The organism is Pseudomonas mendocina (assembly GCF_003008615.1).
Classification (GTDB): Bacteria; Pseudomonadota; Gammaproteobacteria; order Pseudomonadales; family Pseudomonadaceae; genus Aquipseudomonas; species Aquipseudomonas mendocina_C.
In genome coordinates this window covers 4,133,040-4,190,710 of sequence record NZ_CP027657.1, presented here as the reverse complement: position 1 = coordinate 4,190,710, position 57,671 = coordinate 4,133,040, and the positions used below count along the sequence as shown (strand labels likewise).

General features: G+C 62.8%; 49 protein-coding genes (2 of these 49 cut by a window edge). 17 read left to right on the top strand and 32 right to left on the bottom strand.

Going from position 1 to position 57,671, the window contains the following annotated elements:
- The 19 genes from C7A17_RS19495 to rpsB all read right to left on the bottom strand — a co-directional run.
- Positions 1-1,107, bottom strand: partial view of a CTP synthase gene (locus C7A17_RS19495; RefSeq protein WP_106739574.1) — the 5' portion only. Its footprint begins 525 nt before the window's first position; only the first 1,107 of its 1,632 coding nucleotides appear in the window; its start codon is at positions 1,105-1,107; the stop codon falls past the left edge of the window.
- A gap of 151 nt (positions 1,108-1,258) precedes the next feature.
- Positions 1,259-2,581, bottom strand: coding sequence for a tRNA lysidine(34) synthetase TilS (gene tilS, locus C7A17_RS19490; protein ID WP_106739573.1), 1,323 nt, complete (start codon positions 2,579-2,581; stop codon positions 1,259-1,261).
- 196 nt (positions 2,582-2,777) lie between these two features.
- The gene (locus tag C7A17_RS19485; RefSeq protein WP_106739572.1) at positions 2,778-3,728 is read right to left on the bottom strand and encodes an acetyl-CoA carboxylase carboxyltransferase subunit alpha; all 951 of its coding nucleotides are present in this window, start codon (positions 3,726-3,728) and stop codon (positions 2,778-2,780) included.
- Positions 3,729-3,867: 139 nt separating this feature from the next.
- Positions 3,868-7,398, bottom strand: coding sequence for a DNA polymerase III subunit alpha (dnaE, locus tag C7A17_RS19480; RefSeq protein ID WP_106739571.1), 3,531 nt, complete (start codon positions 7,396-7,398; stop codon positions 3,868-3,870).
- Between the two features lie 114 nt (positions 7,399-7,512).
- Entirely contained in the window at positions 7,513-8,112 is a 600-nt protein-coding gene (gene rnhB, locus C7A17_RS19475) for a ribonuclease HII (RefSeq protein WP_106739570.1), read from the bottom strand.
- Entirely contained in the window at positions 8,112-9,245 is a 1,134-nt protein-coding gene (gene lpxB / locus C7A17_RS19470) for a lipid-A-disaccharide synthase (protein WP_106739569.1), read from the bottom strand. The genes rnhB and lpxB overlap by 1 nt, the downstream gene beginning before the upstream one ends.
- Positions 9,246-9,250: 5 nt before the next feature.
- Positions 9,251-10,027, bottom strand: coding sequence for an acyl-ACP--UDP-N-acetylglucosamine O-acyltransferase (lpxA, locus tag C7A17_RS19465; protein ID WP_106739568.1), 777 nt, complete (start codon positions 10,025-10,027; stop codon positions 9,251-9,253).
- The gene (gene fabZ, locus C7A17_RS19460; protein WP_017363778.1) at positions 10,024-10,464 is read right to left on the bottom strand and encodes a 3-hydroxyacyl-ACP dehydratase FabZ; all 441 of its coding nucleotides are present in this window, start codon (positions 10,462-10,464) and stop codon (positions 10,024-10,026) included. The genes lpxA and fabZ overlap by 4 nt, the downstream gene beginning before the upstream one ends.
- Before the next feature lie 47 nt (positions 10,465-10,511).
- A complete protein-coding gene (lpxD, locus tag C7A17_RS19455) occupies positions 10,512-11,567 on the bottom strand; it encodes a UDP-3-O-(3-hydroxymyristoyl)glucosamine N-acyltransferase (RefSeq protein ID WP_106739567.1) in 1,056 nt (351 codons plus the stop codon).
- A 2-nt stretch (positions 11,568-11,569) separates the two neighbouring features.
- Positions 11,570-12,073 carry an OmpH/Skp family outer membrane protein gene (locus C7A17_RS19450; protein WP_017674783.1) on the bottom strand — a complete coding sequence of 168 codons (504 nt, stop codon included), beginning with the start codon at positions 12,071-12,073 and terminating at the stop codon, positions 11,570-11,572.
- 44 nt (positions 12,074-12,117) lie between these two features.
- Positions 12,118-14,478, bottom strand: coding sequence for an outer membrane protein assembly factor BamA (gene bamA / locus C7A17_RS19445; protein WP_106739566.1), 2,361 nt, complete (start codon positions 14,476-14,478; stop codon positions 12,118-12,120).
- A gap of 84 nt (positions 14,479-14,562) precedes the next feature.
- Positions 14,563-15,915 carry a sigma E protease regulator RseP gene (gene rseP, locus C7A17_RS19440; RefSeq protein ID WP_106739565.1) on the bottom strand — a complete coding sequence of 451 codons (1,353 nt, stop codon included), beginning with the start codon at positions 15,913-15,915 and terminating at the stop codon, positions 14,563-14,565.
- Positions 15,916-15,934: 19 nt separating this feature from the next.
- Complete coding sequence (gene ispC / locus C7A17_RS19435; RefSeq protein ID WP_106743046.1) at positions 15,935-17,119, bottom strand: 1-deoxy-D-xylulose-5-phosphate reductoisomerase; 1,185 nt, start codon at positions 17,117-17,119, stop codon at positions 15,935-15,937.
- Positions 17,116-17,931 (bottom strand): phosphatidate cytidylyltransferase, encoded by an 816-nt coding sequence (locus tag C7A17_RS19430; RefSeq protein WP_106739564.1) that lies wholly within the window; start codon positions 17,929-17,931, stop codon positions 17,116-17,118. Before C7A17_RS19430 ends, ispC begins: the two co-directional genes overlap by 4 nt.
- Positions 17,931-18,677 carry a polyprenyl diphosphate synthase gene (gene uppS / locus C7A17_RS19425; RefSeq protein ID WP_106739563.1) on the bottom strand — a complete coding sequence of 249 codons (747 nt, stop codon included), beginning with the start codon at positions 18,675-18,677 and terminating at the stop codon, positions 17,931-17,933. Before uppS ends, C7A17_RS19430 begins: the two co-directional genes overlap by 1 nt.
- Before the next feature lie 17 nt (positions 18,678-18,694).
- The gene (gene frr, locus C7A17_RS19420) at positions 18,695-19,252 is read right to left on the bottom strand and encodes a ribosome recycling factor (protein ID WP_106739562.1); all 558 of its coding nucleotides are present in this window, start codon (positions 19,250-19,252) and stop codon (positions 18,695-18,697) included.
- Entirely contained in the window at positions 19,249-19,992 is a 744-nt protein-coding gene (gene pyrH, locus C7A17_RS19415; protein ID WP_004424012.1) for a UMP kinase, read from the bottom strand. Before pyrH ends, frr begins: the two co-directional genes overlap by 4 nt.
- A gap of 188 nt (positions 19,993-20,180) precedes the next feature.
- Positions 20,181-21,044, bottom strand: a complete 864-nt coding sequence (gene tsf / locus C7A17_RS19410; protein WP_106739561.1) for a translation elongation factor Ts — start codon at positions 21,042-21,044, stop codon at positions 20,181-20,183.
- Positions 21,045-21,173: 129 nt separating this feature from the next.
- Positions 21,174-21,917, bottom strand: coding sequence for a 30S ribosomal protein S2 (gene rpsB / locus C7A17_RS19405; protein ID WP_099523488.1), 744 nt, complete (start codon positions 21,915-21,917; stop codon positions 21,174-21,176).
- A 293-nt stretch (positions 21,918-22,210) separates the two neighbouring features.
- Here rpsB and map point away from each other — a divergent pair, with 293 nt between their 5' ends.
- The gene (gene map, locus C7A17_RS19400) at positions 22,211-22,993 is read left to right on the top strand and encodes a type I methionyl aminopeptidase (RefSeq protein ID WP_106739560.1); all 783 of its coding nucleotides are present in this window, start codon (positions 22,211-22,213) and stop codon (positions 22,991-22,993) included.
- A gap of 68 nt (positions 22,994-23,061) precedes the next feature.
- Positions 23,062-25,758 carry a [protein-PII] uridylyltransferase gene (locus C7A17_RS19395; RefSeq protein ID WP_106739559.1) on the top strand — a complete coding sequence of 899 codons (2,697 nt, stop codon included), beginning with the start codon at positions 23,062-23,064 and terminating at the stop codon, positions 25,756-25,758.
- Positions 25,759-25,814: 56 nt separating this feature from the next.
- On the opposite strand, the gene C7A17_RS19390 is transcribed toward C7A17_RS19395, so the two are convergent.
- On the bottom strand, positions 25,815-27,707 hold the full coding sequence (locus C7A17_RS19390; protein ID WP_106739558.1) for a methyl-accepting chemotaxis protein: 1,893 nt from the start codon (positions 27,705-27,707) through the stop codon (positions 25,815-25,817).
- A 201-nt stretch (positions 27,708-27,908) separates the two neighbouring features.
- Here C7A17_RS19390 and dapC point away from each other — a divergent pair, with 201 nt between their 5' ends.
- The gene (dapC, locus tag C7A17_RS19385) at positions 27,909-29,105 is read left to right on the top strand and encodes a succinyldiaminopimelate transaminase (protein ID WP_106739557.1); all 1,197 of its coding nucleotides are present in this window, start codon (positions 27,909-27,911) and stop codon (positions 29,103-29,105) included.
- 128 nt (positions 29,106-29,233) lie between these two features.
- On the opposite strand, the gene C7A17_RS19380 is transcribed toward dapC, so the two are convergent.
- Entirely contained in the window at positions 29,234-30,868 is a 1,635-nt protein-coding gene (locus C7A17_RS19380; RefSeq protein ID WP_106739556.1) for a Na+/H+ antiporter, read from the bottom strand.
- 296 nt (positions 30,869-31,164) lie between these two features.
- Here C7A17_RS19380 and C7A17_RS19375 point away from each other — a divergent pair, with 296 nt between their 5' ends.
- The 4 genes from C7A17_RS19375 to C7A17_RS19360 all read left to right on the top strand — a co-directional run bounded on the left by C7A17_RS19375 (position 31,165) and on the right by C7A17_RS19360 (position 34,380).
- Complete coding sequence (locus C7A17_RS19375; RefSeq protein ID WP_106739555.1) at positions 31,165-31,512, top strand: ArsC family reductase; 348 nt, start codon at positions 31,165-31,167, stop codon at positions 31,510-31,512.
- A 37-nt stretch (positions 31,513-31,549) separates the two neighbouring features.
- The gene (dapD, locus tag C7A17_RS19370; RefSeq protein ID WP_106739554.1) at positions 31,550-32,584 is read left to right on the top strand and encodes a 2,3,4,5-tetrahydropyridine-2,6-dicarboxylate N-succinyltransferase; all 1,035 of its coding nucleotides are present in this window, start codon (positions 31,550-31,552) and stop codon (positions 32,582-32,584) included.
- Positions 32,585-32,767: 183 nt separating this feature from the next.
- Complete coding sequence (locus C7A17_RS19365; protein ID WP_106739553.1) at positions 32,768-33,973, top strand: aminotransferase class V-fold PLP-dependent enzyme; 1,206 nt, start codon at positions 32,768-32,770, stop codon at positions 33,971-33,973.
- 8 nt (positions 33,974-33,981) lie between these two features.
- Positions 33,982-34,380, top strand: coding sequence for a SufE family protein (locus tag C7A17_RS19360; protein WP_106743044.1), 399 nt, complete (start codon positions 33,982-33,984; stop codon positions 34,378-34,380).
- 18 nt (positions 34,381-34,398) lie between these two features.
- On the opposite strand, the gene C7A17_RS19355 is transcribed toward C7A17_RS19360, so the two are convergent.
- The 3 genes from C7A17_RS19355 to tcdA form a co-directional block, all read right to left on the bottom strand.
- On the bottom strand, positions 34,399-34,869 hold the full coding sequence (locus C7A17_RS19355; protein ID WP_106739552.1) for a YehS family protein: 471 nt from the start codon (positions 34,867-34,869) through the stop codon (positions 34,399-34,401).
- Positions 34,870-34,896: 27 nt separating this feature from the next.
- Complete coding sequence (locus tag C7A17_RS19350; RefSeq protein WP_106739551.1) at positions 34,897-35,697, bottom strand: substrate-binding periplasmic protein; 801 nt, start codon at positions 35,695-35,697, stop codon at positions 34,897-34,899.
- 297 nt (positions 35,698-35,994) lie between these two features.
- Positions 35,995-36,804, bottom strand: coding sequence for a tRNA cyclic N6-threonylcarbamoyladenosine(37) synthase TcdA (gene tcdA, locus C7A17_RS19345; RefSeq protein ID WP_106739550.1), 810 nt, complete (start codon positions 36,802-36,804; stop codon positions 35,995-35,997).
- A 151-nt stretch (positions 36,805-36,955) separates the two neighbouring features.
- Here tcdA and dapE point away from each other — a divergent pair, with 151 nt between their 5' ends.
- The 5 genes from dapE (at position 36,956) to ggpS (ending at position 43,291) form a co-directional block, all read left to right on the top strand.
- Positions 36,956-38,098, top strand: a complete 1,143-nt coding sequence (gene dapE / locus C7A17_RS19340; protein WP_106739549.1) for a succinyl-diaminopimelate desuccinylase — start codon at positions 36,956-36,958, stop codon at positions 38,096-38,098.
- On the top strand, positions 38,095-38,922 hold the full coding sequence (locus C7A17_RS19335; RefSeq protein ID WP_106739548.1) for a putative RNA methyltransferase: 828 nt from the start codon (positions 38,095-38,097) through the stop codon (positions 38,920-38,922). The genes dapE and C7A17_RS19335 overlap by 4 nt, the downstream gene beginning before the upstream one ends.
- 5 nt (positions 38,923-38,927) lie before the next feature.
- On the top strand, positions 38,928-39,299 hold the full coding sequence (locus tag C7A17_RS19330) for a hypothetical protein (protein ID WP_106739547.1): 372 nt from the start codon (positions 38,928-38,930) through the stop codon (positions 39,297-39,299).
- Positions 39,300-39,652: 353 nt separating this feature from the next.
- Positions 39,653-40,915 carry an MFS transporter gene (locus C7A17_RS19325; RefSeq protein ID WP_106739546.1) on the top strand — a complete coding sequence of 421 codons (1,263 nt, stop codon included), beginning with the start codon at positions 39,653-39,655 and terminating at the stop codon, positions 40,913-40,915.
- A 117-nt stretch (positions 40,916-41,032) separates the two neighbouring features.
- Positions 41,033-43,291 (top strand): glucosylglycerol-phosphate synthase, encoded by a 2,259-nt coding sequence (gene ggpS / locus C7A17_RS19320; protein ID WP_106739545.1) that lies wholly within the window; start codon positions 41,033-41,035, stop codon positions 43,289-43,291.
- Positions 43,292-43,432: 141 nt separating this feature from the next.
- Here ggpS and C7A17_RS19315 read toward each other — a convergent pair whose 3' ends face one another.
- Positions 43,433-43,852, bottom strand: coding sequence for a VOC family protein (locus C7A17_RS19315; protein WP_106739544.1), 420 nt, complete (start codon positions 43,850-43,852; stop codon positions 43,433-43,435).
- A 2-nt stretch (positions 43,853-43,854) separates the two neighbouring features.
- Entirely contained in the window at positions 43,855-44,289 is a 435-nt protein-coding gene (locus tag C7A17_RS19310) for a YciI family protein (RefSeq protein ID WP_106739543.1), read from the bottom strand.
- Positions 44,290-44,523: 234 nt separating this feature from the next.
- On the opposite strand from C7A17_RS19310, the gene C7A17_RS19305 reads away from it, so the two are divergent.
- Positions 44,524-45,057: an REP-associated tyrosine transposase gene (locus tag C7A17_RS19305; protein WP_106739542.1), complete on the top strand. Its 534-nt coding sequence runs from the start codon at positions 44,524-44,526 to the stop codon at positions 45,055-45,057.
- A gap of 74 nt (positions 45,058-45,131) precedes the next feature.
- On the opposite strand, the gene C7A17_RS19300 is transcribed toward C7A17_RS19305, so the two are convergent.
- From C7A17_RS19300 to zwf, 4 genes are all read right to left on the bottom strand, one after another.
- The gene (locus C7A17_RS19300) at positions 45,132-47,054 is read right to left on the bottom strand and encodes a methyl-accepting chemotaxis protein (RefSeq protein ID WP_106739541.1); all 1,923 of its coding nucleotides are present in this window, start codon (positions 47,052-47,054) and stop codon (positions 45,132-45,134) included.
- Between the two features lie 154 nt (positions 47,055-47,208).
- Complete coding sequence (locus C7A17_RS19295) at positions 47,209-47,880, bottom strand: bifunctional 4-hydroxy-2-oxoglutarate aldolase/2-dehydro-3-deoxy-phosphogluconate aldolase (protein WP_106739540.1); 672 nt, start codon at positions 47,878-47,880, stop codon at positions 47,209-47,211.
- A complete protein-coding gene (gene pgl / locus C7A17_RS19290) occupies positions 47,880-48,593 on the bottom strand; it encodes a 6-phosphogluconolactonase (RefSeq protein WP_106739539.1) in 714 nt (237 codons plus the stop codon). Before pgl ends, C7A17_RS19295 begins: the two co-directional genes overlap by 1 nt.
- A complete protein-coding gene (zwf, locus tag C7A17_RS19285) occupies positions 48,580-50,049 on the bottom strand; it encodes a glucose-6-phosphate dehydrogenase (protein ID WP_106739538.1) in 1,470 nt (489 codons plus the stop codon). The genes pgl and zwf overlap by 14 nt, the downstream gene beginning before the upstream one ends.
- Positions 50,050-50,261: 212 nt before the next feature.
- On the opposite strand from zwf, the gene C7A17_RS19280 reads away from it, so the two are divergent.
- The 3 genes from C7A17_RS19280 (at position 50,262) to sugE (ending at position 52,879) form a co-directional block, all read left to right on the top strand.
- The gene (locus C7A17_RS19280; RefSeq protein ID WP_106739537.1) at positions 50,262-51,131 is read left to right on the top strand and encodes a MurR/RpiR family transcriptional regulator; all 870 of its coding nucleotides are present in this window, start codon (positions 50,262-50,264) and stop codon (positions 51,129-51,131) included.
- A 167-nt stretch (positions 51,132-51,298) separates the two neighbouring features.
- Positions 51,299-52,246 (top strand): bile acid:sodium symporter family protein, encoded by a 948-nt coding sequence (locus tag C7A17_RS19275; protein WP_106739536.1) that lies wholly within the window; start codon positions 51,299-51,301, stop codon positions 52,244-52,246.
- Between the two features lie 318 nt (positions 52,247-52,564).
- The gene (gene sugE, locus C7A17_RS19270) at positions 52,565-52,879 is read left to right on the top strand and encodes a quaternary ammonium compound efflux SMR transporter SugE (protein ID WP_106739535.1); all 315 of its coding nucleotides are present in this window, start codon (positions 52,565-52,567) and stop codon (positions 52,877-52,879) included.
- A gap of 70 nt (positions 52,880-52,949) precedes the next feature.
- Here sugE and C7A17_RS19265 read toward each other — a convergent pair whose 3' ends face one another.
- Positions 52,950-54,824, bottom strand: a complete 1,875-nt coding sequence (locus C7A17_RS19265) for an MFS transporter (RefSeq protein WP_106739534.1) — start codon at positions 54,822-54,824, stop codon at positions 52,950-52,952.
- Positions 54,825-55,291: 467 nt separating this feature from the next.
- Between C7A17_RS19265 and C7A17_RS19260 the strand changes: the two genes are divergently transcribed.
- A complete protein-coding gene (locus C7A17_RS19260; protein ID WP_106739533.1) occupies positions 55,292-55,996 on the top strand; it encodes a 4'-phosphopantetheinyl transferase family protein in 705 nt (234 codons plus the stop codon).
- A gap of 77 nt (positions 55,997-56,073) precedes the next feature.
- Here C7A17_RS19260 and C7A17_RS19255 read toward each other — a convergent pair whose 3' ends face one another.
- Positions 56,074-57,671 carry the 3' portion of an ATP-binding protein gene (locus C7A17_RS19255; RefSeq protein WP_106739532.1) on the bottom strand. 10 nt of this gene lie beyond the right edge of the window, so only the last 1,598 of its 1,608 coding nucleotides appear in the window; its start codon lies off the right edge, out of view; it ends in the stop codon at positions 56,074-56,076.

Genomic DNA, 57,671 nt, shown 5'->3' with positions numbered 1-57,671 from the left:
CTCACGAGCGTACTGCACCGTCTTGATCTTGCCTTCCACGCCGCGCAGACCGAAGCCGCCCGGCACCAGGATGGCATCGACGCCTTCGAGCAGCGCAGTGCCCTGATTCTCGATGTCTTCGGAGTCGATATAGCGCAGGTTGACCTTGGTGCGGTTCTGGATGCCGGCGTGGCTCATCGCTTCGATCAGCGACTTGTACGCATCGAGCAGCTCCATGTACTTGCCGACCATGGCGATGGTGACTTCTTTTTCCGGGTTGAGCTTGGCATCGACGACGCGATCCCACTCGGACAGGTCGGCACCGCCGCACTCCAGGCCGAAACGCTCGACGACGAAGTCATCCAGGCCCTGGGCATGCAGCACGCCCGGAATCTTGTAGATGGTGTCAACGTCTTCCAGGCTGATCACCGCGCGCTCTTCGACGTTGGTGAACAGGGCGATCTTGCGGCGCGAGGACACATCGATCGGGTGATCGGAGCGGCACACCAGCACGTCCGGCTGCAGGCCGATGGAGCGCAGCTCCTTGACCGAATGCTGGGTCGGCTTGGTCTTGGTCTCACCGGCGGTGGCGATATACGGCACCAGGGTCAGGTGCATCAGCATGGCGCGCTTGGCGCCCACTTCCACACGCAGTTGGCGAATGGCCTCGAGGAACGGTTGCGACTCGATGTCACCCACGGTGCCACCGATCTCCACCAGGGCCACGTCGGCATCGCCGGCGCCCTTGATGATGCGACGCTTGATCTCGTCGGTGATGTGCGGAATGACCTGGATGGTCGCACCCAGGTAATCACCACGGCGCTCCTTGCGCAGCACGTCCTCGTAGACGCGACCGGTGGTGAAGTTGTTGCTCTTGCTCATCGTGGTGCGGATGAACCGCTCGTAGTGACCCAGATCGAGGTCGGTCTCGGCGCCGTCGTGCGTGACGAACACCTCACCGTGCTGGAACGGGCTCATGGTGCCCGGATCGACGTTGATGTAGGGATCCAGCTTGAGCATGGTGACCTTCAGGCCCCGCGCCTCCAGGATGGCCGCCAGTGAAGCCGAGGCGATGCCTTTCCCCAATGAAGAAACAACACCACCCGTGACGAAGATGTAGCGCGTCATGAAAAACCCTAGAAGTCTGCGTTTAAGCGGTCAGTGCCGCCGGGGAAAGCGAAGGAGCGCCATCAGTACGAACAATGGCAAGCTCGCCAAGCTCCCTGAGGGAGTCGGCAAAAGCTGTAGTAAGACGGGAGCGTAGTCTACCCGAAAGGCCTTACCAGCTCAAACCTTGCGCACCGATAGGCGGCGACCAGTGCAGGCGCGCCCCGCAGGCCTCGATTCCTGGCGACTGCGTCAGGTTCGCCACCGCCATCAGCTGATCGCCATCGAACAGCAGCGGCAGGCGCGGGCGCACGAATGCCGGCACGCGCATTTCATTGAGCAGACGTTTGAGATCGCGCCTGCCACGCCCCGGCACCTGCAATGACTCCCCCCCCTGGCGATAGCGCAAGTACCAGCGACCTTGCGGCAGCTCGCCCCGTAAATGCACACAACCGTTACCGGGCAGTTGGACAGGCTCAGAAAACGAACCGCAGAACAAATCGAGCGGCTCTAGCGGCTGCAGCCACTCACCGCTAAGCCACCAGAGCCGACCATCGGCACGGTGCAGCTCACCATCGGCCAGCCGCCAGATCGGTGAGGCATCCACACCGGCATCACGCAGATCGAGCCAACCCGCCCAGTGATCGCTATCGGGCATACGCGTCAACGACGCCAACCAGTGGCGCAGCAAATTGCGCTGGCGCGCCTCATTCAACGCAGTTACAGCCGGCAGGTGCAGCGATGGCAACGACAGCCAGGCAAGCCCTGAACCTCCATGGGCAGCGGCAAGATCCATCTCGGCCAGCTCATCCAGCAGCTGCTGAGACTCCGCTTGATGGGCCGCACTGCGCGCCAGACTGCTCGATGCCTGCGGCCAGCGCTCCGTCAGCAGCGGCATCACCTGCCGCCGCAGGAAGTTACGACTGAAACGCTCATCGGCATTGCTCGGATCCTCGATCCAGCAAAGTCCGTGGCTCTGCGCATAGGTCTGCAACTCCCCTCTGGAACAGTCGAGTAGCGGCCGAACCAGGCTACCCTGCCCCAACGCTCGACTGGCCGGCATCGCAGCCAGCCCGCGCACGCCAGCGCCACGCAACAGACGGAATAGCAGAGTTTCGGCTTGATCGTCACGATGCTGAGCGCTGATCAGCACCTCGCCCGCCTTCAGTCGCTCACTGAAAGCCACATAGCGTGCACGCCGCGCTGCCTGTTCAAGGCTGGCATCTGATGCAACCTGAACCCTGACGATGTCGAGAGCAATGCCCAACTGTTCACAGACACGTGCGCAATGCTCAGGCCAAGCATCGGCCGCCGATTGCAGGCCATGATGGACATGAACCGCGGAAAGCGACGGCAATTGCTCATGCCGTGCCCAATCGGCGAGCAGGTGCAGCAACACGCTGGAGTCCAGGCCACCAGAGAAGGCGATGCGCCAGGCAGGAGCCGCTCGCCAGGGCTGCAAGGCTTGGCGCAGGCGAAGATCGAGAGCAGTCATCACTCAAGCTTAAACAACAACGGGCCCGAAGGCCCGTGGTGATGTGCGATGAAATTACGTAGGGTGCGCCGTGCGTAGCGAAATACCAGTGCTACGGTCATTGGTGCGCATAGCCTGGGCGGCCCCGCGACACCCTACAAAAGCCACCACTGCCAGACATTAGCCCGAAGACTCGTCTGATACGCAGAGAAAGAACTCAGGCGATGCCGTAACTCATCAGGCGCTCGTAACGACGCTTGAGCAGCGCGTCGGTGTCATGCTTCTGCAGGCTGGCCAGTTGCTTGGTCAGCTCCTGGCGGATCGACTCGGAGGCGGCAGCCGGATCGCGGTGAGCACCACCCAGCGGCTCGCCGATCACCTGATCGACAATCCCCAGATCCTTCAGACGCTCGGCGGTGATACCCATGGCTTCGGCGGCATCCGGCGCTTTCTCGGCGGTACGCCAGAGGATAGAGGCACAACCTTCCGGCGAAATCACCGAATAAGTGGAGTACTGCAGCATGTTCAGCTGGTCGCAGACACCGATAGCCAATGCGCCGCCGGAGCCACCCTCGCCAATCACGGTGGCGATGATCGGGGTTTTCAGACGTGCCATGACGCGCAGGTTCCAGGCAATGGCTTCGCTCTGGCCACGCTCCTCGGCATCGATACCCGGATAGGCACCAGGGGTGTCGATGAAGGTGAGGATCGGCATCTTGAAGCGCTCAGCCATTTCCATCAGGCGACAGGCTTTGCGATAGCCTTCCGGACGCGGCATGCCGAAGTTGCGACGCACCTTCTCGCGCACTTCACGGCCCTTCTGGTGGCCGATGATCATCACCGGCTGGTCGCCCAAGCGCGCTACACCACCAACGATGGCGGCGTCGTCGGAGAAGTGACGATCACCGTGCAGCTCGTCGAACTCGGTGAAGATGTGCTGGATGTAATCCAGGGTGTACGGGCGGCGCGGATGGCGAGCCAGTTGGGCAATCTGCCAGCTGCTCAGGTTGCCGAAGATGCTTTCGGTCAGGGCGCTGCTCTTGTCCTGCAGGCGGGCAATCTCGTCGCCGATGTTCAGCGAGTTGTCGTTACCAACCAGGCGTAGCTCTTCGATCTTGGCTTGCAGGTCGGCGATCGGCTGTTCGAAATCGAGGAAATTCGGGTTCATAGTCATCCGTCTTGCGTCGACGGCCAAGTGGCCGGGGAGCTTGTATCCATTAGGCGCCCTACCTTAAGGGATAGGACGCAGCGGGTCGACACCCGTTGGTGTCGATGCCAACACAAAGGGGGCAATTGCCCCTCTCGCATCAGCGGTAGTGCAAAAAGACGTTGTCGCGCCCGAACTGGTCACGCAATGCCTGAATCAAAGTGTCGGCCGGGTCGATCCGCCAGGCGTCGCCAAACTGAAGCAAGGCGCGTGCCTCCTCGCCACTGTAGTCCAGCGTCACCGGGCAGGCGCCCTTGTGCTTGCTGCACAACTCGGCCAGCCAACGCAGGCGGTCACCCTTCAATGCCTCGCTGGCGACCTTCACCCGCAGGCTGTCGGCCAGGCCGGTACGCGCCTCTTCCAGGCTCATCACGCGCTTGGCACGCAGGCGCAGGCCACCGGAGAAATCGTCGTTGCTGACCTCGCCCTCGACCACCACCAGCGCATCGTTCTGCAGCAACGCCTGGTTGCTGGCGAAGGCATCGGCGAACAGCGAGGCCTCGATGCGCCCGGAACGGTCGTCGAGGGTGATGAAGCCCATCTTGTCGCCTTTCTTGTTCTTCATCACACGCAGGTTGACGATCATCCCGGCGATGGTCTGGGTGTCGCGCGCCGGCTTCAGCTCGACGATGCGCTGGCGGGCGAAACGGCGAATCTCGCCTTCGTACTCGTCGATGGGGTGGCCGGACAGGTAGATGCCCAGGGTGTCCTTCTCGCCTTTCAGACGCTCCTTGATCGGCAGCTCGCGCGCCTTGCGGTGGTTGGCGTAGACGTCCGCCTCGGGCTCGGCAAACAACCCACCGAACAAGTCCATATGGCCGCTCTCGGCACTGCGCGCGGTCTGCTCGGCGGACTGCACGGCCTCCTCCATCGACGCCAGCAGCACGGCGCGGTTCTTGTCCACGCTGGCCTGATAAGCCTTGAGCTCATCCTGATAGTACGGCCCGAGGCGATCCAGCGCGCCGCTGCGAATCAAGGCTTCGAGGGTACGCTTGTTGATGCGCTTGAGGTCGACGCGGTTGCAGAAGTCGAACAGATCCTTGAACGGCCCACCTTCTGAGCGGCATTCGACGATGGCCTCCACCGGCCCCTCGCCTACGCCCTTGACCGCACCGAGGCCGTAGACGATACGGCCGTCGTCGTTGACGCTGAACTTGAACTCGGAGACGTTCACGTCTGGCGGTTCGATGCGCAACTTCATGTTGCGGCACTCTTCTACCAGGATCACCACCTTGTCGGTGTTGTGCATATCCGCTGACAGTACCGCAGCCATGAACGGCGCCGGGTAATGCGCTTTCAGCCAGGCAGTCTGGTAGGAAACCAGGCCGTAGGCGGCCGAGTGCGACTTGTTGAAGCCGTAACCGGCGAACTTTTCCACCAGGTCGAAGATGTTGCCCGCCAGATCGCCATCGATGCCGTTGTTGGCGCAACCTTCGATGAAGCCACCGCGCTGCTTGGCCATTTCCTCGGGTTTCTTCTTGCCCATGGCACGACGCAGCATGTCCGCGCCGCCGAGGGTGTAGCCCGCCATCACCTGAGCGATCTGCATCACCTGCTCCTGATACAGGATGATGCCGTAGGTGGGCTTGAGCACCGGTTCCAGACCAGCGTACTGATAATCCGGGTGCGGGTAGGACAGCTCGGCACGGCCGTGCTTACGGTTGATGAAGTCGTCCACCATGCCGGACTGTAGCGGGCCAGGGCGGAACAGCGCCACCAGTGCGATCATGTCTTCCAGGCAGTCGGGCTTGAGCTTCTTGATCAGCTCCTTCATGCCGCGCGATTCAAGCTGGAAGACCGCGGTGGTCTCCGCCTTCTGCAGCATGTCGTAGGTTTTCTTGTCATCCAGCGGGATGAAGTCGATGTTGACCAGATCCTCATCCGGCGCACCGTCGCGCTTCTGGATGCGGTGGATGGTTTCCAACGCCCACTTGATGATGGTCAGGGTACGCAGGCCGAGGAAGTCGAACTTGACCAGGCCGGCCTGCTCGACGTCGTCCTTGTCGAACTGGGTCACCAGGCCACCGCCCTCCTCGTCACAGGCGATCGGCGAGAAGTCGGTAAGTTTGGTCGGTGCGATCACCACACCACCAGCATGCTTGCCGGTACCGCGCACCACGCCTTCGAGCTTGAGCGACATGTCCCAGATTTCCTGGGCTTCCTCGTCGTTCTTGAGGAAGTCGCGCAGCGGCTCCTCCATCTCGTAGGCCTTCTCCAGGGTCATGCCCACTTCGAAGGGGATCATCTTAGACAGGCGGTCGGCCAGGCCGTAGGACTTGCCTTGCGCCCGTGCCACGTCGCGCACCACCGCCTTGGCCGCCATCGAGCCGAAGGTGATGATCTGACTCACCGCGTTGCGCCCGTACTTCTCGGCCACGTAGTCGATCACCCGGTCGCGGCCATCCATGCAGAAGTCGACGTCGAAGTCGGGCATGGAGATCCGCTCGGGGTTGAGGAAGCGTTCGAACAGCAGGTCATAGGCCAGCGGGTCGAGGTCGGTGATCTTCAATACGTAGGCCACTAGGGAGCCGGCACCCGAACCACGGCCTGGGCCGACCGGCACGCCGTTGTTCTTGGCCCACTGGATGAAGTCCATCACGATCAGGAAGTAACCGGGGAAACCCATCTGGATGATGATGTCGAGTTCAAAGTTGAGGCGGTCGATATAGACCTGCTTCTTCGCCTCGTAATCCGGCGTGTCCTTGGGCAGCAGCACTTCGAGGCGCTCTTCCAGCCCCTCGAACGAGGCATGGCGTAGATAATCGTCGATGCCCATGCCATTGGGCGTGGGGAAGTCGGGCAGGAAGTATTTGCCGAGCTGCACCTCGATGTTGCAGCGCTTGGCAATCTCGACGGTGTTCTCCAAGGCCTCGGGCAAGTCGGAGAACAGCTCCCACATTTCTGCAGCGCTTTTCAGATACTGCTGATCGGAGTAGTGGCGCGGCCTGCGCGGGTCATCCAGGGTACGCCCCTCACCGATGCACACACGCGTTTCGTGGGCCTCGAAGTCGTCCTGCTTGATGAAGCGCACATCGTTGGTCGCCACCAACGGCGCCTCGACGCGATCGGCCAGGGCCACGGCGGCGTGCAGGTATTCTTCATCGCCGACACGGCTGGTGCGCTGCACTTCCAGATAGAAACGATCCGGGAAAACCGCCATCCATTCGCGCAGGCGCGTTTCAGCCAGCGCTTCGTCACCGGCCAGCAATGCCATACCGACCTCGCCCTCGCGAGCGCCGGACAGCGCGATCAAACCTTCTGCCGAATCCTTGACCCAGTCGCGCTGGATGATCACCAAGTCGTTGCTCTGTCCTTCGGACCAGCCACGGGAGATCAGCTCGGTGAGGTTGCGGTAGCCCTTGGCGTTCATCGCCAGCAGGGTCAGGCGCGTCAGCGGGCCGTCTTCCTCGGCGCTGGCCATCCAGATATCGGCGCCGCAGATCGGCTTGACCCCAGCACCCATGGCGGTCTTGTAGAACTTCACCAGCGAGCACATGTTGCTCATGTCGGTGACCGCCACCGCCGGCATGCCGGCCCCCGCGACGGCCTTGATCAGCGGTTTGACCCGCACCAAACCATCGACCAGGGAGTATTCGGTGTGCAGACGCAGGTGGACGAACGCTTGAGTCATGGGCGGCCTTGCAGGTGAAAACGACAAAGCGCGGATTGTAGCCTAAGAGGGTCTGGCTGAGGGCCAGAGGTTCAACAGGGATGGCATTTCCCGGATTGCATCCGGGCTACGCAGCTACACGTTTTCCAACAAAACGCGCACCGGGGCGAAGGAGCGTCGATGAATCGGCGTCGGCCCCAGGCGCAGCAGCGCCTCGAGATGAACAGGTGTGGGGTAGCCCTTGTGGCCGGCGATGCCGTAACCAGGATAGAGGCGATCCATCTCGACCATTTCGCGGTCGCGGCTGACCTTGGCCAGGATCGAGGCGGCGGCGATGGCCGGCACCCGGCTGTCGCCCTTGACCACCGGCGCACTCGGCACCGCCAGTTTTGGGCAACGATTGCCGTCGATAAGTGCCAGTCTGGGTGTCACGCTCAACCCTTCTACGGCGCGCTGCATGGCCAACATGGTGGCATGCAGGATATTCAGCTGGTCGATTTCCTCGACCTCGGCGCGAGCGATGCACCAGGCCAGGGCTTTTTCGCGAATCTCGTCGAACAGCGCTTCGCGACGCGCCTCGGAAAGCTTCTTCGAGTCGTTCAGACCAATGATCGGCCGCGCCGGATCGAGGATCACAGCCGCCGTGACCACAGCGCCGCAAAGCGGGCCACGGCCGACCTCATCGACGCCTGCAACCAACTCCTCGACCAGCGTGAAATCCAGCCCCAGTTGCATCAGGCGCGCCCTGCCAGTTTGAGCACGGCATCAGCGGCCGACACCGACGCATCGCGGCGCAACGCGCGATGAATCACATCGAAACCTTCGGTCTGCACCTGGCCGCCGTCGATCAACGGCGCCACGGCCTGCGCCAATGCGTCGGGCGTTGCCGCATCCTGAATCAGCTCAGGTACCAGCAGGCGCTCGGCCAGCAGATTGGGCAGCGAGATATAGGGGCTCTTCACCAGGCGCTTGAGGATGCGATAGGTCAGCGGCGCCACTCGGTAGGCCACCACCATGGGCCGCTTGTACAGCAGCGCTTCCAGGGTCGCGGTGCCCGAGGCGATCAACACCGCATCGCAAGCGGCCAGCGCCTCATGGGAACGGCCGTTGAGCAGGGTCAGGGGCAAATCGCGCCCGGCCAGCATTTGCTCCAGCTGTTCACGACGCTCAGGAGTGGCGCAAGGCAGCAGGAAACGAATGCCGGGGCGAAGTGCGCGTAAACGAATCGCCGCATCAAGGAACAATTCACCGAGACGCGCGACCTCACCACCGCGACTGCCGGGCATCAAGGCCACCACAGGCTCATCGTGCGGCAGATCCAACGCCTCGCGCGCTGCGGCGCGGTCGGCCTGTTGCGGGATGGCGTCGGCCAATGGGTGACCGACGAATCGCACCGGTACCTGATGTGCATCGTAGAACTGCGCTTCGAAGGGGAACAGAGTCAACATCAGGTCGCAGGCTTCGCGGATCTTCAGCACCCGCTTCTGCCGCCAGGCCCAGACCGACGGGCTGACGTAGTGCACGGTCTTGATTCCGGCACGGCGCAGCTTGAGCTCCAGGCCCAGATTGAAGTCAGGGGCATCGATACCGATGAACACGTCGGGCTGCGCGGCGATCAGATCCCGCGCCAACTGGCGGCGACGGCCAAGCAGTTCGAACAGGCGACCGAGCACTTCGACCAGGCCCATCACGGCCAGGCGCTCCATCGGGAAATAGGATTTCAGGCCCTCGGCTTCCATGCGCGCCCCGCCGACACCGATGAACTCGGCATCCGGGTGACGTGCCTTGATGGCCTGCATCAGGCCGACGCCGAGAATATCGCCGGACGCCTCACCGGCGACCAGTGCGACGCGAAGAGGTCTGGTCATAACGATTAACGAGTGATGCCGCGCGTAGAGGCCTGGATGGAGTCGCGGAAGACTGCGACCTCGGGGAACTGGGCAGCGGACTCGGCCAGTTCGGCCAGCGCCTGCTCGACAGTCAGCCCCTGGCGATAGACCAGCTTGTAACCCTTGCGCAGTGCGGCGATGGCCTCGGCAGAAAAACCGCGACGGCGCATGCCTTCGAAATTCATGCTGCGCGCTTCGGCCGGGTTACCGAATACGGTGACGAACGCCGGGACGTCCTTGCCGATGGCGGTACCCATGCCGGAAAAGCTGTGCGCACCGATACGGCAGAACTGGTGCACCAGGGTGTAGCCGGACAGAATCGCCCAGTCATCAACCCAGACATGACCTGCCAGCGCCGTGTTGTTGACCAGGATGCAGTGGTTGCCGATGACGCTGTCATGACCGATATGGGCATATGCCATGATCAGATTGTGATCACCAATGGTGGTCTCGCTGCGATCCTGCACGGTGCCACGGTGAATGGTCACACCTTCACGGATGGTGTTGTGATCGCCGATCACCAGGCGAGTCGGTTCGCCTTTGTACTTCAGATCGGGGGTATCTTCACCAATCGAAGAAAACTGGTAGATGCGGTTGTGCTTGCCGATGACTGTCGGCCCTTTGAGCACCACGTGCGGGCCGATCACCGTACCCTCGCCGATTTCCACATCGGGCCCGACAATGCTCCACGGGCCGACGACGACGTCGTCGGCCAATCTGGCACTGGGGTCGATGATTGCGCGAGGGTCAATCGAACTCATAGTTTGCGTTCCGCACAGATGATTTCAGCGGAGCAAACTTCCTTGCCATCAACGGTGGCACGGCACTCGAATTTCCAGATGCTACGGCGGTCGCTCAGGTACTTGGCTTCCAGCACAAGCTGATCGCCCGGAGTAACGGGAGAGCGGAAACGCAACTTGTCGGAGCCGACGAAGTAGTACAGGGTGCCATCGGCCGGCTTCACGCCCATCATCTTGAAGCCGAGAATCCCGGCAGCCTGAGCCATGGCTTCAATGATCAGCACACCCGGCATGATCGGATGCTCGGGAAAGTGGCCATTGAAGAAGGGCTCGTTGATGCTGACATTCTTGTAGGCGCGAACAGTCTTGCCTTCGACGTCCAGGTCCACCACACGATCCACCAGCAGGAACGGATAGCGGTGCGGCAAATATTCACGAATTTCGTTGATGTCCATCATGTCCGGTTTAGCCTGTAAGAAAAGAAAAGAGCGCGGAGAAACCGCGCTCAGGCATCAGATGAGGTATCCGCGCCTTGGGTCACGGCAGCCAGCTGTTTTTCCAGCTCGCGCAGACGCTTGGCCATCTCGTCCAATTGACGAATGCGTGCAGCGCTCTTCTTCCACTCGCCAGCCGGTTGCATGGCGGTACCGGAGGAATAGGCGCCCGGTTCGGTGATCGAACGGGTCACCATGGTCATGCCCGTGACGAATACGTTGTCGCACACTTCGATATGGCCAACCATGCCGACACCGCCTGCAATCATGCAGTTCTTGCCGATCTTGGTGCTGCCGGAAATCCCGCAGCAGCCGGCCATGGCGGTGTTATCACCGACCTGCACGTTGTGCGCGATCATGATCTGGTTATCCAGCTTCACGCCGTTGCCGATCAGGGTATCGGAGAGTGCACCGCGATCCACGGTGGTGTTGGCGCCGATCTCGACGTCATCACCGATGGTCACACCACCGATCTGCGCGATCTTCTGCCAGACACCCTTCTCGTTGGCGAAACCAAAGCCTTCGCCGCCAATCACGGCACCGGATTGAATCACCACACGCTTACCAATCTGCACGTCGTGATACAGCGTCACACGCGGAGCCAGCCATCCGCCATCGCCAACCACGCTGCGAGCACCAACTACGCAATGCGCACCAATGCTGACCTCGGCACCAATGCGGGCGCCACTCTCGATGACCGCATAAGCACCGATACTGGCGCTAGGATCGACCTGAGCATCCTTGGCGACCTGCGCAGTAGCATGAATACCTGCATCGGCCCTGGGCTTGCGGTCGAACAGATGCGAAAGCTGGGCATAAGCCAGATAAGGATTGGCCACGATCAAGGCATCGCCAGCGTAGCCTTCGGCATCTGCTGCGGTCAGCAGCACAGCACCGGCCTGGGTCTGGGCCAGGAACTTGCGGTACTGGGCATTGGCCAGGAAGCTCAACTGTTCGGGCCTGGCCTCCTGCAAGGTGGCCAGGCCCGTGATGACCTTACCTTCGGCGCCACGCAAGGTGGCGCCCAGGCGCTCAGCCAATTGGCCGAGAGTAACTGTCACAGTCATGCTTAACGCATCTGGTTCATGCGCTCGATGACCTGGCGAGTGATGTCGTACTGAGGTTTGACCTCGATCACTGCACCGCGCTCGAGCACCAGGTCGAAGTTGCCGTTCTTGATGACTTCTTCAACCGCCTTGTCCAGGTTCGGCTTGAGCTTGGCCAGCATCTCGCGGTCAGCGATGGCCTTGGCTTCGTTCAGCTCCTTGGACTGGAATTGGAAATCGCGAGCCTTCTGCTTGAATTCGAGCTCGAGGCGTTCACGCTCGGCCTGCTGCATCTTCTCGCCATCCTTGACCATGCGATCCTGGATGCGCTTGGCGTCGCTTTCCAGCGTTTTGAGCTTGTTCAGCTGCGGGCCGAATTTCTTCTCGGCATCGACGGCGTAACGCTTGGCTGCATCGGACTCGAGCAGCGCCATCTGATAGTTCAGCACGGCCACCTTCATTTCAGCGAACGCCGGAGTGGCGATCAGAGCGGCGGTGAACAGAACCAGTTGAGTCAACTTACGCACAATGCACTCCTGCAACAAAACTGTTGGCTTTCGGTGGTACGGGTTTAGAAAGTTTGACCCAGGGAGAACTGGAATACCTGGGTATCGGCATCATTAGGCTTCTTGATCGGCATGGCCAGGCTGAAACTCAACGGACCGAGTGCGGTGATCCAGGTCAGACCAACGCCCACGGAGCTGGCCATGCTGCTGAAGTCGATGTTGCAGCTGTCGCTCAGGCGCTTCTGCGTCGAGCTGCAGTTGGTGTCGAATACGTTACCCACGTCCCAGAACAGCGCAGTGCGCAGCGAACGCTGATCCTTGACGAACGGCAGCGGGAAGAGCATTTCAACACCGCCCTGCACCAGCACGTTACCACCGAACGGCAGCGGATCCTGATCCGGGTCACGCAGGGTGCCTGGCTTGGTACCGGTGCTCGGCGTGCTGCGCGGGCCCAGGCTGCTGTCTTCGAAGCCACGTACCGAGTTGAAACCACCGGCGTAGTAGTGCTCGTAGAACGGCAGTTCGGCGGTAGAGCCGTAACTGTCGCCATAACCCAACTGAGTGTGGAAGCGCAGGGTGTAGTTGTCGCTGATCGGGGTGAAGATCTGGCCACGGTAGTCGAGTTTGTAGAACGACAGATCGCTACCCGGCAGGGTGGTTTCCAGCACCAGGCTCTGCGAGTGACCACGGTTGGCCAGCACACCACGGTTCAGAGTCGACTCGGACCAACCGATCGAACCCTTGAAGTTCAGGTAGTTATCGCCCTCGGCGTCGATGAAATCGAAGATCTCGTCGACGGTGTAACGACCAGTGTCGATGCTGTCCTGCTGCACGGTCAGACCATAGGTCAGACGCGAAGTCTCACTGATCGGATAACCGATGCTGATACCGGCACCCAGGCTGTCCACCGAGTAGCTGGATACATCGACATCGAGCTCATCGTAATCGGTGGTGCGGTAGAAGGCGTTGTAGCCCAGGCTGACGCCATCGACGGTCCAGTAGGGGTCAACGAAACCGAAGCTGTAACGGGTCTGGTATTCACTGCGGGTCAGACCGATGCTGACACGGTTACCGGTACCCAGGAAGTTGTTCTGACTGATCGAGCCACCGAGGATCAGACCGGCGTTCTGCGCGAAACCAACGCTGGCGGTTATGGAACCGGACGGTTGCTCTTCGACACTGTAGTTGACGTCGATCTGGTCGTCGGTACCTGGCACCTGCGGCGTTTCGACGTTGACTTCCTTGAAGAAGCCCAGACGTTCGAGGCGAACCTTGGATTGGTCGATCAGGTAGGTAGACGCCCAGCCACCTTCCATCTGGCGCATTTCACGACGCAGCACTTCGTCCTCGGACTTGGTGTTACCACGGAAGTTGATGCGGTTGACGTAGGCGCGCTTGCCCGGGTCGACGAAGAAGGTGATCGACACGCTCTTGTCATCGTCATGCGCTTCCGGCACGCCGTTGACGTTGGCGAAGGTGTAGCCTTCATTACCCAGACGACGGGTGATCAGCTCGCTGGTAGTGGTCATGATCTTGCGCGAGAAGACCTGACCTTCCTTGACCAGCAACAGCGCGCGAACGTCTTCTTCCGGCACCTTGAGGTCACCGGACAGCTTCACTTCACGGACACTGTACTTCTCACCCTCTTCCACGTTGACGGTGATGTAGACGTGCTTCTTGTCCGGGGTGATGGATACCTGAGTGGAGCTGATATCCATGTTGATGTAGCCGCGATCCAGGTAATAGGAGCGCAGGCGCTCGAGGTCACCGGACAATTTCTCGCGGGCATACTTGTCATCGTTACGGAAGAAGGACAACCAGTTGGTGGTCTTCAGTTCGAACAGATCGCCCAATTCCTCATCGGAGAAGACCGTGTTGCCCACTACGTTGATGTGGGAAATGGCGGCGACGGTGCCTTCGTTGATGGTAATTTTCAGCGCCACGCGGTTGCGCGGCTGCGGAATCACCTCGGCCTCGATCTCGGCCGAGTAGCGGCCCTGGGCCACGTACTGACGCTGCAGCTCGTTGCGCACGCCTTCGAGGGTCGCGCGCTGGAAGATCTCGCCTTCGGCCAGACCGGACTGGTTCAGGCCCTTGAGCAGGTCTTCGGTGGTAATGGCCTTGTTGCCCTCGATCTCGATACCGGAGATGGAAGGACGCTCGACCACGGTGATGACCAGCACATCGCCATCGCGACCGAGCTGGATGTCCTGGAAGAAACCGGTACGGAACAGAGAACGAGTGGCGTCGACCAACTGACGATCATCGATGCGCTCACCGACGTTCAGCGGCAGTGCACCAAACACGCTGCCAGCGGAAACCCGCTGCAGGCCGTTGACGCGTATATCGGAGATGGTGAAGGACTCGGCGTGAACTTCGGCGATCATCAATGCGGACAGTACCGCAGGTAGCAGCAGACGTTTCATGAAGTCCTTTCTTATTCCAACTGACGATAAAAACTGCCGCGTAAGGCGACACTTGTAAATCTCAAGAACGTAATTCAGCAATGCTTACAGACGGCTGAGATCGTTGACCAGGGCCAGCAACATGACCCCGATGACCAGACTGATACCAATCTGCATCCCCCAACCCTGAACCCGCTCAGACAAGGGGCGACCACGCACCCACTCGACCAGATAAAACAGCAGATGCCCACCATCCAGTACGGGAATGGGCAGCAGATTGAGAACGCCCAGGCTAATACTCAGATATGCAAGGAATTTCAGGAAATCCCCTACCCCCGACTCAGCCGAAGCGCCCGCCACTTTAGCAATGGTTATCGGCCCACTCAAGTTTTTTACCGAGAGCTCTCCGAACAGCATTTTCTTCAGCGAATCGAGGGTCAGCAGGCTCATTGCCCAGGTTTGCCGAGCCCCTTCGGCAATACCTTCGAGCGGACCGTAACGCACTTCGCGCAACATCTCGGGCGGCCATTCGACGCCCTGTACGCCCGCCCCCAGATAGCCACTGCGGGCTTCACCCTCGCCACGCGAAGCCAGGGTCAGCTCGACATCACGCGCCTGTCCGTCACGCTCGATACGCAAGGTGATCGCCTCGCCCGGCAAGGCGCGCACACGGTCGACCAGAGCCTGCCAGTCAGCCAGTGACTCCCCATCGAGCGCCAACAAACGATCCCCAGCCTGCAAACCCGCAGCCTGCGCCGGCCCTTTCGGATCGAGCTCGGCCAACACCGGTTCCAGGGCCGGGCGCCAAGGGCGGATCCCCAGCGAGCCAATCGGGTCGGGCTCATCAACACCGCGCAACCAGTTATCCAGCTGCACCTGCTTGGGCGTCTCGACCGTGGAGCCAGGTTCCAGCACACGCAGATTCAGCGTGCCGCTCTCGCCAAGACGGCGAATCAACTGCAGATTGACCGCAGCCCAGCCACTGGTGGCCTCACCATTGACCGCAACGATCTCCTGCCCTGCCTGAAGCCCAGCCGCTTGCGCCATGCTGTCCGGCTGCACGGCGCCGATCACAGGGCGTACCTGCTGGCTGCCCAGCATGGCCACGAACCAGAAAAACAGTAGCGCCAACAGGAAGTTGGCCAGAGGACCAGCGGCCACGATGGCGATGCGCTGGCGCACGCTTTTACGATTGAAGGATTGCTCGACCAACTCCGGCGGTACATTGCCTTCGCGCTCATCGAGCATCTTGACGTAGCCGCCCAGCGGAATGGCGGCAATCACGAACTCGGTGCCATGCCGGTCATGCCAACGCACCAGCGGTGTACCGAAACCGACCGAGAAACGCAGGACTTTCACCCCACAACGGCGGGCTACCCAGAAATGCCCATACTCGTGAAAGGTGACCAACACACCCAGAGCAATCAGGGTGCCGACCAGCATGTACAAGCCACTCATCTTTTCTCTCCGGCCCGCATCAGCAGCGGGCGAGCCACTCACCGGCCAATACGCGCGCCTGACGGTCGACCTCGAATACCACGTCGAGCGCTTCGACTGCCTGCACAGGCTGCGCGTTCAACACGGACTCAATCATACGCGCGATATCGCTGAAACGGATGCGCCGCTGCAGGAAGGCCTCGACAGCCACCTCATTGACCGCATTGAGCATGGCCGGCGCACTACCACCAGCCTGAGCAGCCTCGCGCGCCAGACGCAGGCAAGGGAAGCGCTGCTCGTCCGGGCGCTCGAAATCCAGGCGACCGACGGCAAACAAGTCCAGTGGCGCGACCCCGGAATCGATACGTTGCGGCCAGGCTAGCGCATGGGCGATGGGCGTACGCATATCCGGATTGCCCAACTGGGCCAGCACCGAACCATCGACGTAATCGACCAGAGAATGAATCACGCTCTGCCGATGGATCACCACCTCGATCTGCTCGGGACGGGCATCGAACAACCAGCAGGCCTCGATCATCTCCAGGCCCTTGTTCATCATGCTGGCCGAATCGACGGAGATCTTGCGCCCCATCGACCAGTTCGGATGGGCGCAGGCCTGTTCGGGCGTGACATGCTCAAGATCCGCCAATGGCGTCTCGCGAAATGGCCCGCCGGAGGCCGTCAACAGCACACGCCGCACACCGACCGCTTGCAGGCCGCGCGCGTAATCGCCCGGCAGGCACTGAAAAATGGCGTTGTGCTCACTATCGATTGGCAGCAGAACCGCACCGCTACGCTTGACGGCCTGAATGAACAGCGCGCCAGACATGACCAGCGCCTCTTTGTTCGCCAGCAACACCTTCTTGCCAGCCTGCACGGCAGCCAGAGTTGGTCTCAGCCCGGCAGCGCCAACGATCGCCGCCATCACGCAATCGACCTCTGTCGCAGCGGCGATGGCGCATAGCCCTTCCTCGCCGACCAGCACTTCGGTCGTCAGACCTGCGGCGCGTAGGCTGGATTGCAGCGTCTGCGCCGAGCCGACATCAGGCACCACCGCATAACGCGGGCGATGCTGCTGGCAGAGCGCGCCCAGCTCCGCCAGACGTGAAAAACCGCTCAACGCAAAAACGCTGTAGCGCTCGGGATGGCGCGCGATCACATCAAGCGTGCTGAGCCCGATGGAACCGGTTGCCCCCAGCACGGTAACCAGCTGCGGTGCGCTCACAGCGAACCCCAGCCAGCCAGCCACAGCAACGCTGCGAATAGCGGAATAGCGGCAGTGAGGCTGTCGATGCGATCCAGCACACCACCATGGCCCGGCAGCAAATTACTACTGTCCTTGATCCCGGACTGACGCTTGAACATGCTCTCGGTCAGATCGCCAACCACCGAAATCAGCACCACCAGCGCCGCACCACCGAGCGCCAGCAGCAGACCGGAAGCAGACCAGCCTTGCTGCAACCCCACCAGCAGCGTGATCAACAGGCTGGCAGCAAGACCGCCATAAAGCCCTTCCCAGCTCTTGCCTGGACTGACCTTGGGCGCCAGCTTGCGCTTGCCAAAGGTCTTGCCGGCGAAATAGGCGCCAATATCCGCACCCCACACCAGCACCATCACGGCGATGATCAGAGCGTTGGCCTGCGGCCATTGCTTGAGCAGTACCAATCCCTGCCAGGCCGGCAACAGGATCAGCAGGCCGATCAGCAAGCGACCGGGCAAACCGCCCCAGTAACGACTGCTGTCGGGATAACTGACCACCAGCAACGTCGCCAGCGCCCACCAGATCACTGCCGCCCCGAGCAACCAGGGCGCCAGCGCCGGCAACAGGTAGATGGCACCGAGCAGCACGGCGACCAACGCGGCATACGCCACACGCGCCGGCTGCGCGAAAACACCGGCCAGGCGCGCCCATTCCCAGGCACCCAGCGTGACCACCGCACCGATGAACAGCGCGAAGGCAGCGCCGTCGAGCAGGAAAAAACCGCAAAGAGCGATAGGCAGCAACACCAGCGCTGTAATTATTCGTTGTTTGAGCATTAGGAGCGCGCCTCAGCCTCCACCTGCTCGCTGGTCTTACCGAAGCGACGCTGGCGGGTGGCGAAATCGGCCAGTGCTTTGCGCATGGCCTCGTGCTTGAAATCCGGCCAGTAAAGGTCGGAGAAGTACAGTTCGCTGTAAGCCAACTGCCAGAGCAGGAAATTGCTGATGCGATGCTCGCCGCCGGTGCGGATGCACAGATCTGGAAGCGGCAGATCACCGGTCGCCAGACAGCCCTGCAGCAGTTCAGGCGTGATGTCCTCCACTTGCAGATGCCCAGCCTGCACCTCGCGCGCCAGGCGCTGCGCGGCCTGAGCGATATCCCACTGGCCACCGTAGTTGGCAGCCACCTGCAGGGTGAAACGACGCTCACCCGCAGTCAGCAACTCGGCCTCACGCATGGCAGCCTGCAACTCAGGGTGAAACCGCGAACGGTCACCGATGATGCGCAAGCTGATGTCGTTATCCCGCAGGCGCTTGGCCTCTCGGCGCAGCGCGCCCAGGAACAGTTCCATCAGCGCCCCGACCTCTTCGGCCGGGCGCTGCCAATTCTCACTGGAGAACGCGAACAGGGTCAGCACCTCGACACCCGACTCGGCACAGACCTCGATCACCGCACGAACCGCGTCGACCCCAGCCTTGTGCCCAGCCACCCCCGGCAACAGGCGCTTCTTAGCCCAACGGTTGTTGCCATCCATGATGATGGCGACATGCCGCGGCACCGCCCCCTGCTTGTTTTTGTCCATGTATGGGTGCTCAGCCGTCAAACGGCCATCAGATCCGCTTCCTTGACCTCTAGGGCCTTATCCACATCGCCGATGAATTTGTCGGTGATTTTCTGCAGTTCGTCAGCAGCACGACGCTCTTCGTCTTCGCTGATTTCCTTGGCCTTGGACAGCTTTTTCAGCTCGGCCAGGGCATCGCGACGCACGTTGCGCACGGCAACCTTGGCATCTTCGGCCACGCCACGTGCCTGCTTGGTGTAGCCCTTGCGAGTTTCCTCGGTCAGAGCCGGCATCGGCACGCGGATGGTGGTGCCGGCGCTGCTCGGGTTCAGGCCCAGATCAGAAGTCAGAATCGCCTTCTCGATGGCAGCGCTTAGGGTCTTGTCATGCGCGACGATCTTCAGGGTACGAGCGTCCTCGACGGTGATCGCTGCAACCTGATTCAGCGGCATGTCGCTACCCCAGGCCGGCACCTTGATGCTATCGAGAATGCTCGGATGGGCACGACCGGTTCGAATGGAGGCCAGGTTACGACCCAGCGCGTCCAGGGACTTGCTCATGCGTTCCTGAGCGTCTTTCTTGATGTCGTTGATCATTGTGCATCCTCCTCGATCAGAGTTCCTTCGGCGCCGCCCACTACAACGTTCAGCAGAGCGCCTGGCTTATTCATGTTGAAGACCCGCAGCGGCATGTTGTGATCACGGCACAGGCAGATGGCGGTCAGATCCATCACGCCCAGCTTGCGATCCAGCACCTCGTCATAGGTCAGGCGCTCGAATTTCTCGGCATGCGGATCCTTGAACGGGTCGGCAGTGTACACGCCATCGACCTTGGTCGCCTTCAGCACCACGTCGGCATCGATCTCGATGGCGCGCAGGCAAGCGGCGGAGTCAGTCGTAAAGAACGGATTGCCGGTACCAGCAGCGAAGATCACCACTTCACCGGTCTTCAGGTGGCGCATGGCCTTGCGGCGGTCGTAGTGGTCGGTGACGCCGACCATGGAGATCGCCGACATGACGATGGCCGGGATGTTCGAGCGCTCCAGCGCGTCGCGCATGGCCAGGGCGTTCATCACCGTGGCCAGCATGCCCATGTGGTCGCCGGTCACTCGATCCATGCCCGCGGCGGACAGGGCCGCGCCGCGGAACAGGTTACCGCCACCGATCACCAGGCCGACCTGCACGCCGATGCCGACCAGTTGGCCGACTTCCAGCGCCATGCGATCGAGCACCTTGGGATCGATGCCGAAATCTTCCGAGCCCATCAGGGCCTCGCCGCTAAGTTTGAGCAGAATGCGTTTGTAGCGAGGTTGGCGACCAGTCGTCTGCTGAGCCATTGCAAGTCTCTCCTGCGGCGGTATGAAATTCGTTAGCAGCGCCCGTGAGCGTTGCAATTATCCGGCACTTCGACAGCGCCGCCGGTCGTTCGTTGAAACGACCGTTACTTTATTCGCACCCCCTTATTCGGCAAAGAGGCCGCCCGCGCAAACGGGCAGCCTCTCTGGGGACACATACCGAAAACCGATTACTGCTTGCTGGCAGCAACCTGAGCGGCAACTTCGGCAGCGAAGTCGGTCTCGGCCTTCTCGATGCCTTCGCCCACTTCGTAACGTACGAAGGAAACGACTTCAGCGCCGGCTTTCTTGACCAGGTCACCGACCTTGACTTCCGGATCCATGATGAAGGCTTGCTCGACCAGGCTGGCTTCAGCCAGGAACTTGGCGATACGGCCTTTGACCATGTTCTCGACGATGTTTTCCGGCTTGCCAGCGATCTTCTCGGCGTTCAGTTGCAGGAAGATCTCTTTTTCCTTGGCAACCAGCTCTTCGGAGACCTGATCCGGCGATACAACGGCCGGATTGGAGGCAGCAACGTGCATGGCAACGTGCTTGGCCAGTTCGTCGTTGCCGCCTTTCAGGACGACCAGAACGCCGATGCGGTGGCCGTGCAGGTAGGCACCAACGGTTTCGCCGGTAACGGCAGTCAGACGACGGATGTTGACGTTCTCGCCGCACTTGGCAACCAGAGCCTCACGAGCCGATTCGCGCGAAGCGATCAGCGGAGCGGCGTCGGTCAGGTTCTGCTCGAAGGCTTCATCCAGGCTTTCTTTCACGAAGCCTTTGAAGTCGTCCTGCAGAGCCAGGAAGTCAGTCTGCGAGTTGACTTCGATGATCAGGCCACGGCCGCCTTCGACACGAACGGCGATGGAGCCTTCGGCGGCGATGTTGCCAGCCTTCTTGGCGGCCTTGATGGCGCCCGAAGCGCGCATGTCATCAATGGCCTTCTCGATGTCGCCACCAGCGGCAACCAGAGCCTTCTTGCACTCCATCATGCCTTGGCCGGTACGCTCGCGCAGTTCTTTAACCAGGGCTGCAGTAACTTCTGCCATCTTGAAAATCCTCTTGGTAGGTCTTCAACCATTCACCCGCATGGCGGGCGATCAAATCTTTGAGTGGCAAAAAGGGGGCTTAGCCCCCTTCTTGCACAGCGCGTAACGCTAGATGCTTTGCGTTACCGCTTAGCCTTCGGCGCTCTCGGCAGCCGCGGCTTCTTCGACGAACTCTTCAGTCGCGCCGCCAGCGTTGCTGCGACCACGGATCACGGCGTCAGCCATAGCACCCATGTACAGCTGGATGGCGCGGATGGCGTCATCGTTACCCGGGATGATGTAGTCAACGCCTTCCGGGCTGCTGTTGGTATCGACGATGCCGATAACCGGGATGCCCAGCTTGTTGGCTTCGGTGATAGCGATGCGCTCGTGGTCAACGTCGATCACGAACAGTGCGTCCGGCAGGCCGCCCATGTCCTTGATACCGCCCAGGCTGCGATCCAGTTTTTCCAGATCACGCGAACGCATCAGGGCTTCTTTCTTGGTCAGCTTGGCGAAAGTACCGTCCTGGGACTGAACTTCCAGCTCACGCAGACGCTTGATCGAGGCGCGGATGGTTTTGTAGTTGGTCAGCATGCCGCCCAACCAGCGGTGATCGACGAACGGCGAGCCGCAACGAGCAGCTTCTTCGCGAACGATCTTGCCAGCGGAACGCTTGGTGCCGACGAACAGGATCTTGTTCTTGCCAGCAGCCAGCTTCTCAACGAAAGCCTGAGCTTCGTTGAACATCGGCAGGGTTTTTTCGAGGTTGATGATGTGAATCTTGTTACGCGCGCCGAAAATGTACTTGCCCATTTTCGGGTTCCAGTAACGGGTCTGGTGGCCGAAGTGCACACCGGCCTTCAGCATATCGCGCATGTTGACTTGGGACATGATAGTTCCTTGATAAGTCGGGTTAGGCCTCCACGTATCCCAGCTTCCAACCCTCGAACTTGTCGAAAGGCACCCAGGAAACCGTGTCGATACGTGTGTGGGTTTGAGCTTTCGGACGTACCGCCCGTAAAGCGGCGCGTTTTATACCACACAAAGCCGCGACAAGCTACAAACCTCACGCCACAACACCTCAACATCGGCATGTCACTTGCCTCGCCCTTCGCTACCTGTGGGGCTTGCGCCGCGTAGCTGTTAATATAAGCACCTTTTCCGTGTGCACCCGAGAGCCCGATATGACCGTCACCCTCAAATCCCCCGAAGAAATCGAGAAAATGCGCGTGGCTGGCCGCCTGGCCGCCGAAGTGCTGGAGATGATCGGTGAGCACGTCAAACCGGGCGTCACCACCGACGAGCTCGACCGCATCTGCCACGACTACATCGTCAACGTGCAGAAGGCCATTCCCGCCCCGCTCAACTACAAGGGCTTCCCCAAGTCGATCTGCACTTCGATCAACCACGTGGTGTGCCACGGCATTCCCAACGATAAGCCGCTCAAGGACGGCGACGTGCTGAACATCGACGTCACCGTGATCAAGGACGGCTACCACGGCGATACCAGCAAGATGTTCATGGTCGGCAAGGTCGCCGAGTGGGCCGAACGCCTGGCCAAGATCACCCAGGAGTGCATGTATAAAGGTATCGAGCTGGTCAAGCCGGGCGCTCGCCTGGGCGATATCGGCGAGGTGATCCAGAAGCACGCGGAAAAGAACGGGTTCTCGGTCGTGCGCGAATACTGCGGCCACGGCATCGGCGCAGTATTCCATGAAGAGCCGCAGGTGCTGCACTACGGCAAGGCCGGCACCGGCATGGAACTTAAGGAAGGCATGACCTTCACCATCGAGCCAATGATCAACCAGGGCCGCCCGGAAACCCGCCTGCTCGGCGACGGCTGGACCGCCATCACCAAGGATCGCAAGCTGTCGGCACAGTGGGAACACACCGTGCTGGTCACCGCCGATGGCTACGAGATTCTCACCCTGCGCAGTGATGACACCATCGCGCGCACCTCGGCCTGAGGCCACACCAAGAACCGCAAAGGTGCGCACGGCGCACCCTACGAACTCTATATAAGGAAGGCACCTGCATGCCGCAGATGGACCCCGAACTGTTTGACCCCGGTCAGTTCCAGGCCGAGCTGGCCCTCAAATCCAGCCCCATCGCCGCATTCAAGAAAGCCATCCGTGGTGCGCACGAGGTACTGGATGAGCGCTTTCGCAGCGGACGCGATATCCGCCGCCTGGTCGAAGACCGCGCCTGGTTCGTCGACCAGATCCTGCAGGAAGCCTGGAAGCGCTTCACCTGGAGCGAAGACGCCGACATCGCCCTGCTCGCCGTTGGCGGCTACGGGCGCGGCGAGCTGCACCCCTACTCCGACATCGACCTGCTGATCCTCCTCGACAGCGCCGACCACGAGATCTTCCGCGAGTCCATCGAAGGCTTCCTCACCCTGCTCTGGGACATCGGCCTGGAAGTCGGGCAGAGCGTGCGCTCGGTAGAGGAATGCGCCGAAGAGGCGCGCGCCGACCTGACGGTGATCACCAACCTGATGGAAAGCCGCACCATCGCCGGCCCCGAGCACCTGCGTCAGCGCATGCAGCAAGTGACCAGCACCGACGCCATGTGGCCAAGCAAGCACTTCTATCTGGCCAAGCGCGAAGAGCGCAAGGCGCGCCACAGCAAGTACAACGACACCGAATACAACCTCGAGCCAAACGTCAAAGGCTCGCCCGGTGGCCTGCGCGATATCCAGACCGTGCTCTGGGTCGCGCGCCGCCAGTTCGGCACGCTCAACCTGCAGGCTCTGGTCGGCCACGGTTTCCTGCTGGAAAGCGAGTACGCCCTGCTCTCCTCCAGCCAGGAATTCCTGTGGAAGGTGCGCTACGCCCTGCACATGCTCGCCGGCCGCGCCGAAGATCGCCTGCTGTTCGACCACCAGGCGAAGATCGCCGCGCTGTTCGGCTACAAGGACGGTGACGGCAAGCGCAGCATCGAGCACTTCATGCAGAAGTACTACCGTGTGGTCATGGGCATCTCCGAGCTGTCCGACCTGATCAACCAGCACTTCGAGGAAGTCATCCTGCGCGCGGGTGAAAGCGGCCCGGCCACGCCACTGAACAGCCGCTTCCAGGTGCGTGACGGCTATATCGAGGTCACCCACCCGAACGTCTTCAAGCGCACGCCCTTCGCCATCATCGAAGTATTCGTGCTGATGGCGCAGAACCCGGAGATCAAGGGCGTTCGGGCTGACAGCATTCGCCTGCTGCGCGACAGCCGCGACCTGATCGACGACGACTTCCGCAAGGACATCCGCAACACCAGCCTGTTCATCGAGCTGTTCAAGTGCAAGGAAGGCATCCACCGCAACCTGCGGCGGATGAATCGCTACGGCATCCTCGGCCGCTACCTGCCGGAGTTCGGCCATATCGTCGGGCAGATGCAGCACGACCTGTTCCACATCTATACCGTCGATGCGCACACCCTCAACCTGATCAAGCACCTGCGCAAGTTCCGCTGGCCGGAGCTGGCGGAGAAATTCCCGCTGGCCAGCAAATTGATCGACAAGCTGCCCAAGTCCGAGCTGATCTACCTCGCCGGTCTCTACCACGACATCGGCAAGGGTCGCGGCGGCGACCACTCGGAGCTGGGCGCGGTAGACGCCGAAGCCTTCGCCCGCCGTCACCACCTACCGGCCTGGGACAGCGCATTGATCGTCTGGCTGGTGCAGAACCACCTGGTGATGTCCACCACCGCGCAGCGCAAGGATCTGTCCGACCCACAGGTAATCCACGACTTCGCCCAGTTCGTCGGTGATCAGACCCACCTCGATTACCTCTACGTGCTGACCGTGGCCGACATCAACGCCACCAACCCCAGCCTGTGGAACTCCTGGCGCGCGAGCCTGCTGCGCCAGCTCTACACCGAGACCAAGCGCGCCCTGCGCCGCGGCCTGGAAAACCCGCTGGATCGTGAAGAGCAGATCCGCCAGACGCAGAGCGCCGCGCTGGATATCCTGGTGCGCAGCGGCATCGACCCGGACGACGCGGAACAGCTGTGGAGCCAGCTCGGTGACGACTACTTCCTGCGCCACACCGCAGGCGACGTGGCCTGGCATACCGACGCCATCCTCCAGCACCCCAACAATGGCGGCCCGCTGGTGTTGATGAAGGAAACCACCCAACGCGAGTTCGAGGGTGGCACGCAGATATTCATTTACGCGCCGGATCAGCACGACTTCTTCGCCGTGACCGTAGCCGCGATGAGTCAGCTCAACCTGAACATTCACGATGCGCGAATCATCACCTCCACCAGCCAGTTCACCCTCGATACCTATGTAGTGCTGGACGCCGACGGCGGCTCGATTGGTGACAACCCGGCACGTATCCAGCAGATTCGCGCGGGCCTGATCGAAGCCTTGAAGAACCCGGACGACTACCCGACCATCATCCAGCGTCGCGTACCACGCCAGCTCAAGCACTTCGCCTTCGCCCCACAGGTAACGATCCACAACGACGCGCAGCGTCCGGTGACCGTTCTGGAACTGACCGCTCCGGATCGCCCCGGTCTACTGGCACGTATCGGGCGGATCTTCCTCGAATACGACCTGTCGCTGCAGAACGCCAAGATCGCCACGCTCGGCGAGCGAGTAGAAGACGTGTTCTTCGTCACCGACGCCAACAACCAGCCATTGTCGGATCCGGAGCTCTGCGCTCGCCTGCAGGAAACCATCATCGCCAAGCTCTCGGAACCGAGCACACCGAGCCCGACGCAGATCACCTTCTAAGGCCCGACCGATGAGGCGATACAGACCGCCGCCTCATCGGTCGGGATGGTTCGCGGTCAGATCCTGAAGCTGTCCACCAGCTGCTTGAGTCGCCCGACCTGCTGATCCAACTCGGTACAGGCGCTCAGGCTGGCCTGCAGGTTGCGCACGCCATCCTGGTTCAGCGTGTTGATCTCGGTGATGTCGACGTTGAGGCTCTCGATCACCGAGGTCTGCTCCTCGGTGGCGGTGGCCACGGACTGGTTCATACCATCGATCTCACCGATGCGCCGGGTCACGCCACGCAGGTTTTCCCCCGCCTGCCCGCCGATGCGCACGCTATCGTCGCTGAACCGACGGCTTTCGGTCATGGTCGCTACCGCGTCACGGGCACCGGCCTGCAGTTGCTCGATCATCTGCTGGATTTCCAACGCCGAGCTTTGCGTACGCTGCGCCAGGTTACGCACCTCGTCGGCCACCACGGCGAAACCACGCCCTGCCTCGCCCGCACGCGCAGCCTCGATGGCCGCGTTGAGCGCCAGCAGATTGGTCTGCTCGGAAATCCCCTTGATCACGTCAAGGATCTGGCCGATGTCGTTGCTCTTCTCGCTGAGCAACTCGATGTGCTTGCCCGAGGCCTGAATCTTCTCCGACAACTCGCTCATCGAGCCCAGGGTGCGCTCCACCATGCCCTGGCCTTCCTCGGCATCGCGGCGGGCGTCGCTGGCCTGCACCGAAGCGTCGGCGGCATTGCGCGCGATCTCCTGGGCGGCCGCGCCCAATTCGTTGATCGCCGCCGCGACGCTGTCGGTACGTGCAGCCTGCTCACTGGAGTTGCCCATCGAGGCATTGGAGGCCTGCACCACGGTGCTCACCCGCGCATGCACTTCGCGGGTCGCCGAGGCCACCTCACGGATCGACTCGTGAATACGCTCGACGAAGCGGTTGAAGGCACCAGCCAAGTCACCGAATTCATCACCGGAGTTGATCGTCAGACGCTGCGTCAGGTCACCCTCGCCCTCGGCGATGCCACCCATGGCATGGCTCATCACGTGCAGCGGACGCAGCAGGATACGGATCAGCGCCCCCAGCAGGATCAGGATGGCCACCACACCGATGACAGTGACCATCAACGCAGAGACGCGAAACTCGGTGAGCGCGGCGAACGCCTTGCTCTCGTCGACCGAAAGACCGACGTACCAGCGTACGCCTGCCAGCCCCTGCACCGGCAGGAAGGTGACAAGGCGCGCACCGCCGTCGATGGCCGACGCGCCCTGTAGGCCGGCCGCCAGGCGCGGCGCACCGCTGGGGAAGATATCCGCAAGGGTCTTGAGCACCAGGCTCTTGTCGGGATGCACCAGCACCGTGCCCTTGTCGTCGACCAGAAAGGCGTAGCCCATGCCGCCGAGGTCGAAGGAGTTGAGGATGTCGTCCACCGTCTGCAACTTCAGATCGCCTCCCACGACGCCCTGCAGAGTGCCGCCAGCGCTGACCGGACGGGTGATGGTGATCAGCAGACCGTCACGTGGATCGGCCGCCAGGTAGGGCTCGGTCAAACCCGGGCCGTTGCTACCCAGCGCGCTCTTGTACCAGGGACGCTGGCGCGGATCGTAGCCGGCAGGCAGCTCGCTGGGCGGATACTGGGTGTAGGTGCCATCGGTCTGGCCGAAATAGGTATAGAGGAAGGCCGAGGCGACGCTGCGGTGCTGCAGGTTCTTGCTCAGGGCCTCGGGCGAGGCATCGTCCTGCACGGACTCGGCGACGTTATCCAGCAATTGCATACGTCCCGTGAGCCAGTGCTGAATGTTGCCGGTGGACACCAGGCCAACGTCGTTGAGGTAGTTCGACAGGCTGTCACGAATCGCGTTGCGTTGCAGGTAATCGTTGTACAGCGCGAACGACGCGAAAGCCGCAATGACCACCAGGGAAGCAGCCAGCATGATCTTGTGACTGAATTTGAGGGTGCGCATGGAGAAAGCTCGCCAAAAAGAAGGGGTGAACGGGTACGCCTGGATTATCGGCCCGGCGTGCACCGTCTTGAGGCAGCCCGGCATCGGTTTGGCGACCTAAACGGATGGAAAACGGACGGACGAAGGGAATTTCCCCGAAAGGCCTGCCGTGCTAGTGTCGCCAGCTTTGTCGCCGCCTCACAAAGGACTCGTCGGATCATCATGAACCACGCCCTCGCCCAGTTGCAGCCCTACCCCTTCGAGAAACTCCGCGAACTGCTCGGCAGCGTGCAGCCTGCGGCGGACAAGCGCCCCATCGCCCTGTCCATTGGCGAGCCCAAGCACCGCTCGCCCGACTTCGTCGGCAAGGCGCTGACCGACAACCTCGACAAGCTGGCGGTATACCCCACCACGCTGGGCCTGCCAGAGCTGCGCCAGAGCATCGCCACCTGGTGCGAGCGTCGCTTCGGTGTACCGCAAGGCTGGCTGAATGCAGCGCGCCATGTGCTGCCGGTCAACGGCACCCGTGAAGCGCTGTTCGCCTTCACCCAGGCTGTTGTCGACCGCAACGCCAAGGGCCTGGTGGTCAGCCCCAACCCGTTCTACCAGATCTATGAAGGTGCGGCGTTTCTCGCCGGCGCCGAGCCGCACTACCTGCCCTGCCTGGAAGCTCACGGTTTCAATCCGGATTTCGACGCCGTGCCCAGCGAGGTCTGGCAGCGCTGCCAGATCCTGTTCCTCTGCTCGCCGGGCAACCCCACTGGCGCACTGATTCCGCTCGCCACCCTGAAGAAACTGATCGCCCTGGCCGATGAGCATGACTTCGTCATCGCCGCCGACGAATGCTACAGCGAGCTGTACTTCGACGAAGACGCGCCACCGCCCGGCCTGTTGAGTGCCTGCGCCGAGCTGGGCCGTAATGATTTCAAACGCTGCGTGGTGTTCCACAGCCTGTCCAAGCGCTCCAACCTGCCAGGCCTGCGCTCCGGCTTCGTGGCTGGCGACGCCGACATCCTCAAGCACTTCCTGCTGTATCGCACCTACCACGGCTGCGCCATGCCGGTACAAACCCAGCTGGCCAGCGTCGCTGCCTGGAACGACGAGGCGCACGTACGCGCCAACCGCGACATGTACCGCGAGAAGTTCGATGCCGTGCTGGACATTCTCGGCCCGGTTATGGACGTGCAGCGCCCCGACGGCGGTTTCTACCTGTGGGCCCGCACACCGGGTGACGACACCCTCTTCACCCGCGATCTGTTCGCCAGCGAGCACGTGACCGTGGTGCCAGGCTCCTACCTGTCGCGCGAAGTGAATGGCGTCAATCCGGGGGCCGGTCGCGTGCGCATGGCACTGGTTGCACCGCTGGCCGAATGCATCGAAGCAGCCGAGCGGATCGCGCGCTTCATTCGCGGCGCCTGACGGTTCGGTACGCGCGACGGCAAGCAGGATCGGCCTGAAGAAGCGGTGCGCACGGCGCACCCTACGTGACCCGCATCTACCCGCCCGTAGCCCGGATGCAATCCGGGATCATCGACCGAATAGCGCGCTCAGCCCTTGTGCAAGCGCGCCTCGGCGATATCCAGGTCGCGCAGAATCTCACTCAGCAGGTCATCGTCCAGCTCGTTGTCCTTGCGCATCCGGTACAGCTCCAGACGCTGAGTGCGCAATGCCTGCAAGCGCAGGCGATATTCCATGCGATCCATCTCGCGCTGATCCTCACGCGACTCTTCGGTATCACGGGTACGCGATAACAGGTCACGGTATTCGCTCATCAGCTTGGCCTTGATCTCGACCGACGCAATGGCGCCGTCGGCGTCAGCCGCACGTTCATCCTCGCGCTCCAGATAGCGAATGGCAGACTCCAGCACCTTGGCGCGATGCCGGTTCAGCTCACGCTCATGCAGCGCCGCATTGTCTTGCGGCAGTAGCGGCAAAATCCGCGGCAACGCGGCACTGGCCACCAGCAGTGACAACAGAATCACGCCGGCAGCAATCAAGATCAGCAGATCACGCTCCGGGAAAGCCTCACCACTGTTGAGCAGCAACGGCAGCGACATAACGCCCGCCAAGGTGACAGCCCCACGCACACCGCCCAGGGTCAGCACCGCGCTGAGTGCCACCCGCGACTGCCCGGCAAACCGTGTCGGCAGCCCTCGCCAGCGCCGAAATGTACCGGACGCACGCCAGTAGCCATACACCCAGACGAAGCGCAGCAACATCATCACGGCATAGATCGCCACCACGCACAGCAACGCCCATAGCGCAAAAGACCAGGAGTCGTCATGCGAGCCCAGCGCCGCACCAAGGATGTCCGGCAGTTGTAGCCCCAGCAGCAGGAAGATCAGGCCGTTGAAGGTGAACTCCAGCAGCGTCCATACGCTGCGATTGAGCATCCGCGTGGTGGTCTGCCGCGGCAGCAGATCCAGCCGGCTCTGCATCATGCCGGCTGCCACCGCGGACAGAATGCCGGACAGCCCCAGGTGCTCGGCAGCCACATAGGCGGCGAATGGCAGCAGCAGAAGCAACAGCACATGCGGCGCCGGATCCTCCCAACCGCGGCCGATCATCCACGCACGCAGGCGCCCCAGCAGGTAACTCAGCGCGACGCCGACCAGCAACCCGCCGACAGCCACCAGGACGAACTGCAGGCTGGCGTCGCCGAACGAGAAAACCCCGGTCAGCGTCGCCGCCACCGCGAACTTGAAGGCCACCAGGCCAGAGGCGTCGTTCATCAACGCCTCGCCCTGCAGCAGGTTGTTCAGGGTGGCGGGCAGGCGCCCATGAGTGATCGCCGACACGGCCACCGCATCGGTGGGCGACAACACGGCAGCCAAGGCGAAGCAGGCCGCCAGCGGCACCTGCGGCAGCAACCAGTGAATGAAATAACCAGCTCCCAAAATGGTGAAAAACACCAGGGCGAAGGCCAGCAGCAGAATCGGCGTGCGCAACTGGCGGAACTGCCCTTTGGGCATGCGCCAGCCATCGACGAACAGCAGTGGCGGGATGAACAGCAGCAGGAACAACTCCGGCTCCAGACGCACGTGCAGCCCCAGCACGGGAATCGCCAGCAAGGCGCCGATCAGTATCTGCAAGAGCGGCAACGGGACTGGAATGAACTGGGCGGTGATACGGGTGCCGCTCACCACCAGCAACATGATCAGGATGGTGTAGAGGAGTTGCATGGGCCTGCCTCAAAGAAGATAGGCTCATTCTAGAGACTCGCGCGCCGACGATGCGAGCCATGTTTCAAAGTATGACCAAAGTAATGCAGCAGCCCGCCCCGAGATTTCGACAACCGAAAAAGCGCCGCAGGACTGCAGCGCGTCGCGGCTGTTCATGGCTGACTTAGCCGTCATGAGCTATCTGTAACACTCTGGCCCAACAGAGACGCTATCCGGCACACATGGCATAATGGCCGGCCAAATTTCGAAGACAGACCGCGCCCGCCCAGTGGGGCGCCAGATACATAGGAAGTGCAATGAGTTACGTCCTCTACGGCATCAAAGCCTGCGACACCATGAAGAAGGCTCGCACCTGGCTCGACGAACACAAGGTCGAGTACGCCTTCCACGATTACAAGAGCGCGGGCATCGACCGCGCCAGCCTGGAGAAGTGGTGCAACGAGCACGGCTGGGAAACCATCCTGAACCGCGCCGGCACCACCTTCCGCAAGCTTGATGACGTGCAGAAAGCCGATCTCGACCAGGCCAAGGCCATCGACCTGATGCTGGCCCAACCGTCGATGATCAAGCGCCCGGTACTCGAGCTGGGCGGCAAGACCCTGGTCGGCTTCAAGCCGGATAACTACCAAGCCGCGTTGGCCTGATCAATCTCACCCCGATTTCGTTGCAAGGAAACCATTCATGACCACCTCTCTGTTCAGCATTGCTTTCGGTGTCGGCACCCAAAACCGCCAAGGCGCCTGGCTGGAAGTCTTCTACGCCCTGCCGCTGCTCAACCCTAGCAGCGAGCTGGTAGCCAAGGCTGCCGAGAAACTCGGCTACCAGGGCGGCAACCAGGCCATCGCCTTCTCCACCACTCAAGCGGGTGAGCTGGCCGAAGCGCTGAAAGGCATCGACGCCGCCCAGGCCGCTCTGCTGACCCGTCTGGCTGAAAGCCACAATCCGCTGGTCGCCACGTTCCTGGCCGAAGACGCCGCGCTGAGCAGCACGCCAGAGGCCTACCTCAAGCTGCACCTGCTGTCGCACCGCCTGGTCAAGCCGCACGGCCTGAACCTGGCCGGCATCTTCCCCCTGCTGCCCAATGTCGCCTGGACCAGCCAAGGTGCCGTCGACCTGGCCGAGCTGGCCGAGCGTCAGTTGGAAGCACGCCTGAAGGGCAACGTGCTGGAAGTGTTCTCGGTGGACAAGTTCCCGAAAATGACCGACTACGTAGTGCCGGCTGGCGTGCGTATCGCCGACAGCGCGCGCGTGCGCCTGGGCGCCTACATCGGTGAGGGCACCACCGTGATGCACGAGGGTTTCGTCAATTTCAACGGCGGTACCGAAGGCCCGGGCATGATCGAAGGTCGCGTCTCCGCCGGCGTATTCGTCGGCAAGGGTTCGGATCTCGGCGGCGGCTGCTCGACCATGGGCACCCTGTCCGGTGGCGGCAACATCATCATCAGCGTCGGTGAAGGCTGCCTGATCGGTGCCAACGCCGGTATCGGCATCCCGCTGGGCGACCGCAACACCGTCGAGGCCGGCCTGTACATCACCGCAGGCACCAAGGTGAACCTGCTCGACGAGGGTAACGCCCTGGTCAAGGTGGTCAAGGCACGCGAACTGGCTGGCCAGCCGGATCTGCTGTTCCGTCGCAACTCGCTGACCGGCGCCGTGGAGTGCAAGACTCACAAGTCGGCTATCGAGCTGAACGAAGCCCTGCACGCCCACAACTGAAAAGTTGGTTTAACGCTGCTGCGCTAGCCCATACTGCGTTGCAATAAGGCTCGGATCGGTCATTCAGATCAGTAAAGTCGCCCGCGACTCCGACCGTTCCTCGCCTTATTGCGCCTTGTCTGGCCGTCGCTCGCAACACGTTAAACCCAACTTTTAACCGCCGGATGATCTCTGGAAGCATCCATGTCACTGATCTCCCCCTGGCGCGCCGACTTCCCCGGCATTCTCGCCCTCGAGGCCGAAGGCCAGACCTATCTGGACAGCGCCGCCACCGCGCAAAAACCGCAGGCGGTGCTGGACGCCCTGCTCGCTTACCTGGCTGGTGGCGTAGCCAACGTGCACCGCGCCCAGCATCTGCCAGGCGAACGCGCCACGCGTGCCTTCGAGACCACGCGGAGCAAAGCCGCACAATGGCTGAATGCCGCCAGCGCCAATGAAATCCTCTTCACCCGCGGCAGCACCGAGTCGCTCAACCTGCTTGCCTACGGCCTGCAGCACCTCATGTCGCCTGGCGAGCAGATCGTCATCAGCGCCATGGAGCACCACGCCAACCTGCTGCCCTGGCAGCAACTGGCCAAGCGCCTCGACCTTGAACTGGTGGTGTTGCCGCTGAACGATGCGGGCGATATCGACCTGAGCGCAGCCACCAGGCTGATCGGCCCACGCACGCGCCTGCTGGCGGCCTCGCAATTGTCCAATGTGATTGGCCGCTGGCAGCCGCTGGCAGAGCTGCTGACCCTGGCCCGCGCGCAGGGCGCCATCACCGTGGTCGACGGCGCCCAAGGCGCCGTGCATGGCCGCCACGATTTGCAGGCGCTGGGCTGCGACTTCTACGTCTGCTCGTCGCACAAGCTCTACGGCCCGGACGGGGTCGGCCTGCTCTACGGCCGCAGCGATGCCCTGAGCAGGCTCCAGCACTGGCAGTTCGGTGGCGAAATGGTGCTGGACGCCGACTACCAGGATGCGCGCTTTCGCCCTGCGCCCCTGGGTTTCGAGGCCGGCACGCCAGCAGTCTCGGCGGTCATCGCCCTGGGCGCGGCACTGGACTGGCTGAGCAGTCTGGATCACGCCGCCGTAGCCGCCCATGAAGCAGCGCTGCACAGCGAACTGCTGGCAGGTCTCGCCAGCCGCCAGGGTGTGCGCCTGGTGGGTGAACCTCGACTGGCCCTTGCCTGCTTTCATGTCGATGGCGTGCATAACGCCGACCTGGCTCATCTGCTCAGCGAACAGGGCATCGCCGTGCGCGCCGGGCACCACTGCGCCATGCCGCTGATGAAAGGCCTGGGCCTGAGTGGTGCGATTCGTGTTTCGCTGGGCCTGTACAACGATGGCGACGACCTGCAGCGATTCTTCAGCGCACTGGATAGCGCCCTGGAGCTTCTGCGGTGACGGAAAGCATGCCACCCGCCGCCCAGGACGCACTGGAGGCCTTCAGCAACTGTCCCGGCTGGGAGCAACGTGCGCGTTTGCTGATGCAATGGGGCGAGCGCCTCGAGCCGCTCAGCGATGAAGAGCGCCGGGAAGACAATCGTGTGCACGGCTGCGAAAGCCTGGTCTGGCTGCTAGCCGAACAACGAGATGGCAAGTGGCACTTTCGCGCCACCAGTGACGCCCGCCTGCTGCGCGGCCTGCTCGCCGTGCTGTTGGTACGTGTCGAAGGCTTGAACGGAGAAGAACTGACCGCGCTCGACCTGGCCGACTGGTTCCACCAGTTGGGCCTGCAACGTCAACTCTCTCCTTCACGCAGCAATGGTCTCAATGCCGTGCTGCAACGCATGCGCGAGCTCGCCAGCTAGGCAACTCGCACCGCCGGTCTATGCAGCGCAACCGCGCTCGCGCATCGTCAGCCCACGCAGGAAATTGCGCAGAATCTGGTCGCCGCACTCCCGGTAGTGCTTGTGCCCCGGCGCGCGAAACAGCGCGCCGAGTTCGGCCTTGGTCATCGGCAAGTCAGCCAATTGCAGAATGGCCTGGATATCGTCATCGCGCAGCTCGAAGGCCACTCGCAGCTTCTTCAGCACGATGTTGTTGCTCAGACGCTTGGCCACCGGCATAGGTGGCCGGCTTTCATCCTTGCCACGCTTATGGAACACCACCCCTTCGAGAACATGGGCCAGCAACGCATCGTTGCAGGATTGATATCCGGCATCGTCCTCAGGCAGCAGGCAGGCGGAAATCAGACTCGGTGCTACGGGGTAGTCGGCCAGCTCGCACAGCGACGCCAGCTTGGCGTCACTGACATTCAGCAGGTAGCGCAGGCTACGCAGCACATCGTTATTGGTCATGTTTGGGACTCTTGGGAGAAATGAGGGTCAATCCAGTGCCGTCTGAGCCGGAACACTGGGTCGCCACTCATCGGCGTTGCCAGTGTTGAGCGCCTGCTGCAAACGCTGCAGATCACCGCGCTCGGCGAAGCGCCGCAGGCTGACGTTGAACTGCTGCAGCAACTCGGCGCTCTCGGCGTCGTCCTTGCGGAACATCAGGCGCAGCGGCTCGGTATTCAATTGACGAGGATGGTGGACGATGTTGCCACCATCCTTGGGAAACAGACGGCGCAGCATTGCGTAGCCAACCGCACGATCCTGCGGGTGCAGGTCGATACGCCCCAGCTCCAGCAGTCGGAAGCTGGTGTCTTCCTTGCCGCTCTGCTCCACGTTCAAGCGCCCGGCCTGCATGGCCGCGTCGAATGCCGGGCCGTAGGAATAGCCCAGAGTCGTACCGATGCGGTAATTCAGCAGATCGTCGACGGTCGTCCAGTCGAAGGCATGATCACGGCGATAGAACAGCACGATCTCTCCACGCACCACAGGGTCGCTGCAGATACCGTAGTTGAGCCGACTGGGCGTACAGCTGTAGGGCATGATCGCGTTCAAATGCCCCTGCTGCAGCATCAGCACGTTGCGATCCCAGGGATGGAAGATGTATTCGACGTCGTAGCCGACATCGGCGAATACCGCGCTGACCAGACGCCCCAGAGCGCCACCATCAGCGCGCTCCTGATCGATATAGGGTGCCCATTCGCCAGTGCCGATACGCAATTTCTGCAGTTCGGCCTGAGCCGGCACCGAGATCATGGCGGCCAGCAACGCAAACAGCGCCAGGGAGGCGAGCATCCGTGCCCGAAGCCCTCTCAGCGAGACGCGGAAAAAACGCCGGGAGCGTTTTTTGGCGTCGCACTGCGACGGCCCGCAGGGTTGCCGCCAGGGATGGCGGGCAACAAAGAACAGGTACGACACAGAACACCTCGAATTCCAACAACGGGCCATACATCCTGCCTCGCCGACTGCAACCACTCCTTTGGCCCAGCATAGTCAAGTACCACGTACACGCCCCTTCTTAGTGACCCAGCGCCTCTGGCAACCACCTGCCGCGCAGAGCAGATCACGCCATGAATAGCCCGCGACGACTTTTCACTCGGTTGGCTTGCGCTCTGCCGGACGTCGAGCCCCAGCCACCAGCTTGTCCACCAGCTTGGCCGCAGCAGCCATGCCGAAGCTGGCGGTGACCATCATCACCGCGCCGAAACCTCCCGCGCAGTCCAGCTTCACCCCCTCGCCGACGAAGCCCTTGGCCTGGCAGACCGTGCCGTCCGGCTTGGGATAACGCAACTGCTCGGTGGAAAACACACAGGGCACGCTGTAGGTGCGCCCCGGCGTACGGGAAAAGCCATAGTCGCGGCGTAGCATGCTACGCACCTTGGCTGCCAACGGGTCGTTGAAGGTCTTGTTCAGATCGGTGACCTGAATCTGCGTCGGGTCGACCTGCCCGCCAGCACCACCAGTGGTGACGATCTGAATCTTGCGCCGCTTGCACCAGGCAATCAGCGCCGCCTTGGCCGGCACGCTGTCGATGCAGTCGATCACCCCGTCGAGTTGTTCGGTGATGTACTCGGCCATGGTTTCGCGGGTGACGAAGTCCGCCACGGCGTGCACCACGCAAGCCGGATTGATGGCGCGAATGCGCGCGGCCATCTCATCGACCTTGGCCTTACCGACCGCACCTTCGACAGCATGCACCTGACGGTTGGTGTTGGTGATGCAGACGTCGTCCAGGTCGAACAGGGAAATCTCGCCCACCCCCGAACGCGCCAGCGCCTCGGCCGCCCAGGAGCCGACCCCACCGATGCCGACCACCGCCACGTGCGCCGCCGCCAGGCGCTGATAGCCCTCCTGGCCATAAAGCCGGGCTATGCCGCCGAATCGCTGATCGTCTGTGTTCATCTCACCCCCTGAACGAAGCCGCGCATTATAGGGATAGCGCTCTGCCCACCCAAGTCCACCAGACAGCCGGAGGCACCCGCGCAGGCAGTAGTTTTTCAGGCAGCCTGCTAAGATGGCGGGCTTTCACGCCAGCCGCTGTACCGGAGCCATCATGACCGCCCCTCTCTCCCCGACGCTCGAACTCGCCTTCGACCTGATCCGCCGCCCATCCGTAACCCCGGTCGATGAGGGCTGCCAGGAACTGATGATGCGCCGCCTGGCCGCCTGCGGCTTCGCGGTGGAGCGCATGCGCATTGAAGAGGTGGAGAATTTCTGGGCCAAGCGCGGTGGTGACGGCCCGGTGCTGTGCTTCGCCGGCCATACCGACGTAGTGCCCACCGGCCCGCTGGACGCCTGGCAGTACCAGCCGTTCGACGTCTGCGTCGATGCCGACGGCATGCTCTGCGGCCGCGGCGCGGCGGACATGAAAGGCAGCCTGGCGAGCATGATCATCGCCGTCGAGCGTTTCGTCGCCGACTGCCCCAACCACAAGGGCGCCATCACCTTCCTGATCACCAGCGACGAAGAAGGCCCGGCCCAGCACGGCACCAAAGCCGTGGTCGAGCGCCTGCGCGAACGCAACGAGCGTCTGGACTGGTGCATCGTCGGCGAACCGTCGAGCACCACCCTGCTCGGTGACGTGGTCAAGAACGGCCGTCGCGGCTCGCTCGGCTGCACCCTCACCGTGTACGGCAAACAGGGCCACGTGGCCTACCCGCACCTGGCGAAGAACCCGATTCACCTGGCCGCTCCGGCGCTGGCCGAGCTGGCTGCCGAGCACTGGGATCACGGTAACGACTACTTCCCGCCGACCAGCTTCCAGATCTCCAACCTCAATTCCGGTACCGGTGCCACCAACGTCATCCCGGGTGAGCTGAAGGCTGTGTTCAACTTCCGTTTCTCCACCGAATCCACTGTCGAGGGCCTGCAGCAGCGCGTCACCGCCATCCTCGACAAGCACGGCCTGGACTATCACCTGGAGTGGGCGCTGTCCGGCCTGCCCTTCCTCACTCAGCCGGGCGAGCTGCTGGACGCCGTGGCCGCCAGCATCCGCAACGTCACCGGCCGTGAAACCACGCCGTCGACGTCCGGCGGCACCTCGGACGGGCGCTTCATCGCCACCCTGGGCACCCAGGTGGTCGAACTCGGCCCGGTCAACGCCACCATCCACCAGATCAACGAGCGTGTATTGGCCAGCGACCTCGACCTGCTCACCGAGGTTTACTACCAGACCATGGTGAAATTGCTGGCATGAGCCTGATCTGCCCCATCTGCCAAGCGCCACTTGAGCCCAGCGACAGCGGCCTGGCCTGTGCGAACCGGCACAGCTTCGACCGCGCGCGGCAGGGTTACTACAACCTGCTGCCGGTGCAACACAAGAACAGTCGCGACCCTGGCGACAACGCCGCCATGGTCGAAGCCCGCCGGCGTTTTCTCGACGGCGGCCACTACGCGCCGCTGGCCGCGCGCCTGGCCGCACTGGCGGCTGAGTACAGGCCCGCGCGCTGGCTGGATATTGGCTGTGGCGAGGGTTACTACACCGAGCAACTTGCCCGCGCCCTGCCCCATGCCGATGGCTACGCCCTGGATATCTCCCGCGAGGCAGTCAAGCGCGCCTGCAAACGCGCCGCGCAATTGAGCTGGCTGGTGGCGAGCATGGCCCGCGTACCGCTGAGTGACGCCAGCTGCGAGCTGCTGGCCAGCGTCTTCAGCCCGCTCGACTGGGCCGAGGCCAAGCGCCTGCTCGCCCCTGGCGGTGGCCTGCTGCGCATGGGGCCGACCCGTGTGCACCTGATGGAACTGAGGCAGAAGCTGTACGACGAGGTGCGCGACTACGACGACGAGAAGCACCTGGCACTGATCCCGCCCGGCATGCACCTGGCCCACAGCGAAACCCTCGAATTCCCGCTGCACCTGAGCGACGCTCAAGCCCGCGCCGACCTGCTGGCCATGACGCCACATGGCTGGCGCGCCAGCGCCGAACGCCGTGAAGCGGTTATTGCCGAGCCCTTCGAAGTCACCGTTGCCATCCGCTACGATTGGATCGTCAAAACCCCGAGCCCAAGCTCTCAGGATTAGAAGCCATGCGCCAACCCGATATCGAGATCTACCTGAAAGACGCCGAGCGCGACGCCGTGGCGCAGTGGCTGGGCGACGCCCTTGGCCCGTGCAGCGAGTGGCAGCAGAAAGGCCAGACCTTCAAATGCAAGGCCGGCGATGTACCGGTGACCTGGCTGCCGAAAGCCGTGGGCAAATGGCACAGCCTGTACCTGGAAAGCGACGCCACGCCCTGGGCCGACGACCTGGCCTGTGCCCGCGCGGCCCATGCCGCACTCGGTGTGCAGGTTCGCTGCGCGCCCGGCACCTGGGTAGAAGACGAGAGCGATGAGGAAGCCGACCGCTGGATCAAGGTCGATGCCGACGGCGAGACGGAAATCATCTGGCGTACCGAATAACCCGGTAAATCGGGGGGAGATCGACCGGGCATGCGGGTAGGGTGTCGCGGAGCCGCCCAGGTCGCGCTCACCAGGGCAGTAATGCGTTTCCGGTACGCACGGCGCACCCTAGCGAGGCATAGTCGCCAGACACAAAAGCCTCGTCCGCTCAGCCCCTACGCACCAGGCGCAAGATCGGTGCAGCCGCACCCGCCAGTGCCTCGCCCAGGCGCGCCGCAAGCCCTGAAAAATATCCAAAGACCGTTTATCGGTAAAAATATTCTTTATTTTTCAAAAACTTAATTAGTTATCTAGCTAAGCATTGGCGTACTTCCTGCTTGCCATCACCGGCATAGTTCCCTAGGGTAGTTCGCATGTGGTCCTTGATTGCCCCCATCAGTTCATTGCTGAGCGGGGTCGCGTTACTCCTGCTTGGCAATGGTCTGCTCAACACCCTACTGACCCTGCGTGGCGTCGCCGAAGGCTACTCCACCACGATGCTCGGCCTGATCATGTCCGGGTACTTCGTCGGGTTCCTGCTCGGCACCTGGCTGGCGACACCGCTGGTCAGGCGCATCGGGCACATCCGTGCGTTCGCCTGTTGCGCCGCCCTGGCCGCCATCGCTGCCCTTCTCCACCTGCTGCTGATCGATCCGTGGGTGTGGCTGGTTCTTCGCGTGCTCTACGGCCTGGCACTGGTAACGCTGTACATGGTCATCGAGAGCTGGCTCAACGCCCAGGCACCCAACGAGAAGCGCGGCCAGGTGTTCGCGGTGTACATGGCGGTCAACCTCGGCGCCCTGGCCCTGGCTCAGCAGCTGCTGCACCTGGCCGACCCGGTGCAGTTCACCCTGTTCGCCATCGCCGCCATCCTGATCAGTGCAGCACTGATGCCCATCACCCTCACCCGGCAGACGCAGCCGAACCTGCCGGAAACGCCGCCGAGCAACCTGCGCCAACTGTGGGGCATCGCGCCGCTGGCCATCGTCGCTGCGGGCTTGTCCGGGCTGGCGCTCGGCGCCTTCTGGGGCATGGCGCCGGTCTACGCCAGCCTGGCCGGTTTCGATACGCCCGGTGTCGGCCTGCTGATGACCGCAACCATTCTCGGCGGCGCCCTGCTGCAATGGCCCATCGGCATCTACTCCGACCGCCACGACCGCCGCCAGGTGCTGTTCTGGGTGGTAGTGCTGGCCGTGGCCCTGGCGCTGGTCATGAGCGTGTTGCCGGCAGGCCCCTTGCTACTCGGCGCGATCTTCATCTGGGGCGGTCTGGCCTTCGCCATCTACCCCATTGCCGTGGCGCAATTGATCGACCAGTTACGCAGCGACGAGATTCTTTCCGGCTCCGCCAGCCTGCTGATGGTCAACGGCATCGGCTCGGTGTGCGGGCCGCTGCTGGCCGGCGTATTGATGGAGCAACTGGGCGCTGGCGCACTGCCGCTGTACTTCGCCTGCACCCTCGGCCTGCTGGCCGCCTACACCCTTTACCGGCTGCGCCATGTCAGCGACCTGGTCGCCGGCGACGCCGCCCACTTCGTACCCATGCTGCGCACCAGCCCAACGGTGCTGGAGTTGATGCCCGATGCTCCGCCGCAGGAGCACGAGCAAATGGAGGACAACCCGAACCCTGCATCCTGAATACGTAAACCGGCTGTTTCGGCAAGGCCCCGAGCCTACCCCAAGCAGCCAGAAACCCGGCCCGCCGGCCGCTCGCCTTCGAGCAGAGCCGTATCGGCCACTTCTGGAGAAACAACGATGCTATTAGCTACCGACCTGGATGGAACCTTTCTCGCTGGCGACCCCGAGGATCGCCTGAGCCTCTATCAGACCATCGCCGCCCACCCCGAGATCAAGCTCGCCTACGTCACCGGGCGCAGCCTGGAAGCGGTACTGCCGTTGCTGGCCGACCCGACACTGCCACAGCCGGACTACATCATCGCCGACGTCGGCGCGACCCTGGTGCATGGCGACAGCCTGCAACCGATCCAGCCGCTGCAAAGCGTGGTCGATGCGCGCTGGCCTGGCGAAAGCCAGGTGGCCAGTGCCATCGAACCGTTCGGCCTGGAACGCCAGGACGTGCCGCAGGCGCGCCGCTGCTCCTACTTCTGCACGCCCGAGCAAGCGGCCAACCCGGCGCTGCGCGAGATCGCCGATGAGCTGGGCTGCGACCTGCTCTACTCCGCCGAGCTGTACCTGGATTTTCTACCCAAGGGTGTGAACAAGGGCAGCAGCCTGCAAGCCCTGGCCGACTGGCTGGAGCTGGATCACGATCAGGTATTGGCAGCCGGCGATACGCTCAACGACCTGTCCATGCTCAGCGCCAGCTTCCACGGCGTCTGTGTCGGCCAGTCGGAAAGCGCGCTGCTGGAAGCCACAGCCAACCACTCGCGCACCCTGCACGCCAACCGGCCGGGCTGCGGCGGCATTCTCGAAGCCTTCGCCCATTTCGGCTTCCTTGGCGAGCATGGCATCGCCGCCGAACGCCGCCAGGCCGCGCAGCCGGGCAAGGCCGAGCTGGTGATGGTCTATCACCGCCTGCCCTATGAGGAATACCGCAATGACGCCGGCAAGCTGCAGCGCCGCCGCCCCACGTCGCCCAATGGCATCATCCCTACTCTCCTAAGCTTCTTCGGCGACGGCCGCCCCGGTTCCTGGGTCGCCTGGGCCGTGCACGAGGATGGTGACGAGCCGTTCGACAGCCACACCACGGTAGACGCCGAGCGCTATCCCAAGCTCACCGCCGCACGGGTCAAGCTGAGCAAGGAAGAGGTGGACATCTTCTACAAACGCTTCTCCAAGGAAGCCTTCTGGCCGACGCTGCACACCTTCTGGGAGCGTGCCACCTTCAACGAGGACGACTGGCAGGTGTTCTGCAAGGTCAACCGCGCCTTCGCCGAGCGCACAGCGCTGGAGGCCGCCGAAGGTGCCATCGTCTGGCTACACGACTACAACCTGTGGATGGTGCCGGCCTACCTGCGCGAGCTGCGCCCGGATCTGCGCATCGCCTTCTTCCACCACACCTACTTCCCCTCGGCGGACGTGTTCAACGTGCTGCCCTGGCGCCGGCAGATCGTCGGCAGCCTGCTGCAGTGCGATTACATCGGCTTCCATATTCCGCGCCAGGTGGAGAACTTCGTCGATGTCGCCCGCGGCGTGTTCCCGCTGAAAACCCTGGAACGGCAGAACTGCGCGCCGCGCTTCATCACCTATGGCTGCGCCGTGGGCCTGGAGCGCATGACTACCGCACTGGACACCGGCACCCGTCAGGTCAAGCTCGGTGCCCACCCGGTCGGGCTGGACATCGACCGGGTACGTAACGCGCTGGAAGCACCGAAGATCAAGGAACTGATGGGCCAGCTGCGCGAGGAGATGAAAGGCGTGAAACTGATTCTGTCGGTGGAGCGCCTCGACTACACCAAGGGCATCCTGGAAAAACTCAACGCCTACGAGCGCCTGCTGGCCGACAACCCGGAACTGCTGGGCAAGGTCACCCTGGTCACCGTGTGCGTACCAGCGGCCAAGGAAATGACCGTCTACAACGAACTTCAAAGCCAGATCGAACAGGCAGTCGGCCGCATCAACGGCCGCTTCGCCCGCATCGGCTGGACACCGCTGCAATTCTTCTTCCGCAGCCTGCCGTTCGAGGAAGTCAGCGCCTGGTACGCCATGGCCGACGTCATGTGGATCACCCCGCTACGCGACGGCCTCAACCTGGTGGCCAAGGAATTCGTCGCAGCGCAAGGCCTGCTCGGCGGACGCGGCGTGCTGGTGCTGTCGGAATTCGCCGGCGCAGCGGCCGAGCTCAAGGGCGCCCTGCTGACCAACCCGCACGACCCGGCCGACCTGGCGCACACCTGCTACCTGGCGCTGAACCTGCCCAAGAGCGAAGCCCAGGCGCGCCTGCGCGAGCTGTTCGACATCGTCTGCTACAACGACATACGCCGCTGGGGCGAAGATTTCCTCTCAGGCGTGCAGGTGCAGGAAGAGCCCGAGCCACTGACGCTGGCAAGCTGAAACGCAATGCCGCCCAGCCACTCCTACGGTGCTCATCTGCTCGGTAGGAGCGGCTTCAGCCGCGACATATCCAAACCACTTGCAGGGTGCGCCGCGCGCACCAAAGCGGGCGAATGGATAATGACGAGGGATGGAACGGGCTCACCCCTCCTGACTATCGATCACGCAATTGATCATCCACGGCACACCGAAGCGGTCGGTGAGCATGGCAAAACGGGTCGCCCAGAAGGTGGACTGCAATTCCATCTGCACCTCGCCACCGGCCGACAACGCCTCGTACAGGCGCTCGGCTTCGGGCACATTGTCCACCTGCAGAGATATGGAGCAGCCCTTGATGCCTTGGTGCGGATACTGCGGGATGGTGTCGGAAGCCATCAGAATCTGGTCGCCGGTAGTCAGGCAGACATGCATCACTCGGTCGTGAAACTCCGGCGGCACCTCACTGGCATCCGGGCTTTCGCCGAAGCGCATCAGCTCCAGCTTGCCGCCCAGCAGCTCGGCGTAGAAGTTGAAGGCATCCTCGCACTGGCCGTCGAACATCAGATAGGCATGTATCTTCATCGCTACTCTCCTTGACTGTCACTGCTCATGCGCGCGCGGATACGTTCTTCCTGCTCACGCAACTCGGGGGTGAACTCGGCGCCGAAATCCTCGGCTTCGAAAATCTGCCGAATCTCGATATCGGACTCGCCAGGCATCGGGTTGGGGCAACGCTTGACCCAGTCGATGCAGGCCTGCAACGACTCGACCTGAAAGATCCAGAAACCGGCCACCAACTCCTTGGTTTCCATGAACGGGCCATCGATCACCGTGCGCTGCGCCCCGGAGAAGCGCACCCGCGCGCCCTTCGCGCTCGGGTGCAGGCCCTCGGCTGCCTGAATCACACCAGCGGCCGCCAGCTCCTCGTTATAAAGGCCCATGGCCGTGAGCAGCTCCTCGGAGGGCATCAGACCAGCCTCGGAATCCGCAGTCGCTTTGACAATCACCATGAAACGCATCGCCTTTCTCCTTGTTCGAGTCGACGTCGCACGCAGGATAGCTCCCTACGGCTGACAGTGAACCCAGGTCGGGGTTCTATGCAGTAGTCGAACAGGCGACGGACGAATCGACAGGCACGCTGAAATATTCTCGGTGCGCACAGCGCACCTTACGAAACCGCGCGATCACGTAGGGTGCGCCGTGCGCACCGCCGACTATCCTGAATCTGCCGGCAAGACTTCAGGAGACAGGGAATGTCCAACTACCGCCGAGCTCGCGACGCGGGCGCCTGCTATTTCTTCACGCTGATCAGCCACCAATGCCACAGCACATTGACCGATGCACCGCTGCGCGCAGCTCTAAGGCGTGCCATCGAGCAGGTACGAAGCCAATATCCCTTCTCTATCGAAGGCTGGGTGCTCCTGCCCGATCACCTGCATTGTCTCTGGCGTCTACCACAGGGTGATGCTGACTTCGGCCTGCGTTGGTCGATGATCAAACGCCTGACCTCGCAGGCCGTGACCATGCCGGGAACAGTCAGCCTGAGCCGTAACCTGCGCCGCGAATCAGGCCTTTGGCAGCGGCGCTTCTGGGAACACCGCATTCGCGATGAGGAGGACTACTCCCGGCATCTGGATTACCTGCATTTCAATCCGGTACGCCATGGCCTGGTGCATCGAGTAGAGGACTGGCCGTGGTCGAGCTTCCATCGGCTGGTGAGAAAGGGGGTATATCCAGCGAACTGGGGCGGTAATACCAAAGTGGACGATGGCGAATATGGCGAATGACCCGCTGCGCACGGCGCACCCTACGGAACCGTAATCCTCGTAGGGTGCGCCGTGCGCACCGAATCCAACTCGGATCAGACGCGGAAGCGGCTGACCATCGATTGCAGCTGGTTGCCCAGGCGCGCCAGCTCGGCCGAGGATTTGGCCGTCTCGTCACTGGCGGTAGCGGTCTGTTCGGCAACGTCGCGCACGTTCAGCACACTGCGGCCGATTTCCTCGGCCACCGCGCCCTGCTGCTCGGCAGCAGCGGCGATCTGCTGGTTCATCGACTGGATGTTGGACACCTTGTGGTTGATCACGCCCAGCGCATCACCGGCCTTGCGCGCCAGGGCCACGCTGCCCTCGGTGAGGCTGCGGCTTTCCTGCATGACGCTGGCCACCTGATGGGTGCCGCGCTGCAGGGCAGCGATCAGGGTTTCGATTTCCTCGGTGGACTGCTGGGTGCGCCGCGCCAGACCGCGCACCTCGTCCGCGACCACGGCGAAACCACGACCGGCCTCACCGGCACGCGCCGCCTCGATGGCGGCATTGAGCGCCAGCAGGTTGGTCTGGTCGGCAACCGCCTTGATCACGTCCATGACGCTGCCGATCTTGTCGCTCTCCTGCTGCAGCAGGTTCATGGCGTCGGTGGAGCGCGCCATTTCTTGCGCCAGCTCCTCGATCTGCTCGATGGCCTCGGCCACCACCTGATCGCCCTGATGCGCTTCACGATCCGCATCCGAAGCAGCCAGCGAGGCCTGTTCGGCGTTGCGCGCCACCTCCTGCACGGTGGCGGACATTTCCTGCATGGCGGTAGCCACCTGATCGGTCTCCAGCTTCTGGCTGTTGACTCCGGCACTGGTCTGCTCGGTCACGGCCGAAAGCTCCTCGGCAGCGCTGGCAATCTGGCTGACGCTGTCGCGAATGCCACTGATCAGCTGGCGCAAGGTATCACCCATGCGCTGCACACCCTGTTGCAACATGCCCAACTCGTCGCGCCGTGTGGTTGGCGGCAGTGCCGTGAGATCGCCCGAAGCGATGCGCTCGACCACCACCAGGGTGTCGCTCAGCGGGCGGGTGATCTGACGGGTGATGACCCTGGCCGAGAACACGCCCAGTGCCAGTGCCAGCAGCGTGGTGATGATCTGCAGGCTACGCGCGGCAGCGGTTTCGCTGTCGCGTCGGTCGATCTGAACCTGCGCCAGCGCCTCGCTCAGCCTGACGATCTCGTAGCCCTGCTGGGTCAGCTCGACGCGCGCGGCAACGATGGTGTCGTTGGCCTGACGAAAACGCTGCACCGCCAGCCGATAGTCATCCAGACCACCGCGCACGGTATCGATGGCCGCGCTCTGCTCGCCGGCGAAAGCCGCGGCCAGCTCATCGATGCTCTTCACCGCGCGCTCGACCTGGGCGGTCACCAGTTGCTCGGTCTGCGCATTGGGATTGGCCGTGTAGCCGCGCACTTCGTAACGCGTCAGTTGCAGGTTTTCACGCACGTCACGCACAGCCTGATAACGACCAGGACGGCGCTCATCGTATTCGCTCATCTGCTGCACGACGCTGTAGAGGCTCTCCAGGTCGGCGAACGCCTTGCGCGCCTGCACGCCCATTGCTTCACGGGCGGCGCGCGCCTGGCGATAGGCCTCGACCATACGGCTGAAAGACTGCTGATAAAGCTCGATCTGCTCGGCCTGCTGCGCCAGCAGACGCACGTTTTCCTCACTGCGGAAACGGCTGCGCACATCGGCATGGGCAGTGCTGTAGTCGGACAGCGACTTCTGCACCTGCTCGGCAATTTTCTCGTCGCCATCGTCCAGCATGTAACGCAGGCGATTGACCCGCAGCTCGCTGAGCAGGTTGTTGAGGTGGCTGATGTCCGCCGTCCAGTCGCTGCGCTGAATCAGACTGCCCATGCTGTTCCAGGAAACGCTGGCGAGAACCAGGGTCAGTGCCAGCACCAGGCCGAAGCCAAGCGCTAGCTTGCGGGTGACGCCAAGATTGGCGAACCAGGTGTTCATAAACATTCTCCAACTGCGGATATTTCAGGTTTCGCTGGAGAATTGTTTTTGTTGAAGCCAGCACGGGGTCAGCAGACGATCAAGGCGACCAACACGGCACAGTGGTTAAATCCTTTTGTCGCGCCAATGGCCAGAGGCCACCACGCAGTGCCATTCAGGCCAGTAGCTGCAACGCCTCGCTGCTGCACTGCCGGATACGCGACCAGTCCCCGCGCTCGACCCAGTCACGCTGGAACATCCAGGTGCCGCCGACGCACATGACGTTGGGCTGCTCCATGTAACGCTGCAGGTTGTCCACGGTGATGCCGCCAGTGGGGCAGAAACGCACGCCACCGAAAGGACCGGCCAGCGCCTTGAGCGCTGCCACGCCGCCGCATATTTCGGCCGGGAACAGCTTGAAGCGGCGATAGCCGAGGGCATAACCGATCATCAGTTCCGACGCGCTGCTGACGCCGGGCAGCAGGGGCAACGGATTGTCCAGCGCGGCCAGCAGCAGCTCACGGGTGCTGCCCGGCGTGACGATGAACTGCGCACCGGCATCGGTCGCCGCAGCCAGCATCTGCTCATCGAGCACGGTGCCGGCACCGACGCAGAGCTCGGGGCGTTCACGGCGCAGGCGGCGGATCGCCTCCAGACCATGCTCGGAGCGCAGCGTTATCTCCAGCACGTGCAGGCCGCCAGCAGCCAGCGCATCGGCCAGCGGCAGGACATCCGCCTCACGGGCAATGGTGATCACCGGCATGATCCGCGCCTGAGCGCAGATGCGGTCGATCTCGGCGATTTTTTCGGCCATGCGCGCACGCTGGCTCTGATCGGGGCTGGTCATCAGGGGCACCAATGGATTTCGAGAGGAGAATGCAGGAAGGCCCGAATCGGCAGACGGGCGATATCGCCGGGCGCCAGCGCCTCGGCCAATGTCGCCAGCTTGGCCTGGCCCTGTATCGCCAGCAGCGGCAAACGGGCACTGGCCAGCACCGGCAGCGTCAGGGTCAGGCGTTGGCTCGGCTCGCTCGGCGCCTGCATCGGTAATACACGTCGCTCGCAGCCTGGCTGCAGCGCCTCGGCCAGATTGGGGCTGGCGGGGAACAGCGAAGCCGTATGGCCATCGTCGCCCATGCCCAGCACCAGCACATCGATGGGCGCCAGCTCGGCGCAGGCCGCATCGGCCAGTTCGGCGGCTTGCTGCAGGTTGCCGGCGACCTGATAGAGGCTGAGAAAACGCGCCTCGGCAGCCAGCCCGCAGAGCAGATAGCGGCGCACCAGCGCCTCGTTGCTGCTGGCATGATTGACCGGTACCCAGCGCTCGTCGGCCAGGCTCACCACGACCTGTGCCCAGGGCAGTTCCTGCTGAGCCAGGGCTTCGAAAAAGGCGATCGGGCTGCGCCCGCCAGAGACCACCAGAGTCGCCCGACCACTCGTGGCGATGGCCTGGCGCAAGGCCTCAGCCACCTGCAAGGCCAGCGCATCCGCCAGCGCCTGCGCACTGGCGTGATCATGGGCAAGCACGCCTTCGGGCAGCTTCAGTTCAGAGATCGCCATACCAGCTCCTCCCGTCGCGAGTGATCAAGACCACCGAGGCCATGGGGCCCCAACTGCCGGCCGTATAGGGTTTTGGCGCTTCGCCAAGGCGCTTCCAGCCGGCGATCAACTGGTCACACCACTGCCAGGCGTACTCGATTTCATCCTTGCGCACGAACAGGTTCTGATTGCCGCGCATCACCTCCAGCAGCAGACGCTCATAGGCATCTGGAATGCGCGCGCTGCGATAGGTGTCGGAAAAGCTCAGTTGCAGCGGCCCGCTGCGCAGCTGCATGCCCTTGTCCAGGCCCTGATCCTTGGTCAGCACCTGCAAGGTGATGCCCTCGTCCGGTTGCAGGCGGATGACCAGCTTGTTGCCGATCAACTGGCGCTGCTCCGGAGCGAAGATGTAGTGCGGCGGCGCCTTGAAGTGGATGACGATCTGCGACAGCTTCTGCGGCATGCGCTTGCCGGTGCGCAGGTAGAACGGCACGCCAGCCCAGCGCCAGTTGCGGATATCGGCACGCAGCGCGACGAAGGTCTCGGTGTCGCTGCGGGCGTTGGAATTCTCCTCCTCCAGATAACCCGGTACCGGCTTGCCGCCGCTGCTGCCAGCCACGTACTGCCCGCGCACCACGCGCTGGCCAAGCTGCTCGGCGGCAATCGGCTCCAGTGCCTTGAGCACCTTCACCTTCTCGTCACGGATGCTGTCGGCGGACAGGTCGCTGGGCGGATCCATGGCGATCAGGCAGAGCAACTGCAGCAGGTGGTTCTGGATCATGTCGCGCAGTTGGCCGGCCTGATCGAAGTAACCCCAGCGGCCTTCGATGCCGACCTGCTCGGCCACGGTGATCTCCACGTGGGAGATGTGATTCTGGTTCCACTGGGTTTCGAACAGGCTGTTGGCAAAGCGCAGGGCAATCAGGTTCTGCACCGTCTCCTTGCCCAGGTAGTGGTCGATACGATAGACGCGATTCTCCGCGAACACCCTGGCCACCGCATCGTTGACCGCGCGCGAGGAGGCCAGGTCATGGCCGATCGGTTTCTCCAGCACCACCCGCGTGCGCTCGGCCAGTCCAGCCGCCGCGAGGTTGGCGCAGATGCCGCCGTACACCGAGGCAGGCGTGGCGAAATAGGCGATCAGTTGATCCTGTACACCGACCTGCTCGGCCAGCGCCGGGTAGGTTTCGACCTCGAGAAAATCCATGCGCAGGTAGCTCAGGCGCGCCATGAAGCGTGCGAGTTCGCTGGCCGTCAGCTCCTGGGCTGGCACATGCAGACGCAACGCCTGCTCGATGACTGCCAGATGCCGTTGCGGTTCACCCTCGTCCCGGGCGAGCGCGAGGATGCGCGTGTCATCGTGGAGCAAACCGGCACGATCGAGCTGGTAAAGCGCGGGAAACAGCTTGCGCAGGGCCAGATCACCCAGCGCGCCGAACAGAGCCAAGGTGCAGGATTCAAGCTTCAAAGCGGTCATGATTTTATTCTTTTATCAAGATGCACTAGAGATACCGGGTGATAGTGGTTTTATCAAGAACAAATATTGTTATAGCAACAACATTTCCTGGATTGGGCGATAATCAGTGGTGAGCGCAGGGCGTGATCAGTAGGATAAGCCGGCCTTCTTACCGATCACCGTCACCCCTGGCGCGAAATCGCAAACCCGTTCAACGCCTGCTAGGAGCCCCCATGGACCGCGTGCGCAACCTGCTGGAACAGATCCAGAGCCGCCTGGACGACCTGAACAAGGCCGAACGCAAGGTGGCCGAAGTGATCCTCCACGATCCGCAACAGGCCACTCGCCTGAGCATCGCCGCCCTCGCCCAGGCCGCCGGCGTCAGCGAGCCGACGGTCAACCGCTTCTGCCGCTCGTTCGGCACCAATGGCTACCCGGAACTGAAGATGCAGCTGGCGCAGAGCCTGGCCAGCGGCGCCGCCTATGTCAGCCGTGCGGTCGCGGCCGACGATGGCCCCGATGCCTATACCCGGAAGATCTTCGGCAGCACCATCGCCTCGCTGGACAGCGCCTGCCAGAGCCTCGACCCGCAGCACATCAGCCGCGCCGTCGACCTGCTGATCCAGGCCCGGCAGATCCACTTCTTCGGCCTTGGCGCATCGGCCTCGGTGGCACTGGATGCCCAGCACAAGTTCTTTCGCTTCAACCTGGCGGTCTCGGCCCACTCCGACGTGCTTATGCAACGCATGATCGCCTCGGTGGCACACACCGGTGATCTGTTCGTGATCATTTCCTACACCGGGCGCACCCGTGAACTGGTGGAGGTGGCACGCCTGGCTCGCGAGAACGGCGCCTCGGTGCTCGGCCTCACTGCCGCCGGCTCGCCACTGGCCAGGGCCAGCACCCTGAGCCTGGACATTCCGCTGCCGGAAGACACCGACATCTACATGCCGATGACCTCGCGCATCATCCAGCTCACCGTGCTCGACGTGCTCGCCACCGGCGTCACCCTGCGCCGTGGCGTGGACTTCCAGCCGCACCTGCGCAAGATCAAGGAAAGCCTTGGCGCCAGCCGTTACCCGGCGGACGAAGAACCGCTGTAAGTACTAAAAGCGGGTGCGCACGGCGCACCCTACGGGATCGCTGCGCAAGGCATACGGGTAGGGGCGCCGTGCACACCGCGATGAACCCGAGGTTGACGCGCAGCCGATCCTGAACGGCTTCTGGTAGGCTTGCCGGTTTTTCCGAATACCTGCCAGGAAACACCGCCATGCATGCACTGATCGCCCTCAGCCGCTTCGTCGGCAATACCTTCGCCATCTGGGTGTTGCTGTTCGCCATTCTGGCGTTCTTCCAGCCGACGTGGTTCCTGCCACTGACCAGCTGGATCGTACCGCTGCTCGGACTGATCATGTTCGGCATGGGGCTGACCCTGAAAGCCGCCGATTTCCGCGAAGTGGCGCGTCGCCCCCTCGCCGTGCTGGTGGGCGTGCTGGCGCAGTTCATCATCATGCCCGGCACCGCCTGGCTGCTGTGCCAGCTGTTCGCCCTACCGCCGGAGATCGCCGTCGGCGTGATCCTGGTCGGCTGCTGCCCAGGCGGCACCGCCTCCAACGTGATCACCTGGTTCGCCCGTGGCGACCTGGCCCTGTCGGTGTCGATCACCTCGGTCACCACCCTGCTCGCCCCCATCGTCACGCCGACACTGATCTGGCTGCTGGCATCGGAGTGGCTGCCGGTCTCCTTCAGCGCGATGTTCATTTCGATCCTGAAAATGGTACTGCTGCCGATCATCCTCGGCCTGATCGCTCAGCGTCTGTTGGGTGAGCGGGTGAAAACCGCCGTGGATGTACTACCGCTGATCTCGGTGGTGAGCATCGTCGCCATCGTCGCCGCGGTCGTGGCCGCCAGCCAGGCCAAGATCGCCGAATCCGGCCTGCTGATCATGCTGGTGGTGATCCTGCACAACAGCATCGGTCTGACGCTAGGCTATCTGGCCGCCCGCCTGTGCGGCATGCCGCTGGCGCAGCGCAAGACAATGTCCATCGAAGTGGGCATGCAGAACTCCGGCCTCGGCGCCGCTCTGGCCAGCGCCCATTTCAGCCCGCTGGCGGCCGTACCCAGCGCCTTGTTCAGCGTCTGGCACAACCTCTCCGGCGCCCTGATCGCCACGGTGTTCCGTCGTATGGGCCAGGACGCCGAGAAAAGCGCCCACTGACTCGATGAATCGCTATGTCTGCGTTAGCTGTTGCCAAGCGGTTCAGGGAAGGCTCGGAGCCTTGCAGGGTGGGCTTTAGCCCACGCTGACCGCCGCTGGCGGGCTGAAGCGGAGCGCCGCCCGGCCCACCCTACGGGCCTTTGCACCAACCCCCAGCACTTAACGCAGACATAGCCCGATGAATCGCACCAATACGGGGCGACTTGTTCCGGACGCGCCAATATGCACAATATTGGCGCACGCGAGGACGACCTCCGCACCCTGATCACAGGGTGGCTCATCCGGGGACGGCCCCTTCAGCACTCACTGGAGGTCATCATGTCCTGGATCATTCTGCTGCTTGCCGGCCTGTTCGAAGTCGGCTGGGCCATCGGCCTGAAGTACACCGAAGGCTTCACCCGCCCCCTGCCGACCCTGCTGACCGTCAGCGCCATGCTGGTCAGCCTCGGCCTGCTCGGCCTGGCCATGAAAGAGTTGCCACTGGGCACCGCCTACGCGATCTGGACCGGCGTCGGCGCCGTGGGCACGGTGATCGCCGGCATCATCCTGTTCGGCGAGTCCATGGCGCTGATGCGCCTGGCCAGCGTCGCGCTGATCATCACCGGGCTGATCGGGTTGAAGATGAGTCACTAAGGCTGGTGCGCACAGCGCACCCTACGGCGGGCACCATCGCCTCACGTAGGGTGCGCCATGCGCAGCGACATCAACGCCAGTCGCCGCGCAACTCGCTCACTTGCACTTGCAGCGCTTCGCGCTTGGCCAGCTCCGGCGCTACCGGCGCACCGGCTACCAGACACACCCGCGACCACAAGCGCCGGAAGAAACCCTTGTTCGGGTCACGGCTGAAGAAGCTGCCCCACAGCCCCTGCAACGCCATCGGGATCACCGGCACCGGATTCTCTTCGAGAATGCGCTCGACACCAGCCTTGAACTCGTTGATCTCCCCATCACCGGTCAACTTGCCCTCGGGGAAGATGCACACCAGCTCGCCGTTGCGCAGGTACTCGGCAATCTTCTTGAACGCAGCGTCATAGATCAGCAGATCCTCGTTACGCCCGGCGATCGGCACGGTGCCGGCAGTGCGGAAGATGAAGTTGAGCACCGGCAGGTCGTAGATCTTGTAATACATGACGAAGCGCACCGGCCGGCGGATCGCGCCACCGATCAGCAACGCATCGACGAACGACACGTGGTTGCACACCAGCACCGCCGGGCCTTCCTCGGGGATCGCCTGCAAGCCCTTGTGCTCGACACGGTACATCGAATGCCCCAGCAGCCAGATGAGAAAGCGCATGCTGAACTCGGGGACGATCTTGAAGATGTAGCTGTTGACCGCGACGTTCATCAGCGAGACCACCAGGAACAACTGCGGAATCGACAGCCCGGCCACGCTGAGAAAAAGAATCGCGACGATGGCCGACGCCACCATGAACAAGGCATTGAGGATGTTGTTGGCAGCAATCACTCGCGCCCGCTCGTGCTCGACGGTACGCGACTGGATCAACGCGTACAGCGGCACGATATAGAAACCGCCAAACAGACCGATGCCAAGTATGCAGCCGAGAATCCACCAGGCCTGGCCGTAACCCAGCAGCGCCATCCAGTCATGCAGCCCGTCGCCCTGCGGGAAGCCGCCGGAGAACCACCACAGCAGAATGCCGAACAGGGTCAGGCCAATGGAGCCGAATGGCACCAGGCCAATCTCCACCTTATGCCCGCTCATGCGCTCGCAGAGCATCGAGCCCAAGCCGATACCCAGCGAGAACACGGTGAGGATCAGCGTCACCACGCTCTCGTCGCCATACAACCACTGCTTGGCGTAGGCGGGAATCTGCGTCAGGTACACCGCACCGAGGAACCAGAACCAGGAGTTGCCGACCAGCGAGCGCGACACCGCCGGGCGCTGGCCAAGGCCGAGTTTCAGGGTCAGCCAGGTCTGACGGAAGATGTTCCAGTCGATGCGCAGCGACGGCATGGCCGGCTCCGCGCGGGGGATGCCCAGGCTGGCCAGGTAGCCGATCAGTGCAACCACCACCACGGATCCGGCAACGATGGGCGCATAGTGACTGCTGGCCATCATGACTCCGGCGCCGATGGTGCCGGCCAGAATCGCCAGGAAGGTGCCCATCTCCACCAGAGCGTTACCGCCGACCAGCTCTTTTTCCTGCAGATGCTGCGGCAGGATCGAATACTTCACCGGGCCGAACAGCGCCGACTGCGTGCCCATGGCGAACAGCACGGCGAGCATCAGCGTGAGGTTGTTGAACAGCACACCGGCGGCACCGGCGAAGAGGATGAACACCTCCACCAGCTTGAGCTTGCGGATCAGCGCGTCCTTGGCGAACTTCTCGCCGAACTGACCGCCGAGCGCGGAGAACAGGAAGAACGGCAGGATGAACAGCAACGCGCACAGATTGACCAGAAGGTCGCGGTCGGCGTCCGTGTTGAGCTTGAACAGAATGACGAGAATCAGCGACTGCTTGAAGATGTTGTCGTTGAAGGCGCCGAGCAATTGCGTCACGAAAAACGGCAGAAAGCGCTTCTTGCCGAGCAGAGCGAATTGCGATTGTTGAGACATCGTCCATGGTCCTCGCGGGGGTCGAATTGCCCGCACAGGCATTTGACTGCAATTGCCCAGGCAAAAGCCACAGCGCAAATGCGAACGCCTTGGCGATACGACTCGCCAGGCGCACACCTCGTAGGGTGCGCTGCGCGCACCGGGAATACCGCGATACCAGCTTGATGCGCACGGCGCACCCTACGAGGCAGCCCCGACGAAGCGCAACTGGGGCAACGTATCGGCCTCGTCACCCACCCAATATGACAGGCGAAAAAAAACGGCAACCCAATCGGGCTACCGTTCTCGAACTCGGAGAAAACGTCAGTGCCCTCGCACTGACTACAACCTCACCTGCAATCCCTAGGGAATGCCCGCGCAGTCTGACAAAAGCCAGGGGCAACGTCCGTTTAGCTTTGTTAACTGCCTGCAAAGAAATGTAAACGGCGGATGACTGAGCAGTCCGCGCCACGGCACAATCGCGCCCCATGAACACCTATCACCCCGCCTGCTGCAGCGCGCTTGACGATCACGATCCACTGCCACGCCCACTGGCCGGCGCGCACCTGATCAGCACCCGCTTCGACCCGGCGCAGTTCGCCGCAGGCGACTGCGAGCGCTGCGACATTCCCCCGGTACGCGGCGTGGCCAAGCGCCAGAGTGAATACCTGGCCGGCCGCCTGTGCGCCCGTGAAGCCCTGCGTCGCCTCAACGGCCATGCCATCGCCCCCGCCGTTGGGGAAGATCGCGCGCCGCAGTGGCCCGCCGGCGTAAGCGGCTCCATCACCCACGGCGACAACTGGGCCGCCGCCCTGGTGGCCGCCAGCGACCAGTGGCGCGCCATCGGCATGGATGTGGAACGCCTGCTGCCAGCCGACCGCGCCCTGCGCCTGCAAGGCGAAATCCTCACACCAAACGAACTGGCACGCCTCGACGGGCTGGACGACGAAGCCCGCGCCCTGCACATCAGCCTGACCTTCTCGCTCAAGGAAAGCCTGTTCAAGGCGCTCTACCCACTGACCCTGACGCACTTCTACTTTCATGATGCCGAGCTGCTGGGCTGCGACCACGACAGCGCGCGCCTGCGCCTGCTGATCGACCTGAATCGCGACTGGCGCACCGGCGCCGAACTGGACGGGCAATTCGCCCTGTTCGACGGCAAGGTGCTGAGCCTGGTGGCGGTGGAGGCCTGATCATTCGGTGCGCACGGCGCACCCTACCTGCGATCAGTAGGGTGCGCCGTGCGCACCAAGCCCAACACGAACGCGCCCTACTCCCCCTGACGCCGCGGCCATACCAGGCTGAAGCGCGCGCCGCCGAGGCTCTCGCTGCGGCTGATCTGCGCGCGACCGCCGTGCCAATAGATGATCCGGCGCACGATGGAAAGCCCCAGGCCATGCCCACCCGAAGAGCGCGTGCGGCTGTCGTCCAGGCGCAGGAAGGGGCTGAACAGCCGCTCCCAGGCCTCCTCCGGCACACCCGGCCCGTCATCCTCGACATCGATGCGGCAACGCTTGTAGCCCACCTGGCAACTGATCAACACCCGCCCTTCGGCGTAACGCATGGCGTTGCTCACCAGGTTCTGCAGGGCGCGGTGCAGGTAGCGCGGCTCGGCCTCGACCCAGCAGGCGGTATCGGCCTGCACACTGAGAATCGCCCCGCACTCCACACGCACGGTAGTGCTCAGCGGCGCCAGCTCTTCGATCACCTGATCGATCAGCGCCTTGAGTTCCACCTGCTGGAAATTCAACGCCGGCGAGCCCTGCTCCAGGCGCGCGTAGGTCAGCATCTCGTCCACCAGCTTGTCGAGATCCTGAATATCGCTGTCCATGCCATCCATGTACTTGCGTCGGGCCGTTTCGCTCTCGGCATCGGCGATCATCTCCAGGCCGAAACGCAGGCGCGCCACCGGCGTGCGCAGCTCGTGCGACACCGCGCGCACCAGCTCACGCTGGGTGCTCAGCGAGGTCTGCAGGTGCTCGGCCATGGCATTGAAACTGCTGGCCAGACGCCCCACCGAGTCGGCGCCACGGGTCGGCACGCGCGCATCCAGGCGGCCACTGGCAATCCGTGTGGCGGCGCCTTCCAGCACGCGCAGACGCTGCTCCAGCGAGCGCACCAGCAGATAGACGATCAGGCCGATCAGGCTCAACCCCAATGCGCCGATGAACACCAGCAACTGCGGCGGATAAGGGTTCATCTGATACAGCGGGCCGATTTCCAGCACCCAGGGCGTGTCGACGATGCCGGAGAACACATGGATGGAATCACCGCCCCTGCCCAGCGCCATCACCGTATCGCCCTCGTCGATACGCCGACGCTGATCGAGATCGAGCAACGCCTCGTCCAGGCGCACCAGATGCAGGTCGAAGCCGAACTGCTTGGCTGCCTTCAACTCGGCCAGACGCTGCGGCTGCTCGTCGACCGGGTAACGGATCAGCTCGTCGATCAACAGATAGTTGGTGGCCCGCGCCAACTGCTCGCTGATCTGCTGAATCTCACCGGTCAGCAACAGCGGCTGCTTGCCGTCGAGCAGGCCGTAGACCTTGGCCGAGTGCGGACCGGTCTGCTGCACCAGCACATGACCGCGTTGCAGCCGATTGCGCTCGCCCGTCTCCAGGTGCACTTCGTCCATCTCCTGCAGGCGCAGCGGAATGCCCAGCAGGCGCGACCACACCACCAGGGCACGGCGGCGCTCCACCTCGCTCATGCCCAGCAGGTTGTCCGCCATCAGACGGAACGTGCCGCGCGCCAGCCCTTCACGGTACTGGTCGCCACGCACCTCGTTGACCAGGTGCAAGGTGCCCACACCGAGCAGCGCCACCAGCACCAGGGCGGCGAGCATACCGCCGTAGATTCGCAGAAAGA

Bases quoted from the DNA above. Each gene is read 5' to 3' on its own strand.
- C7A17_RS19365 (WP_106739553.1), top strand. From the start codon at position 32,768: ATGTCACTGATCTCCCCCTGGCGCGCCGACTTCCCCGGCATTCTCGCC.
- C7A17_RS19485 (WP_106739572.1), bottom strand. From the start codon at position 3,728: ATGAACCCGAATTTCCTCGATTTCGAACAGCCGATCGCCGACCTGCAA.
- fabZ (WP_017363778.1), bottom strand. From the start codon at position 10,464: ATGATGGACATCAACGAAATTCGTGAATATTTGCCGCACCGCTATCCG.
- C7A17_RS19315 (WP_106739544.1), bottom strand. From the start codon at position 43,852: ATGAAGATACATGCCTATCTGATGTTCGACGGCCAGTGCGAGGATGCC.
- C7A17_RS19375 (WP_106739555.1), top strand. From the start codon at position 31,165: ATGAGTTACGTCCTCTACGGCATCAAAGCCTGCGACACCATGAAGAAG.
- rseP (WP_106739565.1), bottom strand. From the start codon at position 15,915: ATGAGTGGCTTGTACATGCTGGTCGGCACCCTGATTGCTCTGGGTGTG.
- C7A17_RS19275 (WP_106739536.1), top strand. From the start codon at position 51,299: ATGCATGCACTGATCGCCCTCAGCCGCTTCGTCGGCAATACCTTCGCC.
- rnhB (WP_106739570.1), bottom strand. From the start codon at position 8,112: ATGCAACTGGGGCTGGATTTCACGCTGGTCGAGGAGTTGGTTGCAGGC.
- zwf (WP_106739538.1), bottom strand. From the start codon at position 50,049: ATGACCGCTTTGAAGCTTGAATCCTGCACCTTGGCTCTGTTCGGCGCG.
- dapD (WP_106739554.1), top strand. From the start codon at position 31,550: ATGACCACCTCTCTGTTCAGCATTGCTTTCGGTGTCGGCACCCAAAAC.
- tsf (WP_106739561.1), bottom strand. From the start codon at position 21,044: ATGGCAGAAGTTACTGCAGCCCTGGTTAAAGAACTGCGCGAGCGTACC.
- C7A17_RS19310 (WP_106739543.1), bottom strand. From the start codon at position 44,289: ATGCGTTTCATGGTGATTGTCAAAGCGACTGCGGATTCCGAGGCTGGT.
- C7A17_RS19350 (WP_106739551.1), bottom strand. From the start codon at position 35,697: ATGCTCGCCTCCCTGGCGCTGTTTGCGTTGCTGGCCGCCATGATCTCG.
- C7A17_RS19280 (WP_106739537.1), top strand. From the start codon at position 50,262: ATGGACCGCGTGCGCAACCTGCTGGAACAGATCCAGAGCCGCCTGGAC.
- lpxB (WP_106739569.1), bottom strand. From the start codon at position 9,245: ATGACCAGACCTCTTCGCGTCGCACTGGTCGCCGGTGAGGCGTCCGGC.
- C7A17_RS19430 (WP_106739564.1), bottom strand. From the start codon at position 17,931: ATGCTCAAACAACGAATAATTACAGCGCTGGTGTTGCTGCCTATCGCT.
- uppS (WP_106739563.1), bottom strand. From the start codon at position 18,677: ATGGACAAAAACAAGCAGGGGGCGGTGCCGCGGCATGTCGCCATCATC.
- sugE (WP_106739535.1), top strand. From the start codon at position 52,565: ATGTCCTGGATCATTCTGCTGCTTGCCGGCCTGTTCGAAGTCGGCTGG.
- lpxA (WP_106739568.1), bottom strand. From the start codon at position 10,027: ATGAGTTCGATTGACCCTCGCGCAATCATCGACCCCAGTGCCAGATTG.
- C7A17_RS19305 (WP_106739542.1), top strand. From the start codon at position 44,524: ATGTCCAACTACCGCCGAGCTCGCGACGCGGGCGCCTGCTATTTCTTC.
- C7A17_RS19390 (WP_106739558.1), bottom strand. From the start codon at position 27,707: ATGCGCACCCTCAAATTCAGTCACAAGATCATGCTGGCTGCTTCCCTG.
- ggpS (WP_106739545.1), top strand. From the start codon at position 41,033: ATGCTATTAGCTACCGACCTGGATGGAACCTTTCTCGCTGGCGACCCC.
- pgl (WP_106739539.1), bottom strand. From the start codon at position 48,593: ATGGCGATCTCTGAACTGAAGCTGCCCGAAGGCGTGCTTGCCCATGAT.
- dapC (WP_106739557.1), top strand. From the start codon at position 27,909: ATGAACCACGCCCTCGCCCAGTTGCAGCCCTACCCCTTCGAGAAACTC.
- C7A17_RS19325 (WP_106739546.1), top strand. From the start codon at position 39,653: ATGTGGTCCTTGATTGCCCCCATCAGTTCATTGCTGAGCGGGGTCGCG.
- C7A17_RS19295 (WP_106739540.1), bottom strand. From the start codon at position 47,880: ATGACCAGCCCCGATCAGAGCCAGCGTGCGCGCATGGCCGAAAAAATC.
- C7A17_RS19335 (WP_106739548.1), top strand. From the start codon at position 38,095: ATGAGCCTGATCTGCCCCATCTGCCAAGCGCCACTTGAGCCCAGCGAC.
- C7A17_RS19360 (WP_106743044.1), top strand. From the start codon at position 33,982: ATGCCACCCGCCGCCCAGGACGCACTGGAGGCCTTCAGCAACTGTCCC.
- dnaE (WP_106739571.1), bottom strand. From the start codon at position 7,398: ATGACTCAAGCGTTCGTCCACCTGCGTCTGCACACCGAATACTCCCTG.
- C7A17_RS19260 (WP_106739533.1), top strand. From the start codon at position 55,292: ATGAACACCTATCACCCCGCCTGCTGCAGCGCGCTTGACGATCACGAT.
- C7A17_RS19380 (WP_106739556.1), bottom strand. From the start codon at position 30,868: ATGCAACTCCTCTACACCATCCTGATCATGTTGCTGGTGGTGAGCGGC.
- C7A17_RS19355 (WP_106739552.1), bottom strand. From the start codon at position 34,869: ATGACCAATAACGATGTGCTGCGTAGCCTGCGCTACCTGCTGAATGTC.
- lpxD (WP_106739567.1), bottom strand. From the start codon at position 11,567: ATGACTGTGACAGTTACTCTCGGCCAATTGGCTGAGCGCCTGGGCGCC.
- C7A17_RS19265 (WP_106739534.1), bottom strand. From the start codon at position 54,824: ATGTCTCAACAATCGCAATTCGCTCTGCTCGGCAAGAAGCGCTTTCTG.
- C7A17_RS19395 (WP_106739559.1), top strand. From the start codon at position 23,062: ATGCCGCAGATGGACCCCGAACTGTTTGACCCCGGTCAGTTCCAGGCC.
- tilS (WP_106739573.1), bottom strand. From the start codon at position 2,581: ATGACTGCTCTCGATCTTCGCCTGCGCCAAGCCTTGCAGCCCTGGCGA.
- frr (WP_106739562.1), bottom strand. From the start codon at position 19,252: ATGATCAACGACATCAAGAAAGACGCTCAGGAACGCATGAGCAAGTCC.
- bamA (WP_106739566.1), bottom strand. From the start codon at position 14,478: ATGAAACGTCTGCTGCTACCTGCGGTACTGTCCGCATTGATGATCGCC.
- C7A17_RS19300 (WP_106739541.1), bottom strand. From the start codon at position 47,054: ATGAACACCTGGTTCGCCAATCTTGGCGTCACCCGCAAGCTAGCGCTT.
- map (WP_106739560.1), top strand. From the start codon at position 22,211: ATGACCGTCACCCTCAAATCCCCCGAAGAAATCGAGAAAATGCGCGTG.
- tcdA (WP_106739550.1), bottom strand. From the start codon at position 36,804: ATGAACACAGACGATCAGCGATTCGGCGGCATAGCCCGGCTTTATGGC.
- rpsB (WP_099523488.1), bottom strand. From the start codon at position 21,917: ATGTCCCAAGTCAACATGCGCGATATGCTGAAGGCCGGTGTGCACTTC.
- dapE (WP_106739549.1), top strand. From the start codon at position 36,956: ATGACCGCCCCTCTCTCCCCGACGCTCGAACTCGCCTTCGACCTGATC.
- pyrH (WP_004424012.1), bottom strand. From the start codon at position 19,992: ATGGCTCAGCAGACGACTGGTCGCCAACCTCGCTACAAACGCATTCTG.
- C7A17_RS19330 (WP_106739547.1), top strand. From the start codon at position 38,928: ATGCGCCAACCCGATATCGAGATCTACCTGAAAGACGCCGAGCGCGAC.